The organism is Fusobacterium sp. JB019 (assembly GCA_030673965.1).
GTDB lineage: Bacteria > Fusobacteriota > Fusobacteriia > Fusobacteriales > Fusobacteriaceae > Fusobacterium_B.
In genome coordinates this window covers 57,672-115,342 of sequence record JAUTCN010000005.1, presented here as the reverse complement: position 1 = coordinate 115,342, position 57,671 = coordinate 57,672, and the positions used below count along the sequence as shown (strand labels likewise).

Below are 57,671 nucleotides of genomic sequence, written 5' to 3'. Positions count from 1 at the left end.
AACTTTAGATGATAAAGGACCACTAATGATAGCTCTTTACGCAATGAAAACTTTAAAAGATTTGGGAGTACCAATGAAAAGAAAAGTTAGAATGATAGTTGGTGCTAATGAAGAAACTAATTGGGGATGTATGAAGCATTATTTTGGTAAATTAAATATGCCTCAACCAGTTATGTCTTTTACTCCTGATAGTACTTTTCCAGTAACATTTGCTGAAAAAGGTATAATGAGAGGACTTATTAAGATTAAGACAGACTCTAAAGATATTAAATTAGAAGGAGGAAAAGTATATAATGCTGTTCCTGAAAAAGCAATATTAAGCTTACCAATTTCTTATAAAGAAGAAATTGAAAAAAAATTAGTAGATTATAATGCAGGAAAAGAATATAAAATAGAAAGTAAAGTTGAAAAGGATAAAGTGGTATTAACTTCTTTTGGAAAATCTGCTCATGCAGCTCATCCAGAATCAGGATATAATTCATTATCTTCATTGATGAATTTTATTGATTTATTAAATATTGAAATTTCAGGATTAAAAGAAATGGGAAAATATTTTGCTGAAAATGTAAAAATGGAATATAACGGAAAATCTGCAGGACTTTTTTATGAGGATGAACCATCTGGAGAAATTACGATGAATTATGGAAAAGCTTTTGTAGAGGATGGGTACGTTGTTGTATCTGTAGATACTAGATATCCTGTTACAATTGATTATAATGAGTTGAAAACTAAATTATTAAAATTATTAGAAAAATATAATATGGAATTTGTACCTTTAAAAGAAGAAGGACCTCTTTATGTTGCTAAAGATAATTTTTTAGTGAAAACACTAACAGATATTTATCAAGAAGTTACAGGAGATCCTGATGGAGAACCTCGTTCTACAGGAGGAGGAACTTATGCTAAAGCAGTTAAGAATTGTGTCGCATTTGGAGCTTTATTGAAAGGAACTACTGACACAATGCATCAAAAAAATGAATGTATAGATTTATCTACTATAGATACTTTATTAAAAATTTATATAGAAGCAATTTATAGATTAGCTAATGGATAAAAACCCTACATGTTATATATAGTATAAAAAAAAGAGTGGATTACCCTTCCACTCTTTTTACTATTATATGTAATTAATAAATTATTACTCTTTTATAAATCCACTTGCAATAACTTCATAAGAGTCATCATATAAAACAACTCCTTGACCAGGTGTAACTGCTCTAACTTGATCTTCTGTAAATATAACCTTTATTTCATTTTCGTTTAAAACTTCTATTTTACATGGGTGGAATTTATCTCTAGATCTAGTTTTTGCTTTACAAATCATTCCATTTAAATCATTTAAAGAATTAACTTTTAAAAGGTTGATATCGTCTGCAATAAGAGATGATTTGAATAATTCTTCATTACTTCCAAGAATAACTTCATTTTTAGTTCCATCTAATTTTAAAACATAATATGGAGAAGGAGCAGCGATTCCTAATCCTTTTCTTTGACCTATAGTATAAAAAGCAAGTCCTTTATGTTTTCCTAATATATTTCCTTTTGTATCAACAAAATTTCCAGGCTTAACAATCTTTCCTTTAGTTTTTTCAATTAAAAATTCTTTTAATTTTCCATCTTCCACAAAGCAAATTTCTTGAGAATCTTTTTTAGAATAAACTCTTACTCCTAAATCTTTTCCTAATTGTCTAACTTCTTCTTTGCTTATATTTCCAAGGGGAAATATAATATGTTTTAATTTTTCTTTTGACACTTGAGAAAGAAAATAAGCTTGATCTTTTTTTAAGTCTTCTCCAATCTTTAAAGAGCCATCACTGATATTACTATAGTGACCAGTAGCCATAAAATCAGCACCTTTTTCTAGACAGAAATCAATTAATGCTCCCATTTTAATATATTTATTACAAACCATACAAGGATTTGGAGTTCTTCCATTATTATATTCTTGAACAAAATAGTCTACAACTTTATTTGAAAATTCTTCACTGATATCAAAAATATAGTGTTTAATTCCTAAGTCATCACAAACTTTTTTAGCATCAGCATCAATATCATTTTCAGTAGTCTTCATAGTGACTCCAAAAATATTGAATCCTTTTTTCTTTAGAAGATATGCAGTTACAGAACTGTCAACACCTCCACTCATAGCTACAGCAATAGTAGCATTTTTATTTACATTTATATTTTCTAATATATTTTTCATAACCTACCCTCTATTCATTATTTAAATAAAATATATCCTAGAGATACTATTCCAAAAGTAAGAATAATAAAACTAGAAATCTTAGACAATTTAATAAGAAGTTCATCATTAATAAATCTTTTAAAATAAGTTATTATTTGTACAGTTAAAAACCAAGAAAGAGATCCACTACTTCCAATTCCAAGAGCAAGTAAAAAATAATTATCTGAATCTCCAACTACACTTAAAAGAGTATAGATGAAAATTATAGTAACAATACCTGCAACATTAAGAAGAGAAAGTATTAAACCATAGAAGAAATTTTGAATATAACCATAGTTATAGTCATAATTAGCTGGTTTTTTAATAATAACATCAGTATTTAATTTTTTGATTCCTAGGGCTATAAGACAAATTCCAACTAATCCTTTAAAGAAAATTTCATGCTTTAAAATAAATACTTCAGCTTGATTGATAAAGAAAAATGCAAGTAGTCCATAAATGACATCTGAAGCAACCATTCCCATCGCTGTAGTATATCCTTCTTTTTTACCTCCTATTAAAGTTTTTTCCATACAATAAAAACCAACAGGACCAAAGGGAAGAGATAGAATTATACCAGTTATAACACCTTTAAAAAAAGTAATGTTCACTATTCCACATCCTTAAATTTATAAAGTTATAATTTATTTCCACACTTATGACAATAAGTATCCTGAGGATTAACTCTAGCTCCGCAGTGATTACATACAGAGCCATTATTAACTATTCCTTCAATATCGTCATAAGAAACATTTTTAGTTTTTAAAATATTTTTAATTGATTCATTTTTGAGTTTATAAATACTATTACATTTAGTACAAACAATAAAATATTTTTTTGAAAATTTAAATAACGGTATAAAAAATAAAGAAAAAGAATTAGCCCTTTCAATTAATTTAGCATTCTCATTAATACAATTAACACATTTAAATTTAATATTTTCAATTATATTTTCTTTGCTTCCAAATCCCATAAGGAAAAACATAAGCCCCTCCAAGTAAACTTTAAATTAATTGTTATTTAATTTTAATACAGAAACGAATGCCTCTTGAGGTATTTCAACATTTCCTATTTGTTTCATTCTTTTCTTACCTGCTTTTTGTTTTTCAAGCAGTTTTTTCTTTCTTGTTATATCCCCACCATAACATTTAGCAAGGACATTTTTTCTATAAGCTTTAATAGTTTCTCTAGCTATAATTTTAGCTCCAAGAGCAGCTTGGATAGGTATTTCAAACTGTTGTCTTGGAATAACTTCTTTTAATCTTTCACAAATAGCTCTTCCTTTTGTAACAGCATTATCTTTATGTGCTATGAATGAGAAAGCATCAACAATTTCTCCAGAAACTAGAATATCAACTTTTACAAGTTCTCCAGCTCTGTATTCAATTAATTCATATTCAAAAGAAGCATAACCTTTAGTTTTAGATTTTAATTTATCATAGAAATCTAAAACAATTTCAGCAAGAGGTAGTTCATAAGTAATCATGGCTCTTGTTTCATCAATAAAATTCATCCCAACATATATTCCACGTTTTTCTTGGCAAAGTTCCATAACTCCTCCAACAAAATCTTTAGGAACAATTATATTTCCTTTGATAAAAGGTTCTTCTATTATGAATTTTCCTTTTCCTGCTTCTGGAAACTCGCAAGGATTATCAATTATATAAGTTGGTTCTCCTTCTTTTGTTATTCTATATTCAACAGATGGTGATGTTGATATTAAATCAATATTGTATTCTCTTCTAAGTCTCTCAACTATAATTTCCATATGTAAAAGACCTAAGAATCCACATCTAAATCCAAATCCTAAAGCTAAAGAAGTTTCAGGAACAAAATTTAAAGAGGCATCATTTAATTGTAATTTTTCTAAAGATTCTCTTAAATCTCCGTAGTCATCAGTTGATAAAGGATATATTCCTGCAAAAACCATAGATTGAGCTGGTCTAAATCCTTGAAGTGGTTCAGAACAAGGTCTTTTAGCATGAGTTATAGTATCTCCAACTCTGGAATCTTTGATAGCTTTTAATCCAGTGATAATATACCCAACAGAACCACTTGAAAGTTCACCAGTAGATTTCATTGTAGGAGAGAATATTCCACATTCAAGAACTTCAATTTCTTTTCCTGTAGACCAAATTCTAATTTTATCTCCCTTTTTAATAGTTCCATCTTCTATTTTTATATAAGTTAATACTCCTCTATAGTCATCAAATTTTGAATCAAAGATAAGAGCTTTTAAAGGAGCGTCCTCATCATATTCAGGAGCTGGAATTCTTTCAACAATGGCTTCTAAAAGTTCTGGAATTCCAAGATTTATTTTAGCAGAAGCAAGGACTGCATCATCAGCTGGAAGCCCAATAATATCTTCTATCTCAGCTTTAACTCTTTCAGGTTCTGCTGCTGGTAAATCTATTTTATTAATAACAGGTATAATTTCAAGATCATTTTCTAAAGCTAAATATACATTTGCTAAAGTTTGAGCTTCTACACCTTGGGCAGCATCAACTACCAGAAGAGCTCCCTCACAGGCAGATAAAGATCTAGAAACTTCATAAATGAAGTCAACATGACCAGGAGTATCTATAAGGTTTAATTCATATTCATTTCCATCTTTAGCCTTATAGTATAATGTAACTGCTTGTGCTTTTATTGTAATACCTTTTTCTCTTTCTAGATCCATAGAATCTAAAAGCTGAGATTTCATGTCTCTTTCACTAACAGCGTGAGTACATTCCATAAGTCTATCAGCTATAGTAGATTTTCCATGATCTATATGAGCGATTATCGAAAAGTTTCTTTTAAATTTTTGTAACACTTGAACCTCCAAAAATAAATAATATCGTATATATTATTATAGAAGAAAATAGTAAAAAAAGCAATAAATACTTAATTAAAAGGCCCAATTACCTTCAATAAATATATTTTCTTTTTTATTGTTTTTATCTCTTCCAATAATATTTAAATCTTCTGTTCCAAACATGAAATCAACATGTGTTAAAGAATCATTAACACCGTTTTTTTCCATAGCAGCAGAATCCATAGTGTCTCCCCCTTTAATACAGCTAGGGTAGGCTTGCCCAATTGCTAAATGACAAGATGCATTTTCATCAAATAAAGTATTAAAAAATAAAATATTTGAATTTGAAATAGGAGAATTAAATGGTACAAGAGCAATTTCTCCTAAATATTTAGAACCTTCGTCAGTATTAATAAGATTTTTTAAAGCTTCTTTTCCTTTAGCTGCTTTAAAATCAATGATTCTTCCATCTTTAAATGTAAGTGAGAAATTTTCAATTAAAGTTCCTCCATAGTTAAGTGGTTTAGATGCATAAACAATACCATTAACTCCATATTTATGAGGAAGAGAAAAAACTTCTTCAGTTGGAATATTGGCAACAAATTCGATATTATTTTTTGTAATATCTTTTCCAGATGCCCAAATATGATTTTTAGGCATTTTAACTTTTAAATTAGTACCTAAAGAATTTGTGATTATAAGTTCTTCAAATTGTTTATTATTTAAATAATCCATTTTTTCTTTTAAATTATTTAAATGATCTTTCCAAGTTTTTATAGGATCAGGAGTATCTGCTTTTACAGAATAAATAATTGCATCCCATAATTTTTGTACAGCTTTTTCATCATCACAGTCTTTAAATATTTTTTTTGCCCAAGCAACAGTTGGTACAGATAAAATATTCCATTGTATTTCATTTCCCATAACTTTATCATAATAAGGTTTAAACTTAATGTTTCTAGTTTTTTGAGAAATAGCAATTTTTTCAGGATCGATTCCCTTTAAAAGTTCAGGATCATTTGCAGCAATACTTAAGAAAGCAGCTCCTTTATTTGCATAAAACATAAGAGATTCTAATTGCCATTCAGGCATAGATTCAAATAAAGATTTGTTTTTGTGAGTGAAATCCATTTTTTTACAGAAATCATCAGACCAATGAACAATAACTTCACTAGCTCCTATTTTATAAGCTTCTTCTACTAATTTTCTAGTGAAATCAGCAGTTTCAACAGGAGACATAATTACTAAACATTGATTTTGTTGTAAATTAATTCCAATTTTTAAAGCAAGTTCAACATAGTTTTCTAAAAATTTTTTATCCAATTTAATTACCTCCAAAAAGTAAATTATAATTCTTATAGTAATTTTATCACAAAAAACCTTAAAATAACATAAGTTACTGAACAAAATTTTATTTTAATGAAATTTATTGTAATAGTACAATTTTTCTCCTTAATCTTGATAAGATTAATAAATTATGTTATAGTTTATTTGTTGTGTAATACTACTAGGGGAGCGAGAGCTGAGAATTACCCTTAATTACCTGTTCTAGATAATGCTAGCGGAGGGAAGTGGTGAAGTTTTATATCATTTTCTTATTTATACGTTGAGTATATATTTTAGGGAATGATTTTTTTATTTTAGGAGGAAATAATGCTTTTTACTGACGAATTATATTCTCATGTTGAAAAAATATGGGAAAGTTACTATGAACATCCATTTGTAGATGAGCTTGGAAGTGGAAAATTAGATAAAGAAAAGTTCAAACATTATATGATACAAGATTACTTATACTTATTGGATTATGCAAAAGTATTTTCTCTAGGTGCTATAAAAAGTGAAGATGAAGAAACGATGGCTAAATTTTCTAGTTTGGCTGAGGGGACTCTTCATACTGAAATGGCTACTCATAGAAAATATATGGAGAGATTAGGGATAACTAAAAAAGAGGTGGAAAATGCGAAACCAGCTCTAGCTAATTTATCATATACTCATTATATGTTAGCTGTTTCTTATGCTGGTGGAATAATTGAAATAGCAGTATCTGTTTTAGCTTGTCTTTGGAGTTATGAATGTATAGGAAGACATCTTTATAAAAAGTATGGAATAAAAGATAATTTTTATGCTGAATGGATAGAATCATATATTTCAGAAGAGTATCATGAGTTAACAATTTGGTTGCTTGAATTAGTTAATAAATATGCTGAAGGAATAAATGAAAAGAAAAAAGAGAAATTAATTGATATATTTGTTAATACAAGTAGATTTGAATATATATTTTGGGATATGGCCTATAATATAGAAAATTAGGAGAGAAAAAATGAAAGTTTTAGAATTAGATAAAGTATCCTTTGCATATGAAGGAGAAGAAGAGCTTATTAAAGAAATATCCTTTTCATTAAATAAAAATGAATTTTTATCAATTGTTGGAAGTAGTGGTTGTGGAAAATCTACTATAATAAAAATTATAGGTGGAATAGAAAAACAAAAAAGTGGAAAAATAAAAAGTTTGAAAACAGCTTATATGCCTCAAAGAGATTTACTTTTGCCTTGGAGAACAGTAATAGATAATATACTTCTTCCTATAGAGTTGAACAAAAAATCTATAAATGAAGGAAGAAAAAAAGGAAAATTTTATTTAAAGAAACTTCATTTAGAAGAGTATACAGATAAATTACCTCAAGATCTTTCTGGTGGAATGAGACAAAGAGTTTCTTTTATAAGAACTCTTTTAACAGAAGCTGATATATTGTTATTAGATGAACCTTTTAGTGCTTTAGATGCTATAACCAAAGGAAAATTACAAAAATGGTTGTTGGAAACTTTAAAAGAATTTAATAAAAGTGTTATTTTTATAACCCATGATATAAATGAAGCTTTATATTTATCGGATAGAATATTAGTTTGTCGAAATAGACCTTTAGATTCTTTTGTTGAATATAAATTACCAAAAGAAAAAGATGAAGAGTTTATAATAGAAACTAAGAAAAAAATATTATTAAATATAGGGGGGGAAGAAAAATGAAAAAACCTTCATTAGCTTTTTATTCTTCTGGTATATTATTTATAATATGGGAAATTTTTGCAAGAATTTTAAATTTAAAATTTGTTTTACCTTGGCCAACAGCAATTTTAAAAAGAATGTGGGAATTAAGAGGGCCATTATTTAAATATCATATGTTTGCAACTTTAAAGATAGCTATAGTGTCTATTATTCTATCTTTTGCATTAGGGATATTTTTAGCAGTGATTATGGATAAAAGCAAAAAAGTGGAAGAAGCAATATATCCAATAATAGTAACAACTCAAACTATACCAACTCCAGCTATAGCTCCAATTTTTATTCTTTGGTTTGGATATAGTATTTGGAGTAAAGTTTTGGTAGCTGTATTGATTGCTTTTTTTCCAGTTACAATTAATTTACATGATGGATTAAAATCAACAAAAAAAGATTATATAGAACTTTTTAAAAGTATGCATGCTAGTCAGTGGGATATATTTTGGAAATTGAAAGTGCCATCTACAATTCCATACTTCTTTTCATCTCTTAAAATGGCAGTTCCTTTGGTTTTAATAGGGGCAGCAATAGGAGAATGGTTAGGAGCAACTGCGGGACTAGGATACTTTAGTAAAAGAATGATGACACAACTAGATGGAGCAGGAGTTTTTGCACCAATAGTTTTGATTTCGGTGATAGCTGTACTTTTTGTTAACTTAATTTCTTTTTTAGAAAAGAAATTCTTAAAATGGAGGGGAAACTAAATGAAGTTTAAAAATTTATTAGTTATTTTATTGGTGATTATATTTGCTGCTTGTGGGAAAAAATTAAATGATAAGAATGTAGAGAAAAAATATGAAACTGTAGATTTAGTTTTGGATTGGTATCCTACATCTTCCAGTACTCCTATATATGTTGCTTTGGAAAAAGGGTATTATGAAGAAGAGGGAATAAAATTAAATATTCACATGCCATCAGGAGTTTCAGATTCTTTAGCATTAGTTGCAGCTAAAAAAGCAGATTTAGGTTATTATTATATTCATCGTACAATAATGTCAATTGTAAATGATGATATTCCAGTTAAAGCTATTGCAGCTACATTACAAGGATCAGTTAGTACAGTTATGTCTTTAAAAGAAAGTAATATAAAACGTCCAAAAGATTTAGAAGGTAAGACTTTAGGTTATTGCGGAGGACCTTTATCAGAAAAAATGATAGATGCTATGATGAAGGCAGATGGTGGAGATCCAAGTAAAGTTAAATTAGTTGATGTTGGTTTTGAACTATTATCTTCTTTAATAACAAAAAAAGTAGATGCTACTTTAGGAGGACTTGTAACTCATGAGGTTCCTCTTATGGAAGAAAAAGGTTATGAAGTAAATTACTTTTTTCCAAAAGATTTTGGAGTTCCTGAATATCCAGAAACATTAATTATTGCAAATAACGATTTAATAAAAGAAAGAGGGGAAGTTTACAGTAAATTTTTAAAAGCTACAAGAAGGGGTTTTGAAGATGTGAAAGCTAATCCTGAAGAAGCTGTTCAAATACTTTTAGCTAATCAAGCTAAAGATCAGTTTCCTTTAAATGAAAATGTAGAAAGAGTAGCTACAAAGAGATATATTCCAATTATGGAGAAATTTGGACCATTTTTAACTATAAATAAAGATGTTTTTCAAAAAAATGTAGATTGGTTATATGAAAAAGGATTTATAAAAAGAAAAGAAAATCCTGAAAAATTATATAAAAACTTGATTAATTAATAAAAAAATAATAAAATAAAGAAAGGAAGAGAAAAAGTGAAGAAGATTAAGTTATTAGTGTTATGTATGTTAGTTTTTATCATGGGATGTGGAAGCAAGAAAGTTGAGGAAAAAAAATTAACTGATGTTTCTATAGTTTTAGATTGGTATCCAAATGCTATTCATAGTTTATTTTATGTTGCTATGGAAAAAGGTTATTTTAAGGAAGAAGGAATTAATTTAGAAATAAAATATCCAGCAAATGTTTCAGATCCAATAGCTTTGCCAGCAGCAGGAAAAGCAGATTTAGGATTATTTTATCCTCAACAAATGATAATGGCGAAGTCTCAAGAGGATATTCCAGTTATTTCAATTGGAGCCTTAACTCAAGGTCCTTTAAATGTAGTTGTATCTCCTAAAGAAAATGGGATTACAAGACCTAGAGATCTAGAAGGAAAAACAATAGGATATTCTGATGGACCATTAACAGAGGATATGTTAAAAACAATGGTAGCTGAAGATGGGGGAGATATTTCTAAAGTTAAAGTTTTAGATGTAGGCTTTGATTTATTATCTTCAATGATAACAAAAAGAGTTGATGCTACTTTAGGATGTTTTGTAAATCATGAGGTTCCAGTTATGAAAGAAAAAGGAGTAGATGTAAATTATTTCTATCCAACAGACTTTGGTGTACCTTATTATAACGAGTTATTAATAGTTGCAAATTCTAAAAAAGTTAAGGAAAATAAAGAATTGTACTTAGGATTCTTAAGAGCTTGTGAGAAAGGATTTAGAGATGTCAAAAACAATCCTGAGGAAGCTTTAGATATACTTTTAGCTAATCAAGAAGCGGATCAATTCCCTTTAACTAGAGGAATTGAAAAGCAAAGTTTACAAATCTTACTTCCAATTATGGAAAAGGAAGATGCTCCTTTCTTAGACCAGAAAGAAAAAGTATGGCAAGAAAATATAGATTGGCTATATGATAAAAAAATAATTAATAAAAAAATGGAAGCTAAAGACATATTTATAAATTTATATAAAGAAATGTAAAAAAGCTTTAATTAAGAAAAGGAAAGTGATGCTTGTGGAACAAAAATTATATCAGAATGAAGAAATATTAGAAACTTACTTAGGAACACCTGAAAAATATGAATGGTACAAACGTGCTTTTGCTAAATATGAAGTGAATGGTGTTGAAAAAATTGCTTGGAATTGGTCTTGGTATTCATTTTTCTTTAGTTATGTATATTTAGTTTATAGAAAATGCTATGTTGAAGCTATATTATTATGGATATTCCAAACTATTGTTGCTTGTACATTAGGAATAGCAGGAATAGTAATAATGATTTTATGTGGAGGTTTTTTACCATATCTTGTTTATAAAAGATATAAGAAAACTGCAATGGAAGTAGATCAAATTGATGGAGATTATCAAAAAAAATTAGAAACTATGAAAGAATTAGGAGGGGTGAATAAACTAGCAAGAAATATAATGATAGGTTTATTTGTTCTGTCTATTTTAAGTGTTTTAGGTTTAGCAGCTTTTGCAGTAGCAGCAGCTTTATAACTTAATAAAGATTATACTGATATATTCTAGAATGTATCAGTATTTTTTTTATTAATATAAAAATTGCTAAATTAGAAAATATCTAGTATAATAAGAATAAAGATTAGGGAAATAGTTAGGAGGCTTTTTTATGAAAATTGGTATACCTAAAGAAAAGAAGAACAACGAAAATAGAGTTGGCTTAACCGATGCAGGAGTGGGGCAACTAGTTCTTGATGGTAATGAAGTCTATGTTCAAAAAGGAGCAGGATTGGGAGTTGGAGTGTCTGATGAAGATTATATTTCTAGTGGGGCAGTTTTAGTTGAAACAACAGAAGAAATATTTGAAAAAGCAGAACTAATTATAAAAGTAGAAAGACCTTTAGAATGTGAGAGAAAATTATTAAAACCTCACCATATATTGTATGGTTATTTGCATTTAGCAGCTGATAAAGAGTCAACAGAAGAATTAGTTGAGTCAGGAGCAACATGCATAGGTTATGAAACTATTGTTTTACCTGATGGATCAATTCCTTTATTATCTCCAATGTCAGAGGTTGCAGGGAAAATGGCAGTTCAAGTTGGAGGATTTTATTTACAGAAAACAAAGGGTGGAAAAGGAATTGTTCTAGGAGGAGTTCCTGGAGTTGAAAGAGGTAGAGTTGTAGTTTTAGGAGCAGGAGCAGCGGGGCAAAGCGCGATAAAAACAGCTGTTGGTCTAGGGGCAGAAGTTATAGCTATTGATATAAATACAAATAAATTAAGATATTTAGACGATGTTTATAAATCACAAGTTACAACACTATATTCAACTCCTAGAAATATAGAAGAAGCAGTAGCTTCAGCAGATTTATTGATTGGGACAGTGTTAATACCTGGAGGGAAAACTCCTCGTTTAGTAACGAAAAAGTATATTAATAGTATGGGTAAGGGAAGTGTTATTGTTGATGTAGCAATAGATCAAGGAGGATGTTTTGAAACTTCTAAAGTAACTTCTCATGAAAAACCAATTTATTGTGTAAATGGAGTATTACATTATTGTGTAAGTAATATGGCAGGTGCTTATCCGATAACATCTACATTATCTCTTGAAAATGCATCTTTAAAATATGCAAGGGCAATAGCTAATTATGGATTAAAGGCGGCATGTGGAAAACATCCAGAATTAGTTAGGGGTATAAATATAATGAATCAAAGAGTGACGTGTAGAAAAGTAGCGGATAGTTTAGAAATGGACTATGTTGGAGTAGGATTTTAGGAAATTAAAAGTAGGGGGGATTATGGTAAAGAAAGATTTTATTCAATTATATTCTGAGGTTAATGATGTTAAAGATTTAAAATGTGCAAAGGAAGATGTTGAAAGATTTTTAAATACTTTAAAGATTGCCTTAACTAAGGATAAAGAACTTGTATTTAGAAACTTTGGATCTTTTGAAGTTAGGAAAACAAAAGAAAGAGATGTTGTTGATCCTAAGGATTCAAATAATATTATAAAAGCAAAACCTAGAAAATATGTAAAATTTAAAATCAGTAGAAAAATAGAAGATGAATTAGCTGATTAAAAATGTAAAAAGAGGATTGAATATATATTCAATCCTCTTTTTACATTTTTAATCAGCTAATTCATCTTCTATTTTTCTACTGATTTTAAATTTTACATATTTTCTAGGTTTTGCTTTTATAATATTATTTGAATCCTTAGGATCAACAACATCTCTTTCTTTTGTTTTCCTAACTTCAAAAGATCCAAAGTTTCTAAATACAAGTTCTTTATCCTTAGTTAAGGCAATCTTTAAAGTATTTAAAAATCTTTCAACATCTTCCTTTGCACATTTTAAATCTTTAACATCATTAACCTCAGAATATAATTGAATAAAATCTTTCTTTACCATAATCCCCCCTACTTTTAATTTCCTAAAATCCTACTCCAACATAGTCCATTTCTAAACTATCCGCTACTTTTCTACACGTCACTCTTTGATTCATTATATTTATACCCCTAACTAATTCTGGATGTTTTCCACATGCCGCCTTTAATCCATAATTAGCTATTGCCCTTGCATATTTTAAAGATGCATTTTCAAGAGATAATGTAGATGTTATCGGATAAGCACCTGCCATATTACTTACACAATAATGTAATACTCCATTTACACAATAAATTGGTTTTTCATGAGAAGTTACTTTAGAAGTTTCAAAACATCCTCCTTGATCTATTGCTACATCAACAATAACACTTCCCTTACCCATACTATTAATATACTTTTTCGTTACTAAACGAGGAGTTTTCCCTCCAGGTATTAACACTGTCCCAATCAATAAATCTGCTGAAGCTACTGCTTCTTCTATATTTCTAGGAGTTGAATATAGTGTTGTAACTTGTGATTTATAAACATCGTCTAAATATCTTAATTTATTTGTATTTATATCAATAGCTATAACTTCTGCCCCTAGACCAACAGCTGTTTTTATCGCGCTTTGCCCCGCTGCTCCTGCTCCTAAAACTACAACTCTACCTCTTTCAACTCCAGGAACTCCTCCTAGAACAATTCCTTTTCCACCCTTTGTTTTCTGTAAATAAAATCCTCCAACTTGAACTGCCATTTTCCCTGCAACCTCTGACATTGGAGATAATAAAGGAATTGATCCATCAGGTAAAACAATAGTTTCATAACCTATGCATGTTGCTCCTGACTCAACTAATTCTTCTGTTGACTCTTTATCAGCTGCTAAATGCAAATAACCATACAATATATGGTGAGGTTTTAATAATTTTCTCTCACATTCTAAAGGTCTTTCTACTTTTATAATTAGTTCTGCTTTTTCAAATATTTCTTCTGTTGTTTCAACTAAAACTGCCCCACTAGAAATATAATCTTCATCAGACACTCCAACTCCCAATCCTGCTCCTTTTTGAACATAGACTTCATTACCATCAAGAACTAGTTGCCCCACTCCTGCATCGGTTAAGCCAACTCTATTTTCGTTGTTCTTCTTTTCTTTAGGTATACCAATTTTCATAAAAAAGCCTCCTAACTATTTCCCTAATCTTTATTCTTATTATACTAGATATTTTCTAATTTAGCAATTTTTATATTAATAAAAAAAATACTGATACATTCTAGAATATATCAGTATAATCTTTATTAAGTTATAAAGCTGCTGCTACTGCAAAAGCTGCTAAACCTAAAACACTTAAAATAGACAGAACAAATAAACCTATCATTATATTTCTTGCTAGTTTATTCACCCCTCCTAATTCTTTCATAGTTTCTAATTTTTTTTGATAATCTCCATCAATTTGATCTACTTCCATTGCAGTTTTCTTATATCTTTTATAAACAAGATATGGTAAAAAACCTCCACATAAAATCATTATTACTATTCCTGCTATTCCTAATGTACAAGCAACAATAGTTTGGAATATCCATAATAATATAGCTTCAACATAGCATTTTCTATAAACTAAATATACATAACTAAAGAAAAATGAATACCAAGACCAATTCCAAGCAATTTTTTCAACACCATTCACTTCATATTTAGCAAAAGCACGTTTGTACCATTCATATTTTTCAGGTGTTCCTAAGTAAGTTTCTAATATTTCTTCATTCTGATATAATTTTTGTTCCACAAGCATCACTTTCCTTTTCTTAATTAAAGCTTTTTTACATTTCTTTATATAAATTTATAAATATGTCTTTAGCTTCCATTTTTTTATTAATTATTTTTTTATCATATAGCCAATCTATATTTTCTTGCCATACTTTTTCTTTCTGGTCTAAGAAAGGAGCATCTTCCTTTTCCATAATTGGAAGTAAGATTTGTAAACTTTGCTTTTCAATTCCTCTAGTTAAAGGGAATTGATCCGCTTCTTGATTAGCTAAAAGTATATCTAAAGCTTCCTCAGGATTGTTTTTGACATCTCTAAATCCTTTCTCACAAGCTCTTAAGAATCCTAAGTACAATTCTTTATTTTCCTTAACTTTTTTAGAATTTGCAACTATTAATAACTCGTTATAATAAGGTACACCAAAGTCTGTTGGATAGAAATAATTTACATCTACTCCTTTTTCTTTCATAACTGGAACCTCATGATTTACAAAACATCCTAAAGTAGCATCAACTCTTTTTGTTATCATTGAAGATAATAAATCAAAGCCTACATCTAAAACTTTAACTTTAGAAATATCTCCCCCATCTTCAGCTACCATTGTTTTTAACATATCCTCTGTTAATGGTCCATCAGAATATCCTATTGTTTTTCCTTCTAGATCTCTAGGTCTTGTAATCCCATTTTCTTTAGGAGATACAACTACATTTAAAGGACCTTGAGTTAAGGCTCCAATTGAAATAACTGGAATATCCTCTTGAGACTTCGCCATTATCATTTGTTGAGGATAAAATAATCCTAAATCTGCTTTTCCTGCTGCTGGCAAAGCTATTGGATCTGAAACATTTGCTGGATATTTTATTTCTAAATTAATTCCTTCTTCCTTAAAATAACCTTTTTCCATAGCAACATAAAATAAACTATGAATAGCATTTGGATACCAATCTAAAACTATAGAAACATCAGTTAATTTTTTTTCCTCAACTTTCTTGCTTCCACATCCCATGATAAAAACTAACATACATAACACTAATAACTTAATCTTCTTCACTTTTTCTCTTCCTTTCTTTATTTTATTATTTTTTTATTAATTAATCAAGTTTTTATATAATTTTTCAGGATTTTCTTTTCTTTTTATAAATCCTTTTTCATATAACCAATCTACATTTTTTTGAAAAACATCTTTATTTATAGTTAAAAATGGTCCAAATTTCTCCATAATTGGAATATATCTCTTTGTAGCTACTCTTTCTACATTTTCATTTAAAGGAAACTGATCTTTAGCTTGATTAGCTAAAAGTATTTGAACAGCTTCTTCAGGATTAGCTTTCACATCTTCAAAACCCCTTCTTGTAGCTTTTAAAAATTTACTGTAAACTTCCCCTCTTTCTTTTATTAAATCGTTATTTGCAATAATTAATGTTTCTGGATATTCAGGAACTCCAAAATCTTTTGGAAAAAAGTAATTTACTTCATAACCTTTTTCTTCCATAAGAGGAACCTCATGAGTTACAAGTCCTCCTAAAGTAGCATCTACTTTTTTTGTTATTAAAGAAGATAATAGTTCAAAACCAACATCAACTAATTTAACTTTACTTGGATCTCCACCATCTGCCTTCATCATAGCATCTATCATTTTTTCTGATAAAGGTCCTCCGCAATAACCTAAAGTCTTACCTTCTAAATCTTTTGGACGTTTTATATTACTTTCTTTTAAAGACATAACTGTACTAACTGATCCTTGTAATGTAGCTGCAATAGCTTTAACTGGAATATCATCATTTACAATTGACATTATTGTACGATGAATATAATAATAACCTAAATCTGCTTTTTTAGCTGCAACTAATGCTAAAGAATCTGAAACTCCTGATGGCATGTGAATATTTAATTTTATTCCCTCTTCTTCATAATACCCTTTTTCCAAAGCAACATATATAGGAGTACTGGAAGATGTAGGATACCAATCCAAAACTAAATCTACAGTTTCATATTTTTTCTCTACATTCTTATCATTTAATTTTTTCCCACAAGCAGCAAATATAATCACCAATAAAATAACTAATAAATTTTTAAACTTCATTTAGTTTCCCCTCCATTTTAAGAATTTCTTTTCTAAAAAAGAAATTAAGTTAACAAAAAGTACAGCTATCACCGAAATCAAAACTATTGGTGCAAAAACTCCTGCTCCATCTAGTTGTGTCATCATTCTTTTACTAAAGTATCCTAGTCCCGCAGTTGCTCCTAACCATTCTCCTATTGCTGCCCCTATTAAAACCAAAGGAACTGCCATTTTAAGAGATGAAAAGAAGTATGGAATTGTAGATGGCACTTTCAATTTCCAAAATATATCCCACTGACTAGCATGCATACTTTTAAAAAGTTCTATATAATCTTTTTTTGTTGATTTTAATCCATCATGTAAATTAATTGTAACTGGAAAAAAAGCAATCAATACAGCTACCAAAACTTTACTCCAAATACTATATCCAAACCAAAGAATAAAAATTGGAGCTATAGCTGGAGTTGGTATAGTTTGAGTTGTTACTATTATTGGATATATTGCTTCTTCCACTTTTTTGCTTTTATCCATAATCACTGCTAAAAATATCCCTAATGCAAAAGATAGAATAATAGACACTATAGCTATCTTTAAAGTTGCAAACATATGATATTTAAATAATGGCCCTCTTAATTCCCACATTCTTTTTAAAATTGCTGTTGGCCAAGGTAAAACAAATTTTAAATTTAAAATTCTTGCAAAAATTTCCCATATTATAAATAATATACCAGAAGAATAAAAAGCTAATGAAGGTTTTTTCATTTTTCTTCCCCCCCTATATTTAATAATATTTTTTTCTTAGTTTCTATTATAAACTCTTCATCTTTTTCTTTTGGTAATTTATATTCAACAAAAGAATCTAAAGGTCTATTTCGACAAACTAATATTCTATCCGATAAATATAAAGCTTCATTTATATCATGGGTTATAAAAATAACACTTTTATTAAATTCTTTTAAAGTTTCCAACAACCATTTTTGTAATTTTCCTTTGGTTATAGCATCTAAAGCACTAAAAGGTTCATCTAATAACAATATATCAGCTTCTGTTAAAAGAGTTCTTATAAAAGAAACTCTTTGTCTCATTCCACCAGAAAGATCTTGAGGTAATTTATCTGTATACTCTTCTAAATGAAGTTTCTTTAAATAAAATTTTCCTTTTTTTCTTCCTTCATTTATAGATTTTTTGTTCAACTCTATAGGAAGAAGTATATTATCTATTACTGTTCTCCAAGGCAAAAGTAAATCTCTTTGAGGCATATAAGCTGTTTTCAAACTTTTTATTTTTCCACTTTTTTGTTTTTCTATTCCACCTATAATTTTTATTATAGTAGATTTTCCACAACCACTACTTCCAACAATTGATAAAAATTCATTTTTATTTAATGAAAAGGATATTTCTTTAATAAGCTCTTCTTCTCCTTCATATGCAAAGGATACTTTATCTAATTCTAAAACTTTCATTTTTTCTCTCCTAATTTTCTATATTATAGGCCATATCCCAAAATATATATTCAAATCTACTTGTATTAACAAATATATCAATTAATTTCTCTTTTTTCTTTTCATTTATTCCTTCAGCATATTTATTAACTAATTCAAGCAACCAAATTGTTAACTCATGATACTCTTCTGAAATATATGATTCTATCCATTCAGCATAAAAATTATCTTTTATTCCATACTTTTTATAAAGATGTCTTCCTATACATTCATAACTCCAAAGACAAGCTAAAACAGATACTGCTATTTCAATTATTCCACCAGCATAAGAAACAGCTAACATATAATGAGTATATGATAAATTAGCTAGAGCTGGTTTCGCATTTTCCACCTCTTTTTTAGTTATCCCTAATCTCTCCATATATTTTCTATGAGTAGCCATTTCAGTATGAAGAGTCCCCTCAGCCAAACTAGAAAATTTAGCCATCGTTTCTTCATCTTCACTTTTTATAGCACCTAGAGAAAATACTTTTGCATAATCCAATAAGTATAAGTAATCTTGTATCATATAATGTTTGAACTTTTCTTTATCTAATTTTCCACTTCCAAGCTCATCTACAAATGGATGTTCATAGTAACTTTCCCATATTTTTTCAACATGAGAATATAATTCGTCAGTAAAAAGCATTATTTCCTCCTAAAATAAAAAAATCATTCCCTAAAATATATACTCAACGTATAAATAAGAAAATGATATAAAACTTCACCACTTCCCTCCGCTAGCATTATCTAGAACAGGTAATTAAGGGTAATTCTCAGCTCTCGCTCCCCTAGTAGTATTACACAACAAATAAACTATAACATAATTTATTAATCTTATCAAGATTAAGGAGAAAAATTGTACTATTACAATAAATTTCATTAAAATAAAATTTTGTTCAGTAACTTATGTTATTTTAAGGTTTTTTGTGATAAAATTACTATAAGAATTATAATTTACTTTTTGGAGGTAATTAAATTGGATAAAAAATTTTTAGAAAACTATGTTGAACTTGCTTTAAAAATTGGAATTAATTTACAACAAAATCAATGTTTAGTAATTATGTCTCCTGTTGAAACTGCTGATTTCACTAGAAAATTAGTAGAAGAAGCTTATAAAATAGGAGCTAGTGAAGTTATTGTTCATTGGTCTGATGATTTCTGTAAAAAAATGGATTTCACTCACAAAAACAAATCTTTATTTGAATCTATGCCTGAATGGCAATTAGAATCTCTTATGTTTTATGCAAATAAAGGAGCTGCTTTCTTAAGTATTGCTGCAAATGATCCTGAACTTTTAAAGGGAATCGATCCTGAAAAAATTGCTATTTCTCAAAAAACTAGAAACATTAAGTTTAAACCTTATTATGATAAAGTTATGGGAAATGAAATACAATGGAATATTTTATCTGTACCAACTGTTGCTTGGGCAAAAAAAATATTTAAAGACTGTGATGATGAAAAAGCTGTACAAAAATTATGGGATGCAATTATTTATTCTGTAAAAGCAGATACTCCTGATCCTATAAAAACTTGGAAAGATCATTTAAATAATTTAAAAGAAAAAATGGATTATTTAAATAATAAACAATTTGAAGAACTTATAATCACAAATTCTTTAGGTACTAATTTAAAAGTTAAAATGCCTAAAAATCATATTTGGGCATCTGGAAAAGATATTACAAAAAATAATATCGAATTTGTTGCCAATATTCCAACTGAAGAAGTTTTTTCTCTTCCTCATAAATATGGAGTTAATGGTATTGTTTATGCATCTAAACCACTTAACTATGGAGGAACTTTAATTGAAAATTTCTCACTTACATTTAAAGATGGAAGAATCATTGATTTTAAAGCAGCTAAAGGAAAAGAAGCTTTAAAAAATCTTATTAATACTGACGAAGGTTCTAAATATTTAGGAGAAATTGCTCTTGTACCATTTAATTCTCCTATTTCAAATTCAAATATTTTATTTTTTAATACTTTATTTGATGAAAATGCATCTTGTCATTTAGCAATTGGGCAAGCCTACCCTAGCTGTATTAAAGGGGGAGACACTATGGATTCTGCTGCTATGGAAAAAAACGGTGTTAATGATTCTTTAACACATGTTGATTTCATGTTTGGAACAGAAGATTTAAATATTATTGGAAGAGATAAAAACAATAAAAAAGAAAATATATTTATTGAAGGTAATTGGGCCTTTTAATTAAGTATTTATTGCTTTTTTTACTATTTTCTTCTATAATAATATATACGATATTATTTATTTTTGGAGGTTCAAGTGTTACAAAAATTTAAAAGAAACTTTTCGATAATCGCTCATATAGATCATGGAAAATCTACTATAGCTGATAGACTTATGGAATGTACTCACGCTGTTAGTGAAAGAGACATGAAATCTCAGCTTTTAGATTCTATGGATCTAGAAAGAGAAAAAGGTATTACAATAAAAGCACAAGCAGTTACATTATACTATAAGGCTAAAGATGGAAATGAATATGAATTAAACCTTATAGATACTCCTGGTCATGTTGACTTCATTTATGAAGTTTCTAGATCTTTATCTGCCTGTGAGGGAGCTCTTCTGGTAGTTGATGCTGCCCAAGGTGTAGAAGCTCAAACTTTAGCAAATGTATATTTAGCTTTAGAAAATGATCTTGAAATTATACCTGTTATTAATAAAATAGATTTACCAGCAGCAGAACCTGAAAGAGTTAAAGCTGAGATAGAAGATATTATTGGGCTTCCAGCTGATGATGCAGTCCTTGCTTCTGCTAAAATAAATCTTGGAATTCCAGAACTTTTAGAAGCCATTGTTGAAAGAATTCCAGCTCCTGAATATGATGAGGACGCTCCTTTAAAAGCTCTTATCTTTGATTCAAAATTTGATGACTATAGAGGAGTATTAACTTATATAAAAATAGAAGATGGAACTATTAAAAAGGGAGATAAAATTAGAATTTGGTCTACAGGAAAAGAAATTGAAGTTCTTGAATGTGGAATATTCTCTCCTACAATGAAATCTACTGGTGAACTTTCAAGTGGTTCTGTTGGGTATATTATCACTGGATTAAAAGCTATCAAAGATTCCAGAGTTGGAGATACTATAACTCATGCTAAAAGACCTTGTTCTGAACCACTTCAAGGATTTAGACCAGCTCAATCTATGGTTTTTGCAGGAATATATCCTTTATCAACTGATGACTACGGAGATTTAAGAGAATCTTTAGAAAAATTACAATTAAATGATGCCTCTTTAAATTTTGTTCCTGAAACTTCTTTAGCTTTAGGATTTGGATTTAGATGTGGATTCTTAGGTCTTTTACATATGGAAATTATAGTTGAGAGACTTAGAAGAGAATACAATATTGATTTAATATCAACATCACCATCTGTTGAATATAGAATAACAAAAGAAGGAGAACCAACTTATATAATTGATAATCCTTGCGAGTTTCCAGAAGCAGGAAAAGGAAAATTCATAATAGAAGAACCTTTTATCAAAGGAAATATAATTGTTCCTAAAGATTTTGTTGGAGGAGTTATGGAACTTTGCCAAGAAAAACGTGGAATATATGTTGGGATGAATTTTATTGATGAAACAAGAGCCATGATTACTTATGAACTACCTCTTGCTGAAATTGTTTTAGATTTCTATGATAAATTAAAATCTAAAACTAAAGGTTATGCTTCTTTTGAATATGAATTAATTGAATACAGAGCTGGAGAACTTGTAAAAGTTGATATTCTAGTTTCTGGAGAAATTGTTGATGCTTTCTCATTCATAGCACATAAAGATAATGCTGTTACAAAAGGAAGAGCTATTTGTGAAAGATTAAAAGAAGTTATTCCAAGACAACAGTTTGAAATACCTATCCAAGCTGCTCTTGGAGCTAAAATTATAGCTAGAGAAACTATTAAAGCTTATAGAAAAAATGTCCTTGCTAAATGTTATGGTGGGGATATAACAAGAAAGAAAAAACTGCTTGAAAAACAAAAAGCAGGTAAGAAAAGAATGAAACAAATAGGAAATGTTGAAATACCTCAAGAGGCATTCGTTTCTGTATTAAAATTAAATAACAATTAATTTAAAGTTTACTTGGAGGGGCTTATGTTTTTCCTTATGGGATTTGGAAGCAAAGAAAATATAATTGAAAATATTAAATTTAAATGTGTTAATTGTATTAATGAGAATGCTAAATTAATTGAAAGGGCTAATTCTTTTTCTTTATTTTTTATACCGTTATTTAAATTTTCAAAAAAATATTTTATTGTTTGTACTAAATGTAATAGTATTTATAAACTCAAAAATGAATCAATTAAAAATATTTTAAAAACTAAAAATGTTTCTTATGACGATATTGAAGGAATAGTTAATAATGGCTCTGTATGTAATCACTGCGGAGCTAGAGTTAATCCTCAGGATACTTATTGTCATAAGTGTGGAAATAAATTATAACTTTATAAATTTAAGGATGTGGAATAGTGAACATTACTTTTTTTAAAGGTGTTATAACTGGTATAATTCTATCTCTTCCCTTTGGTCCTGTTGGTTTTTATTGTATGGAAAAAACTTTAATAGGAGGTAAAAAAGAAGGATATACTACAGCGATGGGAATGGTTGCTTCAGATGTCATTTATGGACTACTTGCATTTTTCTTTATCAATCAAGCTGAAGTATTTATTTTAAAGCATGAAATTTTCTTTAAAGGATTAGTTGGAATTTGTCTTATAGCCCTAGGAATCAAAAAATTAAATACTGATGTTATTATTAAAAAACCAGCTAATTATGACTATAACTATGGTTATATTCAAAATTTCTTCTATGGTTTAATACTTTCTCTTCTTAATGTTGCAGGTATTGTTACTATAATTTTCATCTATACTCTTTTAAGTGTAGTTGGAGATTCAGATAATTATTTTTTACTTGCTCTTGGAATTGGAAGTAGTGGATCTCTTTCTTGGTTTTTAACTGTACAAATAATAACTTATTTTAAAAGATTTATTAATGATGAACTTCTTATTAAATTGTCTAAGATTTCTAGTTTTATTATTCTTACTTTTGGAATAGTATCTCTAGGATATATTTTATTTAAATAATGAATAGAGGGTAGGTTATGAAAAATATATTAGAAAATATAAATGTAAATAAAAATGCTACTATTGCTGTAGCTATGAGTGGAGGTGTTGACAGTTCTGTAACTGCATATCTTCTAAAGAAAAAAGGATTCAATATTTTTGGAGTCACTATGAAGACTACTGAAAATGATATTGATGCTGATGCTAAAAAAGTTTGTGATGACTTAGGAATTAAACACTATATTTTTGATATCAGTGAAGAATTTTCAAATAAAGTTGTAGACTATTTTGTTCAAGAATATAATAATGGAAGAACTCCAAATCCTTGTATGGTTTGTAATAAATATATTAAAATGGGAGCATTAATTGATTTCTGTCTAGAAAAAGGTGCTGATTTTATGGCTACTGGTCACTATAGTAATATCAGTGATGGCTCTTTAAAGATTGGAGAAGACTTAAAAAAAGATCAAGCTTATTTTCTTTCTCAAGTGTCAAAAGAAAAATTAAAACATATTATATTTCCCCTTGGAAATATAAGCAAAGAAGAAGTTAGACAATTAGGAAAAGATTTAGGAGTAAGAGTTTATTCTAAAAAAGATTCTCAAGAAATTTGCTTTGTGGAAGATGGAAAATTAAAAGAATTTTTAATTGAAAAAACTAAAGGAAAGATTGTTAAGCCTGGAAATTTTGTTGATACAAAAGGAAATATATTAGGAAAACATAAAGGACTTGCTTTTTATACTATAGGTCAAAGAAAAGGATTAGGAATCGCTGCTCCTTCTCCATATTATGTTTTAAAATTAGATGGAACTAAAAATGAAGTTATTCTTGGAAGTAATGAAGAATTATTCAAATCATCTCTTATTGCAGACGATATCAACCTTTTAAAAGTTAATTCTTTAAATGATTTAAATGGAATGATTTGTAAAGCAAAAACTAGATCTAGAGATAAATTCCACCCATGTAAAATAGAAGTTTTAAACGAAAATGAAATAAAGGTTATATTTACAGAAGATCAAGTTAGAGCAGTTACACCTGGTCAAGGAGTTGTTTTATATGATGACTCTTATGAAGTTATTGCAAGTGGATTTATAAAAGAGTAATAATTTATTAATTACATATAATAGTAAAAAGAGTGGAAGGGTAATCCACTCTTTTTTTTATACTATATATAACATGTAGGGTTTTTATCCATTAGCTAATCTATAAATTGCTTCTATATAAATTTTTAATAAAGTATCTATAGTAGATAAATCTATACATTCATTTTTTTGATGCATTGTGTCAGTAGTTCCTTTCAATAAAGCTCCAAATGCGACACAATTCTTAACTGCTTTAGCATAAGTTCCTCCTCCTGTAGAACGAGGTTCTCCATCAGGATCTCCTGTAACTTCTTGATAAATATCTGTTAGTGTTTTCACTAAAAAATTATCTTTAGCAACATAAAGAGGTCCTTCTTCTTTTAAAGGTACAAATTCCATATTATATTTTTCTAATAATTTTAATAATTTAGTTTTCAACTCATTATAATCAATTGTAACAGGATATCTAGTATCTACAGATACAACAACGTACCCATCCTCTACAAAAGCTTTTCCATAATTCATCGTAATTTCTCCAGATGGTTCATCCTCATAAAAAAGTCCTGCAGATTTTCCGTTATATTCCATTTTTACATTTTCAGCAAAATATTTTCCCATTTCTTTTAATCCTGAAATTTCAATATTTAATAAATCAATAAAATTCATCAATGAAGATAATGAATTATATCCTGATTCTGGATGAGCTGCATGAGCAGATTTTCCAAAAGAAGTTAATACCACTTTATCCTTTTCAACTTTACTTTCTATTTTATATTCTTTTCCTGCATTATAATCTACTAATTTTTTTTCAATTTCTTCTTTATAAGAAATTGGTAAGCTTAATATTGCTTTTTCAGGAACAGCATTATATACTTTTCCTCCTTCTAATTTAATATCTTTAGAGTCTGTCTTAATCTTAATAAGTCCTCTCATTATACCTTTTTCAGCAAATGTTACTGGAAAAGTACTATCAGGAGTAAAAGACATAACTGGTTGAGGCATATTTAATTTACCAAAATAATGCTTCATACATCCCCAATTAGTTTCTTCATTAGCACCAACTATCATTCTAACTTTTCTTTTCATTGGTACTCCCAAATCTTTTAAAGTTTTCATTGCGTAAAGAGCTATCATTAGTGGTCCTTTATCATCTAAAGTTCCTCTTCCATACATTTTATTATTTACAATCTCGCCTGAATAAGCAGGGTAATCCCAACCAGTCCCTTCAGGAACAACATCTACATGACCTAATATTCCTATAGATTCTTCTCCTTGACCAAACTCAATATGACCAACGTAATTATCAAAATTTTCTGTTTCAAATCCTAATTTTTTTGCAACTTCTAAAAAATGATTCAACGCCTTTGCAGGTCCTTCACCAAATGGCATTCCTGGTTTTGATTCTTCTTCCACACTTTTTATTCTAATAGATTCTTGTAATGATTTTATTACTTCATCTTTGTATTTTAAAACTTCATTTTGTATATCCATTTATTCTACTCTCCTTATTATATTCTTATAATACCATTTGCATAGTAGTTGATACTCCAGGTCCAATTGGTAATCCTGCGAAATACCAAATCATTAATAATGCTAACCAAGCAAATAAGAAACATAAAGAATAAGGTAACATTGTTGATATTAAAGTTCCTATTCCACTATCTTCATCATATTTTTGAGCATAAGCAACTATAAATGCAAAATATGACATTAAAGGAGAAATTATATTAGTTGACGAATCTCCTATTCTGTACATTGCTTGAGTAAATTCAGGAGTAAATCCTAATTTCATAAACATTGGAATAAATACAGGTGCCATAATAGCCCATTTAGCTGATGCAGAACCCATAAATAAATTCAAGAAAGCTGAAACTATTACAAAACCTACAATTAATGGGAAACCTGTAAATCCTATTGCTTCAAGAACATCTGCCCCTTTAACTGCAACTATTGTTCCTAAGTTTGTATAAGAAAAATATTTTATAAATTGAGCAGCAGCAAATACTAAGGCCATATATCCACCCATTCCACTCAATGCTTTTCCTATTAATTTAACTAGATCTTTATCTGATTTTATTGTTCCAACTGCTCTACCATAAAAATATCCAGGTATCATGAAGAAGAACATAATTCCAGGTAATAAACCATTTCTCATAAAATTAACAATACTACCATTTTCTCTAAATATTGCATTTTGTGGAACTGTTAATGCTAAAACAATTATTAAATAAATTACTAAAGATATTCCTGCATGTTTTAATCCTTTTTTCTCTAAATCTCCAACTTCTCCTAATTCTTCCTTATGCGCTCCTTTATATTCCCCAAGTCTTGGTTCAACAATTTTTTCTGTAATATAAGTACCTATAAAAGTAATTAAGAAAGTTGAAACTACCATGAAGTACCAGTTCGCTGTTGGTAAAACTACATAATCCGGAATAAATATTCTAGCAGCCTCTGTTGATATCCCTCCTAATAGTGGATCAAGAGTTCCTATTAATAAGTTAGCTGAGAATCCTCCTGAAACTCCTGCAAATGCTGCAGCAATTCCTGCTAATGGATGTCTTCCAACTGACATAAATATTACAGCTCCAAGTGGAACTAAAACTACATATCCTGCATCAGAAGCTATATTTGACATTATCCCTGCAAAAACTAAAACTGCTGTTAATAGCTTTGGTGAAGTCGATAAAACTAACTTTCTTAAACAAGCGTGTATTAATCCACTTCCATCTGCTACTCCAACCCCTATAATTGCAACTAATACTGTTCCTAAAGGAGCAAAACTTGTAAAGTTTTTAGTCATACTATTAAATGCATATCTTATTCCTTCTGGACTAAGCAATGATTTTGCTTTTAAATGAATTGCACCTATTTCAAAAGTTTTTCTATTTATTCCAGTATAATCTACTGAAACTCCTGCTTTAGCACAAATAGCCGATACAACTACAACAATTAATGATAACATAACAAAAATTGTCATTGGATGAGGTAATTTATTACCTACAACTTCGACTCCGTCAAGAAATCTGTTAAACATACCCTTTTTCTGTTTCATTTTTCACCCTCCTAGTTATTTTATGTACACATAACAGAATTATAATATATTTTTACGTTTTTTTCAACTTTTCTTGGCAAAAATACTATTTATAAAAACAAATTTAAACAATGTATACCCAAAAATACTTTTTAAATGTGTTATTCAACCATTTAATTATCATATTTAAGTTTTGTTATTTCAACATTTTAATTTCAACAACAACAAAAAAAGAAATAATATAAAATTATTTCTTTTTTATGTTTTTTATTTAATTTTTAGTACTTTTTATCCTAAATAATTCATTAATCTTTCTTTTTCAATTTCTAAATCATTCATTAAACCTAAAATTATATCTAAAGCTGTTTCTCTTTTTTTAACCATAGATGCTACTTGACCAGCCATAACACTTCCTTCTTTAACATCTCCATCAACTGCTGCAAGTTTTAATCTTCCAACACCTAATTTTTCCATTTCTTCTATAGGAGCTCCTGCTTTTTCTAAACTCAACATTTCTTTAGCTAATTTATTTTCAATTACTCTAACTGGATGACCTGTAAAAGTTCCTGTTGCAACTGTCGATCTATCTTTAGCTTTTATAATTGCTTGTTTGTAATTATCATGAACATTACACTCTTCAGCTACTAAAAATTTAGTTCCTACTTGTACCCCTTCTGCTCCAAGAGCATATGCTGCTAAGAATTGTTTCCCTCCACCAATTCCACCAGCTAATATAACAGGAATCTCTACTGCCTCAACTACCTGAGGAGTCAGAGCCATTGTAGTTATTTCTCCAATATGTCCCCCTGCTTCAAGTCCTTCTGCAATAACTGCATCTGCTCCAATTCTTGCCATTCTTTTAGCAAGAGCTACTGAAGCAACTACTGGGATTACTTTTATATTTGCTGCTTTTAATTTTTCCATATATACTCCAGGATTTCCAGCTCCAGTTGTTACAACTTTCACACCTTCTTCGATACATATATCTATTTGCTTTTCTACATTTTCCATCATTAACATTAAATTTACACCAAAAGGTTTATCTCCTGCTATTTCTTTTGCTGTCTTTATTTCTTTTCTTAAAATATCTAAAGGCATTCCACCACCAGCAATAATCCCTAGTCCTCCTGCTTTAGATACTCCTCCAGCTAAAGTTCCATCAGCTATCCAAGCCATAGCTCCTTGAATTATAGGATATTTTATTCCCAATATTTCACACACTCTATTATTTTTCATTCTTTATATTTCCCCCTTAAATCTTTTATTTCATAACAAAATTATAAAATTTTTATTTCTAAACGCATTATAATTCATAACCTTCATCTATTATACCATAACTTTTTAATACTTTCTAATACTAATATTGAATATTTTTATTTGACTGTTTTTAATTTATATTTTATAATGAAAAGAAGCATATTTTAAGGAGGTACATAACCAATGCTAAAAATATTTAATGTAAACGTTTATGGTTTAGAAGAAAGCGCAAAAGCTAGCGGATACCCTATGATTAGCGGAGAAATCCCATGTTATGACGATATTGATGAACTATCTGAAAAAGAAATTAAGAGAATAAAACATTTAGGTAATGCTATCCCTGGAAGTGGACATGATTGTTTCTTAAAAGGAATTACAGTACAATTTGATATTACTTATCCTAATTACTGGACTCCACAATTCCAAAGATATCATTTTGCAGATATTGTAAGTTCAACTTCAAAAATGCATAGAATTACAAGAATGGATTTAAATAAAACTTGTAATAAATATGTTGATGACGTTGTTATTGAAAATCTTCAAAAATGGGTAGATATCTATAATTCTTTCCCTGAAGATAAAAATGAAATAACTATCAAAGAAAACACATATGATAAATATAAAGTATTTATGAAAATTATTTCAAATGCTCCTCTTGGTTTAGAGCAAACTATGAGAGTAACAACTAATTATCTTCAATTAAAAAGTATTTATAATCAAAGAAGGCATCATAAATTAAAAGAAGATTGGGGTGCTTTTTGTGATTGGTGCTTAACATTACCAATGTTTAAAGATCTTTGTATTAAAAATAAATAGGCAAATAAAAAAAGACAGAGATTAATCTCTGTCTTTTTTTTATTTTAAAATTCTTTTGAAAATCATAGGCCATAAACATATTATCCAAATCATTAAAATAAAATATTTTAATCCATAAATAATTAAAGCATCAAAACCTAATAAATCACTAAATAATTTAAATGATTTATCTAATAATCCCACTCCTATTAATCCAAGCAATATTTTAAACCCTTGTTCCCATATCCTTATAGTTCTAACTCTGAATTTAACAAAATTACCTTCTAAATAATTTCCTAAAACAAATCCAAATCCAGCCCCTATAACTTTAGAAGAATCTATCAAATATTTAACCTCTACTGTTTTCTTACTATACAGAATAAAAGTATAACCCAATAATATTATTCCTAAAAAAACAGATATCATCATTAACTCTATTCTTTGGTATCTACTATATTTCTTTGTATACTTTATAGTTACAAAGGCAATGGCAGCTGTCAAAGCAAAAGCAAAAATTACATCTTTTGGAGTATGAACCCCTAAATACATTCTTGAAAAACAAACCAGCAATGGTACTAAAATTAATACTATTTTTAAAAATCTACTTCTAAAATAAAAAGCTAATCCAGCAAATATAGAAGTTGAACTTTGAACATGTCCACTTGGAAAGGAATAGCCTGTAGCTTTTTTCAAAGCAAAATCAACCGCTTTAAAACTAGGATCAATTACCCAAGGTCTAGCTGTTCCAAAACCTAACTTTATTCCTTGAACTAAAAAAGATGACATAAAAAATATGTACCCTAATATTTTTCCTAGCTTTTTATTAACACACCAATAAATAATACACAATATAATTATTATAGTTGTCCCTTCTCCTAGTCTAGTAATTAAATTCCAAAAAGTATCTCCAAAGGGAGTTCTATAATTAGATAAAAAACTTAAAAATCTCATAATTATTTTTCTCCATTAATATAACTTTTCATAATTATAGCTATGTCAGTTGCAAAAATACAAATAACTGCTATTCCTAACATTATAAACTCAGCCGCATTATTCTCCTTCAAAATTCTTTGAGCTGCGAAACTGCTCAAAACAAAAGCACTTGAAATTATAGCTAAAATATTAATATTTTTCTTAGAAGGAACCTTACTCCCAAGTATTATCATAGCACCAATAACAAATACATACACAATCTTCGATATTAACATTTCAATAATAGGTTTATTTTCAACTAAAACTACACATAATCCTAAAGTTGATAAAAATAAAGCAATTCCTGCCAGAGAATAAAATACTAAATTTTTAGATTTAAAATCTAATTTCATTAAAACTATCACATACCCTATAAATCCAATAAAAGATATTCCTGCTCCTACAGAGTAAACCAAAGTTTCCATATTTGAATTTCTAAAAAATAACATTCCTCCAACTGAAACAATACTAACAAAAAATAAAATAAAAAAATCTAAAAAACCTCTCTTTAACTTTAACGACATTAACTTTCCTCCAAGTATATTTATATCTAATTTTATCATAGAAATACCTAAAAATAAAGGGTTTCCTTTATTTGTCATTTATTTCACTTATAAAAGTTGATCCTAATATTAATACTGCTCCTATAATTTGAAAAATTCCTAAACTTTCTTTTAAAAATAAAGTTGAAATTAAAACTGCAAATATAGGATCTATATAACTTAATATTGCTAAAGTTTGCCCTTTTAAATTTTTTATTGCTGAAAAATAAATAGTATATGCTAATCCTGTATGAATTATTCCTAAAAATAATAAACTATATAAAGATATTCCATGAAGTGACCCAAAATTAAATCCAGTTGTTAATAATATATAAGGGATTAGCATAATTGCAGCTACAAACAACTGAACTATTGTTCTATCTCCAGGGGAAATATTTATAATAAACTTATTTGAAATAATTACACTTGCATAAAAAACAGCTGCTAAAATCCCATAAAATATTCCTAAAAGATGATTATATTCCACATTTCCACTTGAAGATTTATTAGTCCCTACAATCATCAACATCCCAATCATAGCTAAACATATACATATAACTTTTTTTAAACTAATTTTTTCCTTAAGAAGCAAAGGAGATGCAATCATTACAAAAATAGGCGCAAAATAATAAGAAATTGTAGCTATTGAAATTGTAGTATATTTGTAAGCTTCAAATAAAAACATCCAATTTAATCCCATTGCAATTCCTGAAAAAACTAATAATTTTAAATTTCCCTTTATTGATGTTACTGATACATTTGTCTTTAATATATAACTCGTTATCAATAAAAAAACACTCCCTATTATCCCTCTTGAAAAAGCAATCTCACTTGAAGATAAATCTATATTTTTTATAAATATTCCTATGGTTGAAAAGGTTAGCATCGCCCCCATTACTTTTAATTTATCCATTCTCTCCCCCTATTTTATTCGAAATATTCTTTTCTTACTTCATCCATAGCGTCTTCGTATTCTTTCCTTTGCTTTTCTGATAAAGAGTTTGAATATGAATTCACCATTAAATCATGAACTATATAGTCACTTGTTATATCTATAATTCCTGGATCATTTGTCCAAGAAACTTGACTAGCCTCTCCCCTTGAAACTATCCCAGTAATAGCTTCTTTTCTATCAATAATCACAACAATATTTCTCTCTTCTTTTTCACTAAGATAAGTTTTAAGCCTTCTATGAGTCAATACATTTTTTAATTTATTATTATATCCAAAATAAATTCCCTTTACAATAATCCCTCTTTTTTCTGCTTCTATTAAACTATCTGATAATTGTAAAAATTCTTCATCCCAAATTGAAACGTCTATCCTTTCTTCAGCTAATCCAATTATTAAATTTAGAAAACTAAATATTTCTTTTCTACCAGAAAGAATTTTAGTATCATAGTGAACTATATTTTTCAAATAAAGTTCATTTGTTTTTTCTTCTACATTTTTTAATACAGACTCATAATTTTTTTTTATTTTACTTATGAATAATTTTGGCTCTAAAGGGAAATAAACTAGCCCTGATTCTATTTTTTTACTAAATACTAATTGCTTTTTTAGCAAATTATCTAAAACTTCATATATTTTAGATCTAGGAACTCCTGAAGTTTTACTCAAGCTATATCCATTCAAAGGAAAATTTTCCAACAACTTTGTATAAGCTTTTGCCTCATATTGATTTAAACCTAATTTTTTCATATCTTCTAATAATTTTAAATTTTCGTCCATAAATCATTCTCCTATAATTATAATCCTAGACTTAATAATAGCATACAAATTCCTATTGACCCGAGCACAGGAATAACAATTCCATCTTTTATAAAAGAAAGTACACAAGCTATAATTATTCCTGCTATTGAAACTATTTCATGATTTGGTATAGCATCTAAAAAACCAGGAACAATAAGAGCACCTAAAGCTGTATAAGGAATATACCCTAAAAATTCTTCTAATTGTTTTGGTAATCTTTTTCCTGAGACCAATAAAAAAGGTAATAGCCTAGGTAAATATGTTACCACAAACATTCCTAAAATCAAAACATATATCTTATTCATTTATCTCCTCCTTTGATGAAGAAATAACTAAGCCTAAAAATGAAACAAATAATATAGTCACTACTATACTCCAACCTTGAGCAAGATGAATTACTTTAGTTAAAACAGTATTCATAATCCCTGATAATAAAACTAAAATTAATATTTTATTCGATTTTTTTAAAGCTGGAATTAATATAGCTACAAATAATGAATATAAAGCTATCCCCATACTAGTTTGTACTATTTTTGGTAAAATTCCTCCTAATACATATCCTAAAAAAGTTCCTATTATAAAAGAAGAATAAGCCATCCCTTCTAAAACTAACATATATTTACTTGTTAACTCTTTATTTTTTAAAGAAGCTACTGAAAATGTTTCATCTGTTAGGCCAAAAGCTATAAACGGTATCTTGTTTTTCATTTCTAAACTAATTTTGGGAGAAATAGATGCTGAAAACAATACATGCCTCATATTAACAAGTAAAGTTGTTAATAATATTTCCCCCATACTAGCTCCTGCTATTAATAAATTTACAGCTATAAACTGACTAGCTCCTGCAAAAACAAACAATGAAAAACTCACGCTTTCAGCTAAACTTAGATTTGCTGACTTACATAAAATTCCAAATGCCATTGCAATAGGTATAAATCCTATAACTATTGGTGTCCCATCTGTTATAGCATCACGAAAATTACATTTTTTTAAACTTTCCATATTCCCTCCAATATTTTTTGTTAACTACTGTAGTAGTTACTATAACACAGCTTGTGAAATTTATCAATAATTTTTTTTTAAATAAAAAAATATTTGAAATTTTTTTAAAACTATGATATATTTTACTTACAAGAGTGGTATACACCACCCATCCATTTAAAAGTTTGTAAGGAGGAAAAAATATGAAAAAATATTCAATTGCTATAGTTGGGGGTGCCAGCAGTTATACTCCTGGAATTGTTAGAAGTATTATGAATGCATATGATAAAATGCCTATTAAAGAAATTATATTACAAGATATTGATGAAGAAAAATTAGATGTTATGGGTGAATATTTAGAAATATTATTTAGAGATGAGAAATTTCCAGCAGATGTAAAATGGACAACTTCTAGAAAAAAAGCTTTTAAAGGAGTTGACTTTATTTTTACTCAAATTAGAACTGGTGGTCTTGAAATGAGAGAACAAGATGAAAAAGTATCTATAAATTGTGGACTAGTAGGACAAGAAACTTGTGGTCCTGGAGGTTTTGCTTTTGCTATGAGAAGCATTAAACCTATGATTGAAATAACTAAAGATGCTATAAAATATGCTAAAGATGCTTGGATAATAAATTATTCTAATCCTCTTCCTATTTTAGCTGAAGCTATCAGAAGAGAAGTTCCTGAATCTAAATCTTTATTTATATGTGATATGCCTATAGTTCAGCAAATGACAATGGCTGCTACCCTTGGATACAAAGAAGAAGATTTAATTTTCGAATACTTTGGTTTAAATCATTTTGGTTGGTTCACTTCTATTAAAAATAAAGAAGGAGAAGAACTTCTTCCTAAATTAAGAGATATTCTTTTATCTGGATATAAATTAAAATTAGTTGATTTTGGACATCTTGATGAAAGTTGGATTAAAACATTTGAAAATATTGCTAAAGGAGTTAAGATGTTCCCTGAATATATTCCTTTAACTTATTTACAATATTATTATTTCCCTGATTCTATGGCTGAAAAAGAAAAAGAACATGCTGATTATACTAGAGCCAACGAAGTTATGGATGGTAGAAGAAAAAAAGTATTTGAAGAATGCTATAAAGTTATTAAAGCTGGAACTATTAAAGGATTTGACCATAATTTAGATGCTCATGGAGATTTTATTGTTGATCAAGCAGTTGCAATTGCAACTGATACTCCTAAAAGATTTATGGTAAATGTCGTTAATAATAAAGCATTTACAAATATGGACGACGATATTGTTATTGAAACTTTTGGTACTATTGATGCAAAAGGAGCATGCGTAAATACTTATAGAAAAATACCTCAATTTTATAGAGCACTTATGATTAACCAAAATACCTATGAAAAATTAACTGTAGAAGCAGCTTTAGAAGGATCTTACGATAAAGCATTAAAAGCTCTTTCATTAAATAAAACTGTTCCTTCTGTTTCTAAAGCTAAGGAAGTTTTAGATGCTTTAATTGTTGCTAACAAAGGATATTTCCCTGAACTTAAATAATCATGAGGTGATATTATGAAAAAAGAATTAAAAATTGCAATAATAGGAGGAGGTAGTAGCTATACCCCTGAAATTATTGAAGGATTTATAAATAGATATAAAGAACTTCCAATTAAAGATTTATATTTAGTTGATATTGAAGAAGGAAAAGAAAAATTAAATATAGTTGGTAATTTAGCTAAAAGAATGATTGAAAAAGCTAATATAAATATAAATATTCACTTAACTCTAAATAGAAAAAAAGCCATTAAAGGTGCTGACTTTGTTACAACCCAGTTTAGAGTTGGATTACTTGATGCTAGAATTAGAGATGAAAAAATACCTTTAAAATATAATTGCATTGGACAAGAAACCACTGGAGCAGGAGGACTTGCAAAAGCTCTTCGAACTATTCCTATAATCCTTGATATCTGTAAAGATATTGAAGAATTATCTCCTAAAGCTTGGCTTATTAACTTTACAAATCCAAGTGGAATTATAACTGAAACTGTAAATAAATACACTAATGTAAAATGTATTGGACTTTGCAATGTTCCTATTTTAATGGAAAGACTCTGTAGTGAAGCTCTTGAAACTCCTATGGATAAAATAAAAATGGATTTAGTAGGTTTGAATCATTTAGTTTGGGCAAAAGATGTTATTTCAAATGGAGAAAGTAGAATAGACGATGTTATTAAAGCTTTAATTTCTGGTAAAGGATATTCTGCTAAAAATATTCCTGATATTAATTGGGGAAAAGAGTTATTAGAATCTCTTCATATGATTCCTTGCCCTTATCATAGATATTATTATTTAACTAATATTATGTTAAAAGAAGAAATGGAAAGTGCTAAAACAATTGGTACTAGAGGAGAAGTAGTAAAAAAAGTTGAAAAAGAATTATTTGAACTATATAAAAATCCTGAATTAAAAGAAAAACCTAAGCAGTTAGAAGAAAGAGGAGGACAATATTATTCTGAAGCTGCTTGCGATTTGATAAATGCAATTTATAATGATAAAGGAACAATTCATTATGTAAATATAAAAAACAACGGTACTGTCAGTTGCTTACCTAATGAATCAGCAATTGAAAGAACTTGTTATGTTGATAAGGCTGGTGCTCATCCATTTACTTGTTCCCCTCTTCCATCTAAAGTTAAAGGTTTAATTCAAGTTGTAAACGAATATGAAACTTTAGTTGTTGAAGCTGGTGTTCATGGAGATTATGGTAGCGCACTTCAAGCTATGCTAATTCATCCTTTAGTTGAAAGTAGTGTAGCAAAAGATCTTTTAGATGAGATCATTCGGAAGAATATTGATTATCTTCCTCAATTTAGATAACTTCACTTTTACGTTAAACACCTGCTATTACTCTTTCACTCCAAGATTTAGTAATAGCAGGTGTCCCTTTTTTAATTATTTGATAGAGCTAACATTTCTAAATAGTACTTAGGATCTCCTGTTAAATAATAATTATACCAAGCTTCTATTATTTCATTTGAAAAAACATTTAAATATTGTAAAATTTCTTTTGCCCACAATAGAGAACCAGCTGAACTTCCTGTAACTAAATTTCTGTCTCTTACGGCTAATTTATCTTTATAAAGTTCTTCTCCTGTATATTTTTTTGAAAAAAGTTTTAAATATTCTTTAGAATTGCTTGTATGTAAATATTCATTCAATATTCCTAAATTAGCTAAAGAAAGAGTTGCGCCACAAATAGCACCAACTAAAATACCTTTTTCTAAATACCCTCTAACCCTTGATAGTATCTCTTCGTGCTCTGGATTTCCCCAAGTATCTCCACCAGGAATAAGAAGAGCTTTCATATTACTTTCATCAATTTCTTCTACTGAACAATCTGGAATAATTTTAAATCCTCCCAAAGTAGTAATAGTATTCTTATTACATGCCACAGTTTTTATACAATATTCATCATTTATCTCCATACTTACAGCTGACATAACATAACCTAATTCCCAATCTGCCATAGCATTTAAAATATATACATAAATTATCTTTTTCATAAAATACCTCCTTAATATATCACATAAAAATTATACCACCATTCCTTATTTTTTTCACAAAAAAAACAAGATACTTAAGTATCTTGTCTCTCTTTTTACTTAAAGACCTCTAACTTTAACATTATTTCTTTAAATATTTTAAAACCTAATTTCAAAGCTCTTGGATCCATATCAAATGTTGGTGTATGTAAAGCAGAATTAAATTTTTCTGTCTTTATTCCTAATAAAAATAATAATCCCTTATTCCCCTCTTGAAGATAGAAAGAAAAATCTTCTGAACCTGTTAATCTAGAATTATCTACAAATTTTTCTTTTGGAATTATTTCTTTTAAAATATCAAAGAATTTTTTTTCATTAATTACAGGTGGATAAAAAGCCTTAAACATCATCTCTATTTTTATTCCATAAGCTTTTTCAAAACCAGCATTTATTTCTTTAACTCTTTTTTCTAAAAAATCTATTAATCCTGTATTAGCAAATCTAATTGTTCCTAAAATTTCAACTTTTTCAGGAATAACATTTCTAACTTCTCCTGCTTTAAAACTTCCAATTGTTAAAACCATTGGCTCTATTGGATCTATTTCTCTTGCAACTAATAATTGATAAGCTTCTATTAATTTAGCTCCAATATATATTGAATCTATCCCCTTATGAGGCTGAGCTCCATGAGTTCCCTTTCCTATAATTCTTATATCGAAATTTATATTCTGAAAAGATATTGGTCCACAAATACAACCAATTTTCCCTTGATCTATATCAGGAGCAACGTGTAATGCAAATAATCCTTCAAATTTTTTAGACTGAAAGAATTCTGACTGAGCTACTACTTGAGCTCCTCCTCTTCCTTCTTCTGCTGCTTGAAATATTAACATTATTGATTTATTCAAAGTTTTTCCATTCTTAATTTGTTCTTGTAACCATTTTGCTGTATAAAGTAAATTTGTAGTATGTCCATCATGACCACAAGCATGCATCATTCCCTTATACTGAGACTTATATTCTTTATCTCCTAATTCTGTAATTGGAAGAGCATCTATATCTCCTCTAAACCCTACCCAAATATCTTTTTTTCCTTTAAAAACAGCAAGGGTACTAGTTCCTATTTCAATATATTCAATATTTAATTCATCTAAAAAATTTCTAATATATGCAGCTGTTTTGTGTTCACTAAATGCAATTTCTGGAATTTTATGCAAATCACTTCTTACTTTAATATAAAAATCATCCATATAAATTCTCCTCTAATCTTCTAAATTTTTAAATCTATCTAATATTATTTTAGTAAAAATTTTTATTCCTTCTTTTAAAGTAGCCTCGTCAGCTATAAAATTAGGATTATGAAGAATGCATTTTCCTTCATTAATGTTTGACTCTGTTCCAATCCACATAAATACAGAAGGAACTTTTTTAGTTATAAAAGAAAAATCTTCTCCTCCTGGAGAAGGAGTCTTTTGTATTTCAATATTTTCCCTTCCTATTAATGGAGTAAGTGAATTTATAACCTCTTTTGAAAGTTCTAAATCATTATACATAAAATCATACCCATCTTTATAAATTAATTTACCCTCACATCCATAAGCAGAACAAATATCATTAACAAGTTTGTGTAATCTCTTTTTTATAATTAATGCTGATTCATCACTAAAAACTCTTACTGTCCCTTCTAGTATAACATAATCAGCTATCACATTATACCTATTTCCACCTGACATTTTTCCAATTGTAACAACTGCATTTTCTCCTGACTCTAAATTTCTACTAACTATAGTTTGAATTGCCATAATAATATTAGCTGCTGTTACAATAGCATCTCTACCTTGAGATGGCATAGATCCATGACTACTTTTTCCCTTTATATGAATCTGAATTGCATCTGATTTTGCATTTGCGACTCCAGGTCTAAAAGAAATACTTCCCACAGGACTATTATATACGTGCAAAGCATAAGCTTCATCAACACTAGGATTTATTAACAGCCCTGCATCCATCATCCCTCTACTTCCTCCAGTTGGAGAGCATTCTTCTGCAGGTTGAAACATAAATTTAACATTACCTTTTAATTTGTCTTTAAATTTTGAAAGAACCATTGCCGTTCCAAGTACCATTGAAGTATGCATATCATGGCCACAAGCATGCATAACTCCCTTATTTTTTGAAATAAAAGTCAAATTATTTTCTTCTTGAATAGGCAACGCATCCATATCTCCCCTAATAAGTATAGTTTTCTTATTTCCGGTTTTTTCATTTCCAAATAAATTGGCTACGATACCGTTCGCTCCAACATTTTCTTTTATTTCTAAAGGTAACCTTCTTAAGGCTTCCAAAACTTTCAAAGGAGTTCTTTTTTCTTTCCCTCCAAGCTCAGGATATTCATGTAAATCTCTTCTAAAACAAATTACTTCTTCAATATAACTATCTATCACTTCTTCTATTTCAGAAAATTTCATAATTCCCTCCTAAATAAACATTGTTACTCCTGGTCCTAATGGAATATTTAAACTAAACCAAACAATGGCTAAAATAACCCACATAATTAACATTCCTATTGAATAAGGAAGCATTAAAGATATCATAGTTCCCATTCCTGATTCTTCATCATATTCTTGAGCTAAAGCTAATATTATAGGCATATAAGGAAATAATGGCGATATAATATTTGTTGTAGAATCTCCAACTCTATACAAAACTTGTGTTAATGCTGGATTATATCCTAAGAAATAAAACATCGGAATAAATATAGGAGCTAATAATGCCCACTTTGCAGATCCACTTCCTATAAACAAATTTATAAATGCTGATAAAAGAATAAAAGCTATAAATAAAGGAACTCCACTAATATTCATACTTTTTAAAAAATTTGCTCCTGCAACAGCAATAACATATCCCATATTGCTCCATTTAAAAAATGCTATAAATTGACCAATCATAAATACTAAAACTATATAAGAAGACATATCTTTTATAGCTAATCCCATATATCTTGGAACATCTCCAGATGATTTAATTTTCCCAACAATAACACCATAAGAAATACCACAAATCAAAAATAACACTAAAAGTAATGGTATGATTGATTTTAAAAATGGTGATCTTAATAAAGAATGAGTTACTGGATTTCTAAAAAAACTATTTTTAGGATAAACTGCTATTCCTATAAGAACTATATAAGCAAGAGATAATATTCCTGCAACTCTTAATCCTTTCTTTTCTAAAGGACTTACTTCTTCTTGTTCTATTTTTTTACTTCCTTTATATTCTCCTAATCTTGGCTCAATAATTTTTTCAGAAACAAAAGTACCTACAATCGCTAATAAAAAAGTAGAAACTATCATAAAATACCAGTTAGAAACTACTGATACAGACATATTAGGATTAACTATATGAACTGCTTCTGTTGAAATTCCTGATAATAAGGCATCTGTTCCAGCAATTATTAAGTTAGCACTAAAACCAGCTGTTGTTGCAGCATAACCTATTGCAATCCCTGCTAATGGATGCTTATTTAAAGATAAAAATATAAATGCTGATATCACTGGAATTACAACTATGGCAGCATCTGACGCTATATTTCCACAAATTCCTATCATCATAATCATAAAAGTTATAATTTTAGGAGAACTATTTAAGATGGTATTTCTCATAAGAGAAGATACAAAGCCAACTTTTTCAGCAAGTCCAATACCTAAAGTCATAACTAAAACTAAACCAAGTGGTGCAAATCCAGTAAAGTTTTTAATTAAATTTTTCAAAATAAAAAGAATTCCTTCACTTGAAAGTAAATTCTTAATTCCTATCATTTTTCCACTAACTGGATCTAATATTTCTAATCCAATTACATTGCAAATAGCTGAAATAATAATTACACTAAGTGTTAAAATGCTAAACAATATAAAAGGATGAGGAATTCTATTCCCTGTCTTTTCTACCCAATCTAAAAAACTATGCTTCTTTTTCAGTGTTACTCCCATAATTATAACCTCCCTGTACTTTTTGATCTTTTAAGACATTTTTAAAGACATCTTGTTTTTAATGCTACGATTATATATTACTAAGTCTTATTTGTCAATGTTTTTATTTTTCGTTTTAAAAAAAGATATGATTTTATACTAATAATTAAAACTTATTCAGTAGACTATTTTCTTTTTTTAGTATATAATTTAGTAAAACGTTTATTAAAAATATTGAGGAGGTATAGAATGCTAAAATTACTTATATTGACTCCTGAAAATTCAAAAAATTATGTTAAAGAAGCTTTAATTGGTATTGAACAAAAAATAGAATATATAGTTTATGATGACTTGCAACAACTTAAAAATATTTATATAGAAGTTGCTCATAAATATGACGCTGTTATAACAAGTGGCCCCATAGGATATGAAATTATAACCACTAATGCTAAATTAATAACGCCTGTCTACTATATTGAAATAGATAAATATGAATTATATCGGTGTTTATTTGATGTATTAAAAAGCAATCCTAATATCGATTTTTCGAAAGTATACATTGATTTCATATCATCTTCAGATAAAAAAGAATGGTTAGAAGATACTTTTACTAATGAAAAAGAACCTATTTTTTGTCCTCTTGACTACAGCAGTGTAGAATTATATGATATTTTAAAGAAAAACTATTTAAAACTTCAGCAGGGGAAAAAAGTAAATTTAGTTATAACAAGAATAAGTAATATGCTTAAATTTTTAGAAGAAATCAATATGCCTTATATATTTTTATTCCCATCTAAAAACACAATCAGAAATATTGTAAATTCAGTTATAATTGATTTAAAAGCAAAAAATTCAGAAAAAAAAGAAATAATATTAATTAAAATTTTAGTGAAGAAAAACATTACAGAAGTTAGAAAAATTTTAGCTAATAATTTTAATGGAATTATTAGTGAACCAAAAAAGAAAGAATTTGAAATACTTACTTTAAAAAAAGATTTCTATAGTTATAACATAGAAAAACTTTTAAAAAATTTATCTTCTTTTGATATTAATATCGGTTTTGGAGGTGGATCTAGTATAAATTTAGCTAGGATTTATGCTGAAAAATCTTATCAAAAAAATATAGACTCTGATGGAAATGTTTTATGTTTAGTTGAAGAAAACAAAATAACTACTCTAAAAACTTTTATTGCAGATGAAGAAGATAACTTACTAATTTTTGAAAAATTAAAAGAAATTAATATAACAGGGAAAAGAGCTCTTGGATTAATTGAAGTATTTAAAGCAAATAAAGCTTTATCAATAAAAGATTTAGCTAACTACTTAAGTACAACTGAAAGAACTGCTGCAAGAATTTTATTAAAATTAGAAAGCAATAATCTCGCTCAACATATTATTAAAAAAATCCCTAGAGGCAGACCACAAAAAAAATATATTTTAACATTTTAAAAAGTCGCAATTATGCGACTTTTTGTTTATTTAAATTTTTAAGGTATAATTAAATTGATGATTATATTTATTTTTTATTAAAGGAGGCAGTTATGAAAATATTAGTTACTGGATTTGATCCTTTTGAAAAAGAATCTATTAATCCTGCTTGGGAAGGAGTTAAATTACTTCCTTCAAGAATCAATGAAGCTGAAATTTTTAAGTTACAAATTCCAACAATTTTTAACGAGTCCATAAAAGTCCTTTTAGATGGAATTGAAAAATATAAACCTGAAATTGTTCTTTGCATTGGACAAGCAGGAGGAAGATTTGATATCACTGTAGAAAGAATAGCTATTAATTTAAATGATGCGAGAATTAAAGACAATAAAGGAAATCAACCTATTGATAGTAAAATATATGAATATGGAGATAATGCCTATTTCTCCTCTCTTCCTATTAAAGCTATTGTAGAATATATAAAAAATGAAAATATTCCTGCTTCTATATCTAATTCTGCTGGAACTTTTGTATGTAACCATCTTATGTATGGATTATTATACAATATAGATAAATATTCTGTAACTAAAAAAGGAGGATTTATACATGTTCCTTATATTCCAAAACAAGTTTTAGATAAACCTAATACTCCTTCTATGGATCTTAATCTAATAGTTAAAGGACTAGAAGCTGCCATTAGAGGAATTATTGAAAATGATCAAGATATAAAAATAACAGGCGGAAAAGAATTTTAAAAAAAGTGCTCCTTATAAAATTATAAGGAGCCTTTTTTAATGCTTATTATAACAATATAATAAAAGTATTTTATAAAAAAATATTGTATAATATATTTATAATTTTTAATAACCTTGTATTAAATTTAGGAGAATACTATGAAAAATATAGAAGTTGTTGCAGCAATATTAAAATACAAAAACAAATATTTTTGTGCCCAAAGAAAAGCTTCAGGACCTTTAGCTAAAAAATGGGAATTTCCAGGTGGAAAAATAAAACCTGGAGAAAGTCAAAAAAATGCATTAAAAAGGGAACTTTTAGAAGAGTTAAATTTAAATGTTAAAATTGGACCTTTATTTAAAACTATAAATCATAACTACGATACTTTTTCTATAACCATGCACTCATATCTATGTGAACTTAATTCTATAAGTCTAAAATTAAAAGAGCATTTAGATTATAAATGGTTGCCATTAAAAGAATTAAAAAATTTAGATTGGGCAGAAGCTGATATCCCAATTGTAGAAAGTCTAATTAATAAACAAGCTGTTGAAAAATCCTTATTTAACAAATCAATAGATTCTTTTATTTACAACCCAAGCTTTATAATAAATACTGAAACTAAAAATATAAAAGATAAAATTTTAGATTTATTGTATTCCTCAAAAAGAATTGATATAGCTGTTAGCTATATTGTATGGTCAGGACTTTCTCTTATTTATAAAGAATTAGAAAAATTTGATAAAAGTAGTAGAATTCTTGTTACCACAGAAGGAATGGTAAGTGATCCCCTATCTTTAAAAAAGCTTTTAGAATTACCTCTTCAAACTAAAATTTATTCTCCTACTTCTGATAGTAAAGGCTTTCATTTAAAAACTTTTTTTGGCGAAAAAAAGAATCAAAGTCGAATTCTTGTGGGAAGTTCTAATATTTCTGCTCGAGCTTTTGGACTAGCTCATGAAATGATTGTTGAAATAAATACTGAAAATAATGGTTCGCTTATTGAAGAGCATCATAATATTTTTAATAATCTTTGGAATGATCCTTGTTCAAAATTTATAAAAAAAGAATTTATAGAAGAATATTCTAAAATATTTTATGAAAAAAAGAAACTAGACAAACAAATTTCTACGCTTTATTTAAAAAACAAAATTATACCTAACTATATGCAAAGAAAAGCATTATCTGAATTAGAAAACTATCGTGAATATTCTAATAAAGGATTAATTATCGCAGCAACTGGTACTGGTAAAACTTATCTTTCTGCATTTGATGTGAAACAGACAAAATCTAAAAAAGTTTTATTTTTAGTTCACAACCGTTTAATTCTTTCATCAGCTTATGAAACCTATAAAAAAGTTTTTCCTGATAACAAATTAATTGAATTAAATTCTTCAAATACAAACGAAATAAAAAGTAGTCAATTTATTTTCACAACTGATAAAACAGCATATAATCATCTTTATAAAAAATATCCTAATGATTATTTCGACTATATAATATATGATGAAGCTCATAAAATTGGAGAAAAAACTCATTATCATTCTCTCATTAAATACTTTACTCCTAAATTTACACTTGGAATTACAGCTACACCAGAAAGAACAAAGGATCCTAAATTTTTATTTAAGATTTTCGAATATACAATACCTTATGAAATTAGATTGCTTGATGCAATGAATCATCAATTAGTATGTCCTTTTACTTATTACGGATTAAATCTCCAAAATAAATTACTAGATGCAAATGAAAAATTTAATTATTATGAGCTAGCTAATTTTATGAAATTTCAATTAAATGAAAAAGGACATTTTGGTAAAAAATTAAAAGGAATTGTTTTTTGTTCTAATATCTCAGAAGCTAAAAAATTATCTACTGAATTAAATAATTTAAAAATTAAAAGTATCGCGATTACAAGCGAACATTCTTCAAGAGAAGAAACAGAAGTTCATATACAAAATCTTAAAAATGATAACAATAACCTTAATTTAATATGTGTAGTTAACCAATTTAATGAAGGAATTGATATCCCTGAAATAAATGTTATATTCATGCTTAGAAATACAACATCATCTATTATATATTTACAACAATTAGGAAGAGGACTTCGAAAAACACAAGATCCACATAAATACGTTACTGTCTTTGATATTATTGGAAATTCCAACAATAATTACTCTATTGCTGAAGTTTTAACTGGAAATACAACTGCTGATAAAAGAATTCTTTTTAAAGAGGCTAATAAAAAATTCCAAACAGTATCTCCTTTTATAAATGTTCATATTGAAGAAAAAGCTATGGAAAATATTATTAAATCTATTTCGAATAATTTTAAAGTGGAATCAAAGCTAAAAGAAAAATTTAGAAATGAATTATTTAGATTTAAAATTATTCCTTCACTTGTCGAACTATATAAAAACCCTAACTTTAAAGAATTAAATCTTTTACAATTGCTTTGTAAAAATTTTTATGAGCCTTTTATAGATTATTATGTGAAAAAATACAATATCTCTAAAAATGATAAATTTCTTGAAAAATTTTTTGGTCTTATTACTCAATTTACATTTAGAGGTTATAATCAAAAAATTTTAAAAGAATATGTTTCTCTTTTAAAAGGAAATAAAACTTCTAATGAAACTCTTATAAAAACTTTAATTCCTAAAAAAACAAATGGTAAAAAAACTGCTATTAATAGTGATTATTTTAAAAAAGGAAATAATTTTGTTGATATTTTTAAATATAATAAAACTCTTTCCCTTACTGATGAAATAATTTATGAATTAAAAAAAAGAAATGCTTATTTACTTTTTCTAGAACATATCGAATTATTTAATGAATTATCAAATCGCCCAAACTACAAAATGAAACCATTTGAACTAGTAAACAAAGGAGAATTTCTTTTTAACTCCAATGCAAATGATTGTTACATGAATTCCATAGGAGAAAGAATTGACCACATCCAAAAAAGATTTTATTGCATTATAAATGTAAGTGCCAAAGAAACTTTTCATGATAATTATATCGATAATTTCAAAAGAATAGTTTATATGACCCAAGAATCTTCAACTGAAGAAAAAGCTAAAGAAAAAATAAATTTAATTAAAAATGGATATGATTTATTAATTTGTGCTAAATTTCCTCATCTAGGATACAGTAATACCTCTTACTTTAATTTAGGAAAAATTCATGTTGATGAAATATCTTCAGTAATTACTCATCCCACCAAAGATAAAAATAAATTTAAATTTAATCATAAAATATTTTTAAAATTAGAAAATCAAATTCCTGAAGAACTCCTTCAATATAAAAATATTTAAATAAAAAAACCTTCAAAATAAATTGAAGGTTTTTTTATTTTCTATTTTAGTTTTGGCCAGTAATCTTTATTTGCTTCTATTAATGCGTCTAATATTTTTCTTGCTTTTTTTGCATCTACAATAGTTCTGTTTATTGTTAGTGCTTGCAATGCTTTACCATAAGATCCTTCAAACCAAGCTTCAGAAGTTAATTGTTCATATGCGTTTTGCTGTTCGATTAATCCTTTATAGAATGTTCCTACTTTTCCAACTCCAAATGGTCTTGGACCATTAAATCCTAATGTAGCTGCAACTTCAACCATTGCATTATCATCTACATTTGAAATTAAACCATTATTTTTAACTATTACTATATATATTCTATTTTCATTAAATGCAATTGATTCTCCTATTTCTACAATCATATCTGCATGAGCATCATTATGAACAACATTAGTGTCCCCCATAGATCCTCTTTCTATTATTTCTCTACATTCTTCAAAAACTCTCTTTTCTCTTCCATCCATAACTTCATTAGCTCTAGTGTATTTCGGATCTAATTTATTACACTTATAATTTGGATAATAATAGTATTGTAAATAAGTATTAGGTAAATAATCTGGGAAATCAACAACCATATCTCTTACCATTGCATAAGTATCTAACCAAGACTGATCTCTTTGCTCAGCATCAGCTGGTATAAACCCTCTTTCTAAAGTTATTTCTTTTATTCTAGGTATTAAATCTTTTCCTGTTTTATCATATAAATGAGTAAACCATCCAAAATGATTTAATCCAAAATATACAGGTTCAAATTCTCTAGAATTCATCTCAAGTAATCTTCCGTAAGATCTTAATAAATTTATAGGTTGATCACAAATATTTAATATTTTTTTATCATTAGGAAATTGTTTTTCTAAAGCTACTGCAACAATTGCTGCTGGATTAGTATAATTTAATATCCATGCATTTGGAGATTGTTTTCTTATAAAATTTACAAGTTCTATCATGTCTCTAATTGATCTCATTCCATAAGCAAAACCACCTGCCCCACAAGTTTCTTGACCTATTGCTCCAAGACTTAATGGAATTTTTTCATCTAATTCCCTCATTTTATATCCACCTGTTCTAATTTGACAGAATACAAAATCGACATCTTTAAAAGCAACCTCAGGAGATGTTGTATATTCAAACTCTACCCCTTGATACTCTTCTTTAAATAAAATTTTTGCAAATTCTCCAATAGTTCTTTGTCTGTCTTCATTGTTATCATATAATACTACTCTTTTTAATGGAAATGTATCCTTTCTTTTACATAAAGATTTTAATAATCCTGGTGTCCAAGTACTTCCTCCACCTGCTATAGCAACTGTAAATTTTTTATTATCCATTTTAATGCCTCCTAAATATTTATTAATTTTTATATTATTTTATTAATAGTCTTTTTACATCTAAAGCTATTTTTTCTACTTTTGGTCCATATATTACTTGAACATGATTTTCCATTTTAAAAATTCCTGCTGCACCTGTTTTTTTAAGTAATATTTCATCTACTTTTGAAATATCTTCTAAATCAACTCTAAGTCTTGTAAAACAATTATCTACATTTTTTATATTTTCTTTTCCACCTAGTCCAACTATTATTTCACTTTCTATTTCACTAGTTACATTTATATTTATTTCTTCTTCTTTTTCTTTTAAAGTTTCTTCTTCTCTTCCTGGAGTTGCTAAATCATATTTATTTATTATAAATTTAAAGCCAAAATAATAAACAGGGATATATATTAATCCTAAAAGCAGAGTATAAATCCAATTAGTATCCATCCCTCTTAAAACACCAAATACTAGAAAATCAATTACTCCTCCCTGAACATTTCCTATCATTACTCCAAATAAATTCATAAGCATAAATGATAACCCAAATAACACTGCATGAAATAAAAATAATATTGGAGATATAAATATAAACGCAAATTCTAATGGTTCTGTAATTCCTGTTGCAAAACTTGCTAATGCTCCTGCTATTAAAAGCCCTTTAGCTCTTTTTCTAGAACTTTCATCCTTAGCACAACTTAGCATTGCCATTGCAGCAGCTGGAAGTCCAAACATCATAACAGGTATCTTTCCTTGACATAAAAATCTAGTTGCATTTTTTACAATTTCATCTGGTATCATTCCTGGATTTGCTAATGCTCCATTGAATATAGATAATGCTCCTACAAATTGATGTCCTCCCATATTATAAACTCCTCCTATTGGAGTAAATCTAACTGTTTGATTTAATATATGATGAAGTCCTGTTGGTATCAATATTCTTTCTGTAAAACCAAATATAAAAGTTCCTATTATTCCTGTCTTTTGAATTATTGTCCCAACTCCTATTATTCCTTTTCCTATAAATGGCCAAACATTTGCCATTACAACTCCTACTACTGACATTACTATTACTGTTATAATTGGTACAAATCTTTTCCCACCGAAAAAATTTAAAGCATCTGGTAATTTTACAGTATAATATTTATTATGTAATTTACTTGTTATAATTGCTGATATAATTGCTCCAAATACATTTGTTCTATAAGTAAATATTCCTAATTCATATCCGAATTGAGAATTATACATAATTGCCGCTTCTTTTCCCATTCCAGAATTTACAAGTGCCTGTACATTAACAGTTCCAGGAGTTATTCCTGATATTTTAAGTGCATAATTAATTCCAACATTCATAACTATAAAACCTATTACTGCAGAAAAAGCTGCTGTTGGTTTTTCATCTTTAGCAAGCCCAATTGCTACAGATATTGCAAATAATATTGGAAGATTTCCAAATAAACTTCCTGATACTTTTCTTATAAATCCTATTACAATTTGTATCATTTTAATATTCGCAAAATTTCCAACAATATGTGGATTTTGTAAAGCTGCTGCTAATCCTAGAAAAATTCCTGCTGCTGCTATTATCGATATTGGCATCATTAGAGATTTTCCTAGTTTTTGTAAAAAGTCCCCTACTCTTTTCTTCATGTCCCACCTCTTTTTTATTATTTGTATAGTTGTCTATACAAGGATGATATAACATTTATTATTTTTTGTCAACTATTTTTTTGATTTTAGAGTATAAAAAAACCTCTTAGTGTTCTCTAAGAGGTCTCTATGTTCTTGCTATCAACTTAAATTTATACTTTCTTTGATTGTAAAAAATTTCAGAATATTCTAAAATTTCTCCATTTTTTAAATATGTTACAGATTCAGCTACTAATACTGGTTCGTTCCTTTTTAGCTCTAAAATATTTGCAATATCATCTTCAGGAATTTTTGCAATTATTTCCCTTTCACTTTTTTCTATTTCCAAACCTTTTAATTCTATGTAATTAAATTTAGATTTATATAAATCTTTCTTTTTTAAATTTGGCAATATTTTTTTTCTTATATAACTTTTTTCAAAAACTGCTGCTACCCCTTCAACTTTTCTAAGTCGTTCCATATACCAAACCTTTTCTTTACCTTGAATATCTAACGCCTTTGAAATTTTATACTCTGGATGTTTTTCTTCAAATTTTAAAACTTCATTTTCAGGAGTTAATCCCATAGATATAACTTTCTCACTAAATCCATTTATTTTATTTAATGGTAGTTCTATCTTTTTTTCTTCAAATTTTACAAACGTTCCTATTCCTTTTTTTCTTTCTACAATTCCCTTTATTTCTAAATTATCTAATGCTTTTTTTACGGTCATCCTACTTATTTTATATTTTTTAGATAATTCATTCTCAGAGGGAATTATTTCTCCTTGATTTATCTCTTTAGTTTTTATATAATCTTTTATTAAGATTTCAAGCTGTATATACAAAGGAACTGAAGAATTTTTATTTATCATTTTTCCTCCTAGTAATACTAAAATTATACCATCTAATAAAAATTATACTATACGTGCTATAAGTTATCAACTAATATTTATTTTTATAATTTTATTTTAACTTTTTTTGACTAAAATATTATTACAATGTTATAATGGCTTTAATTAGTTTAATATTTTATAACAAAGGAGGATAACATAATTAATTTATGTTTAAATAACCATGGATATAATAGAAAAGATTATGGAAATTAAAGATGTCGTACCCAAAAAACAAAAGTTATTATGTGACTATATTGTTCTAAATTACAAAGAAATTGGAATGATGACTGCATCTGAAGTTGCCGAAGCTGCAGGAGTTGCTACCACAACAGTAATGAGATTTATGAAATTACTTAAATTTGAATCTTATAATGATTTTAAAAATGCTTTTTTAGAATATTCGCTAAAAAATACCATGTCTTCTTATGGAAGTATAAAAGAAAATTTTAAACATATTGTTAAAGGAGAAGAATCTGATCCTCTAACTACCACTTGTTATGAAACCATTCACACAATAGAAAATTTTATAACCCCTAAGAATATTGAAGAAATAAACAATTCTATAAAATTAATGATTAATTCTAAATGGATTAATCTGCTAGGACTTAGATCTTCTAGACCTGTAAGTTTATATATGGAAGCTTCTGTCAATAGATTTTATCCTAAAGTAAGACAACTCAGTACTGATGACAGTTATCTTTATGATCGAGCTCTAAGAATTGAAAAAAATGAAACTTTAGTTGTTTTTTCTATTTGGCCATGTACTAAAAAAACTGTTAAATTAGCTGAAATTTGTCACAAAAGAAAAATACCAATCATATTAGTTACAAATACAACTTTAAATCCAATCGCTAAATTTGCAGATATAGTTATTGATACAAATTCGGTCCATAGTCCTCTTGGAAATTTACCAGCTTTGGTAATTGTTGAAACATTAGTTGCTGAACTTGCTAAACAAACAATTCCTGAATCAACTAAAAATATTGAAAAATTAGAAAAAGATTTAGATAAATTAGATTTATTCATTTGGGAATCTAAAGCATAAAAAAAGTCGCTTAATAGCGACTTTTTATTTTGATATTCTATTTACAATTAATTTAGGAACTTCTTGAACCATTGTTCTAATTTCTTCTTCTGTAAATCCTTCTTCAAGTAAAACTTCTATAAATTTCATCATTCCATAAACTGGTGTTTCAAAACCATTTTGACCTCTATCTGTTGAAAGATATACATTTTCAAATCCTGCACTTCTAATATTATTTGCCATTTCCTTTGCTGTTACTGATTGTTCTGCAATATTTAACCAATTCTTTTCTATTAAAACTCCTAAACTAGATAAATATTTTTGAGTTTCTCCATCAATCATCGTTCTTTGCCATTCAGGATGAGTAAGAATCATATTAACTCCTAATTTTCTTCCTTCTTCACATAATAAAATAGATTCTTCGACACTTAAGTGTCCTGTTGCTAAATATCCATTATATTTTTTCATTATTTTAAATATCTCATAAACTTCTTGTTTTAATTTTCCTTTTTTTTCTAATACTGAAATTCCTGGTCTTTTAAAAAAATCTCCAGGCATATCCCCATACTTTAAACAATTTTCAGAATCCCTTGTGGGCATCCATACTATAACTGCTCCAGTTTTCAAAGCATTTTCTACTGCGTAAGGATTTAATCCTCCATTTGGCCAATTTAAAACTATTCCCCCGTAAGCTTTTGTTTTTAAGTTACTCTTTAAATTCACTAAAGCTGCTCTTGACTGAGTAGGTTCATAATGACTCTTTATTAAAACTCCTGCCATCTTAAATTCATTTGCTTCTTTAACTAAATCAAAATCATCCAAAGCTCGATTAAAAGCAGAAGGTTCTGTATGAGTATGAAGATCATAGGCTCCTTCTAATAATCTTTTTATAATATCCTTATTTTTTTCTTTCATAATTAATCTCCTTTTTATATTTTTTATCATCAAAAGAAATCAAATATAAAAAGGAATTTTTTTAATTAAACCTTTATCTAAAATTATCATAACATAATCTATAAAATAAATAAATATTCTAAAATTTATTTTATAAATTTTCCCAAGGTAACTGCCCAAAAAAAGAAAAGAAAGAAGCATAAAAAAGTTTTTAAAAACTTTTTTATCAAAAAAAGGTTTGACAAATTCTTTTAGCTGTGATTTAATAGATGTATCAAAAGAAACCAAATATAAAAATGAAAATAATTCAAACAAGGAGTGATGTAAATGAAACAAAAAGACGTAGTTTTTTACAGTGAAGGTGACAAAGTTTTAGGATCTATCTATTATCCAGATGATTACAAAGAAGGAGAAAAAAGACCAGTAGTTATCGCTAACTCAGGATGGACAGGAATAAAAGTAGTTTACCCTGAACTATTCTCAAGAAACTTAGTAAAAAAAGGTTACATTTGTATAGGGTTTGATTATAGAGGATTTAAACCAACTGAAGGAATAGCGAAATACACTACATTAGAAAGAGAAGTTGAAGATATTTGTGCAGCTATCAACTTTGCTAAAGCTCAACCTGAAATTGACAAAGATAAAATAGGATTAATCGGTTGGGGAGTTGGAGGTGCTGTTTGTATAGAATGTGCTAGACGTGAACCAACTGTTAAAGTAGTTGCTACACTTAACTCTTTTGTAGATGGTGATCGTTGGATGAGAATGGGTATGGGAAATGATAAATATCATAGAGCACTTGAAATGTTAGAAGAAGATAAAATGACTAGAGCTACTACTGGTGACTTAGTTATGAGACATCCTTATGTTGCTTATCCTAATATTACTGAATCTGGAGATTTCTATGTAGATAACACTCTTAAAAAAATAAATGGTGGAGTAGATAAAATAGCCGATGGTGATGCTGGAGAATCATTCCCTACAGCAATGTCAACAGCAATAGCAGATTCTTTCTTTAGATTTAATGTAGAAGATGCTTTAAAAAGACTTAAATGTGGAATATTTGTAGGACATGGAAAATACAATGAACTTCATGACAGAATAGAAGCTGATGAAGCATATAAAATTGCAAATGAACCTAAAGAGTTATACTTTGTTGAAGGAAAACATAATGAATGGATGTTTGATGAAGATCCTAAATTCTTAGAATTAATGAATAATCTAGATAATTTCTTCGCTAAATTTCTTAAATAATTAAAATAAATAAAATCACCTTGATAAAGCTAGAAATTCTAGCTTTATCAAGATATTAGATATTGATATTCCTTCTGTCTATAATATTAAGATCTAATATTTTTGATGTTTATACTATACAAAACAAGGGGGTAAAAATGAATTTCACGCCGTATTCAATGTTGTTAGATTTCAGTATTATGTCAGGTCTTTTATTTATTGCACAAATCATGAGAAGTAAAATAAAATTTTTACAAAATTATTATATTCCTTCTTCATTAGTAGCCGGTTTCCTAGGATTATTTGGAGGTCCACAATTTTTAAACATTTTACCATTCAGTGGTAAAACAGGATCTTATCCTTATTTATTAGTTTGTGTTTTATTTGCTGGTATATTTTTAGGTAAGCAAGAAAAGTTTAGCTTAAAAGAAACAGTACATAAAGTAGGCGACACATTCTTAATAAATATGTCTAGTGAAATATTATGTTTTGGATTAGCTTGTTTAGTAGGTGGTGCATTGGTAATTTTCTTATTTCCAAATGTCTTTTCTGAAATAGCAGTTCTTCTTCCTGCAGGATTTATGGGCGGACACGGATATGCAGCTGCTATAGGAGGAACTATTAACACCTTACTTGGTAGAAATGATGGAGTTGTAATAGGTCAAACTTTTGCTACTTTAGGTCTTTTAAGTGGAATTTTTGGTGGAATAATTTGTATTAACTACGCTACTAGAAAAGGCGCTACAAGATTAGTTAAAAGTATAGGTGCTTTACCTCAAGAATGTAAAACAGGAATGATCCCTTTAGAAAAAAGACAAACAATGGGAGATGAAACAGTTCATCCTATGGCCATGGATCCTTTAGCTTGGCATATTGGTTTAATACTTATGACTACTGGAATAGGTTATGCTATTTATTATGGATATAAACCTTATTTTCCTAAAGTAGAAGTTCCTTTAATGTGTGTTACTATGATTGTTGGAGTTTTTATTCAAGCTATTTTAAATAAAACTGGTTATGGAACATATGTAGATAAAAGAATAATTGATAGAACAGGCAGTGGAGTTACTGATTATTTAGTTGCTTTTGGTATCGCTACTATAAAATTATCAGTTGTATTAGAATTTATTGGTCCTATCCTTGTTCTTGTTGCAGTTGGTATTGCTTGGCCATGTATTTTAGTTTTCTTTGTAGGTAGAAGATTATTTAGAAACTTCTGGTTTGAAAGATCTATATTTATTTTTGGATATATTACTGGAGTAGTTGCAGTTGGAGTTACTCTTTTAAGAATCGTAGATCCTGAAATGAAAAGTGGAACATTAAGTGATTTTGGAACTGCATATACTCTTCAATCTATAGTTGAATTATTTATAGTTACTATGGTTCCTGTCTTTGCTGTATCTTTGGGTGTAATCCCAGTTGGAGCTGTTCTTGTTACCATTGGAGTTATAATGCTATTAACTTGCAAATTTAAATATGGTTCTTATAAAATGCCAATGAATCAATTAAGAGAAGGAGAAGCAGAAATAATTACAGCAGTTAATGATTAATCAAATTTAAAAATATATACTCTCAATAAAGATGGATATAAATCCATCTTTATTGTTAATTAAAAACTATAAAAGGAGAATTTATATGACCTACTTTAAGATTAAAAAAAATAAAATTTTCAGTTTACTTATCTTATGTACTCTTCTATCTATTTTTTCTGGATGCTTCAAGAAAAAAGAAAATAATAAAAAAATTAAAAACTCATTTAAAGTGGCCAGCATTCAATTTAACCCTCAACTAAATGAACTCGATAAAAATGTAAATGCTTTATTAAAAGTTACTGAAACAGCTTTTAAAAATGGAGCTAAACTTGTAGTAGCTCCTGAAATGGCAACAACTGGTTATTACTATAAGAATAGATCTACTATCAAACCATTCGTAGATTCTCTTCCTGGTAAAACCACAGATAAATTTTCTAAGCTAACCGAAAAATACAATGCTTATATTATTTTTGGGATGCCAGAAATAGATAAAACAACAGATTTATATTATAACTCTGCCGCCTTAGTTGGACCAAATGGATATATTGGAAAATATAGAAAAACTCACCAATGGGAAAGCGAAGAACATTGGGCTGCTTGGGGAGATTTAGGAGTTCCTGTTTATGAAACTAATTTAGGGAAAATAGCTATCAATATTTGTATGGATTCCGCGTATTTTGAAAGTGCTCGCCTTGCAGGAATTCAAGGAGCTAATATTCTTGCTTTCCCTACCAATTCATCAGCCCAAGCAATTTCTGCTTTACCTGCAAGAGCAGAACAAAATGGGTTTTATGTAGTTAGTGCTAACAGATCAAACACAGAAAATGGGTTTCATATGATAGGAGGAAGTGCTATTTGGACACCAGAAGGTAAAAAATTAAATGAAGCTCCTATCTTAATGACAAAGGAAGAAGATATTGATGAATCTACTATAATTTATGCAACTATTGACCCTAAAAAATATAATAATAAAAATAGATTAGCTCTAGAAAAAAGACGTCCTGAATTATATAAAGATTTAATGCTTTATCTTTCTCCTTGGGATTACACTAAAAATATAAATTCAAATAAAGTTATAGCAGCTTCTTTACAATATGAACCTAAAGTAGGAGATAAAGAATATAATAAAATAAAAGTTTCTAACCTAATCAAAAAAGCTAAAAAGAAAAATGACAATATAAATCTTATTGTTTTACCTGAATTATCTTTAATCGGACCAACAGATAATTTGAAATTGGAAGAAATAAAAAAACTTTCAGAAAAAGCAAATGATAATTCCTTCAATTATTTTTCTAATTTAGCTAAAGAAAATAATATTTGTATAATTTTTGGATTAATAGAAAATCAAGACGATAAGTTATATAACAGTGCTATTTTCATTAATGAAAGTGGTAATAAAATCGGTGCATATCAAAAAACTCATTTAAGTAAAACAGATGAAAGATGGGCTACTAAAGGAAATCAATTATCAGTTTTCAAATCAGAAAAATTAGGAAAAGTAGGTATTTTAATTGGAGAAGATGTCATGTATCCCGAAGCATCAGGAGTTTTAGCAATTAATAGAGCAGATATAATAGCTATCCCTTCAGCCTGGTATGGTCAATACGGAAGCAATATGGAAATAAATAAAATCGTTTCAGCTAAAAAATATCCTAAAGGAGCTATGACTTTATGGGATTCTACCGCTTTAAGTTCTCAAGCTTACACTATTATTTCTAACTTTGTAGGAACAAAGAAAAATTATAAAGGAAGAAGTAGTCTTTATACACTAGATCCTTTATATGGACTTGATCAACCTATTATTGCTTCTAATAAAGATGAAGAAACTTTAATATTCACTTTTGAAACTTTGCAAAATAAATGGTGGTTCAATCAAGAAAAGTTAATTTCTTCAAGAAGAACCCCTTATTACATTAAACTAATTCAAGAATAGATTAATATCTCGAGGAAACTCGAGATTTTTTCTTATCTTTTTTATAAAGGAGATTTCATGAATAAATTAAAATTTATTTTTATTCTCATATTATTTTCAACTGTTGGAGTTTTTGTAAAAAAAATACATTTAGATTCTGGAAAAATAGCATTTATAAGAGCAATAATTGGATTTATATTTTTAGTTTTTATAGCTTTAATCAAAAATAAAAAAATTTTTCTAACACAAATTATATATAACAAAAGAAAAATAATTT

55 protein-coding genes and 2 riboswitches (2 of these 57 cut by a window edge) are annotated in these 57,671 nt (G+C 28.1%); of the genes, 25 read left to right on the top strand and 30 right to left on the bottom strand.

Annotation, left to right across the window (positions count from 1 at the left end):
- Window positions 1-1,054: the 3' portion of a dipeptidase PepV gene (pepV, locus tag Q7K47_04805; protein MDP0506535.1), read on the top strand. It extends 332 nt beyond the left edge of the window; only the last 1,054 of its 1,386 coding nucleotides appear in the window; its start codon lies beyond the left edge, outside the window; it ends in the stop codon at window positions 1,052-1,054.
- Between the two features lie 84 nt (window positions 1,055-1,138).
- Here pepV (Q7K47_04805) and mnmA (Q7K47_04800) read toward each other — a convergent pair whose 3' ends face one another.
- The 5 genes from mnmA (Q7K47_04800) to Q7K47_04780 form a co-directional block, all read right to left on the bottom strand.
- On the bottom strand, window positions 1,139-2,203 hold the full coding sequence (gene mnmA / locus Q7K47_04800) for a tRNA 2-thiouridine(34) synthase MnmA (GenBank protein MDP0506534.1): 1,065 nt from the start codon (window positions 2,201-2,203) through the stop codon (window positions 1,139-1,141).
- Window positions 2,204-2,220: 17 nt separating this feature from the next.
- Complete coding sequence (locus tag Q7K47_04795; GenBank protein ID MDP0506533.1) at window positions 2,221-2,835, bottom strand: LysE family transporter; 615 nt, start codon at window positions 2,833-2,835, stop codon at window positions 2,221-2,223.
- Window positions 2,836-2,861: 26 nt separating this feature from the next.
- Window positions 2,862-3,209, bottom strand: coding sequence for a zinc-ribbon domain-containing protein (locus Q7K47_04790; protein MDP0506532.1), 348 nt, complete (start codon window positions 3,207-3,209; stop codon window positions 2,862-2,864).
- Window positions 3,210-3,233: 24 nt separating this feature from the next.
- Window positions 3,234-5,039: a translation elongation factor 4 gene (gene lepA / locus Q7K47_04785; protein ID MDP0506531.1), complete on the bottom strand. Its 1,806-nt coding sequence runs from the start codon at window positions 5,037-5,039 to the stop codon at window positions 3,234-3,236.
- A gap of 75 nt (window positions 5,040-5,114) precedes the next feature.
- Window positions 5,115-6,344: an aminopeptidase gene (locus Q7K47_04780; protein ID MDP0506530.1), complete on the bottom strand. Its 1,230-nt coding sequence runs from the start codon at window positions 6,342-6,344 to the stop codon at window positions 5,115-5,117.
- Window positions 6,345-6,520: 176 nt separating this feature from the next.
- A riboswitch (TPP riboswitch) is annotated at window positions 6,521-6,608 on the top strand.
- 66 nt (window positions 6,609-6,674) lie between these two features.
- Between Q7K47_04780 and tenA (Q7K47_04775) the strand changes: the two genes are divergently transcribed.
- From tenA (Q7K47_04775) to Q7K47_04740, 8 genes are all read left to right on the top strand, one after another.
- Complete coding sequence (gene tenA / locus Q7K47_04775) at window positions 6,675-7,331, top strand: thiaminase II (GenBank protein MDP0506529.1); 657 nt, start codon at window positions 6,675-6,677, stop codon at window positions 7,329-7,331.
- Window positions 7,332-7,341: 10 nt separating this feature from the next.
- Window positions 7,342-8,046 (top strand): ABC transporter ATP-binding protein, encoded by a 705-nt coding sequence (locus Q7K47_04770; GenBank protein ID MDP0506528.1) that lies wholly within the window; start codon window positions 7,342-7,344, stop codon window positions 8,044-8,046.
- On the top strand, window positions 8,043-8,783 hold the full coding sequence (locus Q7K47_04765; protein MDP0506527.1) for an ABC transporter permease: 741 nt from the start codon (window positions 8,043-8,045) through the stop codon (window positions 8,781-8,783). The genes Q7K47_04770 and Q7K47_04765 overlap by 4 nt, the downstream gene beginning before the upstream one ends.
- Window positions 8,784-9,779, top strand: coding sequence for an ABC transporter substrate-binding protein (locus Q7K47_04760; GenBank protein MDP0506526.1), 996 nt, complete (start codon window positions 8,784-8,786; stop codon window positions 9,777-9,779).
- A gap of 36 nt (window positions 9,780-9,815) precedes the next feature.
- The gene (locus Q7K47_04755; GenBank protein ID MDP0506525.1) at window positions 9,816-10,811 is read left to right on the top strand and encodes an ABC transporter substrate-binding protein; all 996 of its coding nucleotides are present in this window, start codon (window positions 9,816-9,818) and stop codon (window positions 10,809-10,811) included.
- 34 nt (window positions 10,812-10,845) lie between these two features.
- Entirely contained in the window at window positions 10,846-11,328 is a 483-nt protein-coding gene (locus Q7K47_04750; GenBank protein ID MDP0506524.1) for a DUF2628 domain-containing protein, read from the top strand.
- 130 nt (window positions 11,329-11,458) lie between these two features.
- Window positions 11,459-12,565, top strand: a complete 1,107-nt coding sequence (gene ald, locus Q7K47_04745) for an alanine dehydrogenase (GenBank protein MDP0506523.1) — start codon at window positions 11,459-11,461, stop codon at window positions 12,563-12,565.
- 22 nt (window positions 12,566-12,587) lie between these two features.
- Complete coding sequence (locus Q7K47_04740) at window positions 12,588-12,869, top strand: HU family DNA-binding protein (GenBank protein MDP0506522.1); 282 nt, start codon at window positions 12,588-12,590, stop codon at window positions 12,867-12,869.
- A 48-nt stretch (window positions 12,870-12,917) separates the two neighbouring features.
- Here the strand turns inward: Q7K47_04740 and Q7K47_04735 are convergent, their stop codons facing one another.
- The 8 genes from Q7K47_04735 to tenA (Q7K47_04700) form a co-directional block, all read right to left on the bottom strand.
- Complete coding sequence (locus tag Q7K47_04735) at window positions 12,918-13,199, bottom strand: HU family DNA-binding protein (GenBank protein ID MDP0506521.1); 282 nt, start codon at window positions 13,197-13,199, stop codon at window positions 12,918-12,920.
- A 22-nt stretch (window positions 13,200-13,221) separates the two neighbouring features.
- Window positions 13,222-14,328: an alanine dehydrogenase gene (gene ald, locus Q7K47_04730; GenBank protein ID MDP0506520.1), complete on the bottom strand. Its 1,107-nt coding sequence runs from the start codon at window positions 14,326-14,328 to the stop codon at window positions 13,222-13,224.
- A gap of 130 nt (window positions 14,329-14,458) precedes the next feature.
- The gene (locus Q7K47_04725; protein ID MDP0506519.1) at window positions 14,459-14,941 is read right to left on the bottom strand and encodes a DUF2628 domain-containing protein; all 483 of its coding nucleotides are present in this window, start codon (window positions 14,939-14,941) and stop codon (window positions 14,459-14,461) included.
- A 34-nt stretch (window positions 14,942-14,975) separates the two neighbouring features.
- Entirely contained in the window at window positions 14,976-15,971 is a 996-nt protein-coding gene (locus tag Q7K47_04720) for an ABC transporter substrate-binding protein (protein MDP0506518.1), read from the bottom strand.
- 36 nt (window positions 15,972-16,007) lie between these two features.
- Window positions 16,008-17,003, bottom strand: coding sequence for an ABC transporter substrate-binding protein (locus Q7K47_04715; protein ID MDP0506517.1), 996 nt, complete (start codon window positions 17,001-17,003; stop codon window positions 16,008-16,010).
- Window positions 17,004-17,744 carry an ABC transporter permease gene (locus tag Q7K47_04710; GenBank protein ID MDP0506516.1) on the bottom strand — a complete coding sequence of 247 codons (741 nt, stop codon included), beginning with the start codon at window positions 17,742-17,744 and terminating at the stop codon, window positions 17,004-17,006. It lies immediately after the preceding gene.
- Window positions 17,741-18,445, bottom strand: a complete 705-nt coding sequence (locus Q7K47_04705) for an ABC transporter ATP-binding protein (GenBank protein MDP0506515.1) — start codon at window positions 18,443-18,445, stop codon at window positions 17,741-17,743. Before Q7K47_04705 ends, Q7K47_04710 begins: the two co-directional genes overlap by 4 nt.
- A 10-nt stretch (window positions 18,446-18,455) precedes the next feature.
- Window positions 18,456-19,112: a thiaminase II gene (gene tenA / locus Q7K47_04700; protein MDP0506514.1), complete on the bottom strand. Its 657-nt coding sequence runs from the start codon at window positions 19,110-19,112 to the stop codon at window positions 18,456-18,458.
- Window positions 19,113-19,178: 66 nt separating this feature from the next.
- Window positions 19,179-19,266: riboswitch (TPP riboswitch) on the bottom strand.
- Between the two features lie 176 nt (window positions 19,267-19,442).
- Here tenA (Q7K47_04700) and Q7K47_04695 point away from each other — a divergent pair.
- The 5 genes from Q7K47_04695 (at window position 19,443) to mnmA (Q7K47_04675) (ending at window position 24,648) form a co-directional block, all read left to right on the top strand.
- Window positions 19,443-20,672: an aminopeptidase gene (locus tag Q7K47_04695; protein MDP0506513.1), complete on the top strand. Its 1,230-nt coding sequence runs from the start codon at window positions 19,443-19,445 to the stop codon at window positions 20,670-20,672.
- Window positions 20,673-20,747: 75 nt separating this feature from the next.
- On the top strand, window positions 20,748-22,553 hold the full coding sequence (gene lepA, locus Q7K47_04690) for a translation elongation factor 4 (GenBank protein ID MDP0506512.1): 1,806 nt from the start codon (window positions 20,748-20,750) through the stop codon (window positions 22,551-22,553).
- A 24-nt stretch (window positions 22,554-22,577) separates the two neighbouring features.
- A complete protein-coding gene (locus tag Q7K47_04685) occupies window positions 22,578-22,925 on the top strand; it encodes a zinc-ribbon domain-containing protein (GenBank protein ID MDP0506511.1) in 348 nt (115 codons plus the stop codon).
- Window positions 22,926-22,951: 26 nt separating this feature from the next.
- Complete coding sequence (locus Q7K47_04680) at window positions 22,952-23,566, top strand: LysE family transporter (GenBank protein ID MDP0506510.1); 615 nt, start codon at window positions 22,952-22,954, stop codon at window positions 23,564-23,566.
- Window positions 23,567-23,583: 17 nt separating this feature from the next.
- Complete coding sequence (gene mnmA / locus Q7K47_04675; protein ID MDP0506509.1) at window positions 23,584-24,648, top strand: tRNA 2-thiouridine(34) synthase MnmA; 1,065 nt, start codon at window positions 23,584-23,586, stop codon at window positions 24,646-24,648.
- A gap of 84 nt (window positions 24,649-24,732) precedes the next feature.
- On the opposite strand, the gene pepV (Q7K47_04670) is transcribed toward mnmA (Q7K47_04675), so the two are convergent.
- From pepV (Q7K47_04670) to Q7K47_04660, 3 genes are all read right to left on the bottom strand, one after another.
- The gene (gene pepV, locus Q7K47_04670; GenBank protein ID MDP0506508.1) at window positions 24,733-26,118 is read right to left on the bottom strand and encodes a dipeptidase PepV; all 1,386 of its coding nucleotides are present in this window, start codon (window positions 26,116-26,118) and stop codon (window positions 24,733-24,735) included.
- Window positions 26,119-26,143: 25 nt separating this feature from the next.
- Window positions 26,144-27,682 carry an AbgT family transporter gene (locus Q7K47_04665; protein ID MDP0506507.1) on the bottom strand — a complete coding sequence of 513 codons (1,539 nt, stop codon included), beginning with the start codon at window positions 27,680-27,682 and terminating at the stop codon, window positions 26,144-26,146.
- Between the two features lie 267 nt (window positions 27,683-27,949).
- A complete protein-coding gene (locus Q7K47_04660; GenBank protein ID MDP0506506.1) occupies window positions 27,950-28,897 on the bottom strand; it encodes a nitronate monooxygenase in 948 nt (315 codons plus the stop codon).
- A 204-nt stretch (window positions 28,898-29,101) separates the two neighbouring features.
- Between Q7K47_04660 and Q7K47_04655 the strand changes: the two genes are divergently transcribed.
- Window positions 29,102-29,734 carry a hypothetical protein gene (locus Q7K47_04655; GenBank protein ID MDP0506505.1) on the top strand — a complete coding sequence of 211 codons (633 nt, stop codon included), beginning with the start codon at window positions 29,102-29,104 and terminating at the stop codon, window positions 29,732-29,734.
- A 39-nt stretch (window positions 29,735-29,773) separates the two neighbouring features.
- On the opposite strand, the gene Q7K47_04650 is transcribed toward Q7K47_04655, so the two are convergent.
- From Q7K47_04650 to Q7K47_04625, 6 genes are all read right to left on the bottom strand, one after another.
- The gene (locus Q7K47_04650) at window positions 29,774-30,664 is read right to left on the bottom strand and encodes a phosphatase PAP2 family protein (GenBank protein MDP0506504.1); all 891 of its coding nucleotides are present in this window, start codon (window positions 30,662-30,664) and stop codon (window positions 29,774-29,776) included.
- Window positions 30,665-30,666: 2 nt separating this feature from the next.
- Window positions 30,667-31,209, bottom strand: coding sequence for a hypothetical protein (locus tag Q7K47_04645; GenBank protein MDP0506503.1), 543 nt, complete (start codon window positions 31,207-31,209; stop codon window positions 30,667-30,669).
- 67 nt (window positions 31,210-31,276) lie between these two features.
- Window positions 31,277-32,140, bottom strand: coding sequence for a DMT family transporter (locus Q7K47_04640; GenBank protein ID MDP0506502.1), 864 nt, complete (start codon window positions 32,138-32,140; stop codon window positions 31,277-31,279).
- Between the two features lie 14 nt (window positions 32,141-32,154).
- Window positions 32,155-32,958, bottom strand: a complete 804-nt coding sequence (locus Q7K47_04635) for a helix-turn-helix domain-containing protein (GenBank protein MDP0506501.1) — start codon at window positions 32,956-32,958, stop codon at window positions 32,155-32,157.
- A gap of 17 nt (window positions 32,959-32,975) precedes the next feature.
- Window positions 32,976-33,284 (bottom strand): AzlD domain-containing protein, encoded by a 309-nt coding sequence (locus Q7K47_04630; GenBank protein MDP0506500.1) that lies wholly within the window; start codon window positions 33,282-33,284, stop codon window positions 32,976-32,978.
- On the bottom strand, window positions 33,277-33,981 hold the full coding sequence (locus Q7K47_04625; GenBank protein ID MDP0506499.1) for an AzlC family ABC transporter permease: 705 nt from the start codon (window positions 33,979-33,981) through the stop codon (window positions 33,277-33,279). The genes Q7K47_04630 and Q7K47_04625 overlap by 8 nt, the downstream gene beginning before the upstream one ends.
- 182 nt (window positions 33,982-34,163) lie before the next feature.
- Here Q7K47_04625 and Q7K47_04620 point away from each other — a divergent pair, with 182 nt between their 5' ends.
- Both Q7K47_04620 and Q7K47_04615 read left to right on the top strand, forming a co-directional pair.
- Complete coding sequence (locus tag Q7K47_04620) at window positions 34,164-35,489, top strand: 6-phospho-alpha-glucosidase (protein MDP0506498.1); 1,326 nt, start codon at window positions 34,164-34,166, stop codon at window positions 35,487-35,489.
- Window positions 35,490-35,504: 15 nt separating this feature from the next.
- A complete protein-coding gene (locus Q7K47_04615) occupies window positions 35,505-36,809 on the top strand; it encodes a 6-phospho-beta-glucosidase (protein ID MDP0506497.1) in 1,305 nt (434 codons plus the stop codon).
- Between the two features lie 71 nt (window positions 36,810-36,880).
- On the opposite strand, the gene Q7K47_04610 is transcribed toward Q7K47_04615, so the two are convergent.
- The 4 genes from Q7K47_04610 to Q7K47_04595 all read right to left on the bottom strand — a co-directional run bounded on the left by Q7K47_04610 (window position 36,881) and on the right by Q7K47_04595 (window position 41,463).
- Window positions 36,881-37,495, bottom strand: coding sequence for a DJ-1/PfpI family protein (locus tag Q7K47_04610; GenBank protein ID MDP0506496.1), 615 nt, complete (start codon window positions 37,493-37,495; stop codon window positions 36,881-36,883).
- A 95-nt stretch (window positions 37,496-37,590) separates the two neighbouring features.
- The gene (locus Q7K47_04605) at window positions 37,591-38,724 is read right to left on the bottom strand and encodes a M20 family metallopeptidase (GenBank protein ID MDP0506495.1); all 1,134 of its coding nucleotides are present in this window, start codon (window positions 38,722-38,724) and stop codon (window positions 37,591-37,593) included.
- 12 nt (window positions 38,725-38,736) lie between these two features.
- Entirely contained in the window at window positions 38,737-39,942 is a 1,206-nt protein-coding gene (locus Q7K47_04600) for an amidohydrolase (GenBank protein ID MDP0506494.1), read from the bottom strand.
- Between the two features lie 9 nt (window positions 39,943-39,951).
- Window positions 39,952-41,463, bottom strand: coding sequence for an AbgT family transporter (locus Q7K47_04595; protein MDP0506493.1), 1,512 nt, complete (start codon window positions 41,461-41,463; stop codon window positions 39,952-39,954).
- A 228-nt stretch (window positions 41,464-41,691) separates the two neighbouring features.
- On the opposite strand from Q7K47_04595, the gene Q7K47_04590 reads away from it, so the two are divergent.
- The 3 genes from Q7K47_04590 to Q7K47_04580 all read left to right on the top strand — a co-directional run bounded on the left by Q7K47_04590 (window position 41,692) and on the right by Q7K47_04580 (window position 46,922).
- The gene (locus Q7K47_04590; GenBank protein ID MDP0506492.1) at window positions 41,692-42,891 is read left to right on the top strand and encodes a hypothetical protein; all 1,200 of its coding nucleotides are present in this window, start codon (window positions 41,692-41,694) and stop codon (window positions 42,889-42,891) included.
- Window positions 42,892-42,983: 92 nt separating this feature from the next.
- Entirely contained in the window at window positions 42,984-43,625 is a 642-nt protein-coding gene (gene pcp, locus Q7K47_04585) for a pyroglutamyl-peptidase I (GenBank protein MDP0506491.1), read from the top strand.
- A gap of 138 nt (window positions 43,626-43,763) precedes the next feature.
- Window positions 43,764-46,922 carry a DEAD/DEAH box helicase family protein gene (locus Q7K47_04580; GenBank protein MDP0506490.1) on the top strand — a complete coding sequence of 1,053 codons (3,159 nt, stop codon included), beginning with the start codon at window positions 43,764-43,766 and terminating at the stop codon, window positions 46,920-46,922.
- 41 nt (window positions 46,923-46,963) lie between these two features.
- Here Q7K47_04580 and Q7K47_04575 read toward each other — a convergent pair whose 3' ends face one another.
- The 3 genes from Q7K47_04575 to Q7K47_04565 form a co-directional block, all read right to left on the bottom strand.
- The gene (locus tag Q7K47_04575) at window positions 46,964-48,292 is read right to left on the bottom strand and encodes a 6-phospho-alpha-glucosidase (GenBank protein ID MDP0506489.1); all 1,329 of its coding nucleotides are present in this window, start codon (window positions 48,290-48,292) and stop codon (window positions 46,964-46,966) included.
- A gap of 34 nt (window positions 48,293-48,326) precedes the next feature.
- A complete protein-coding gene (locus Q7K47_04570) occupies window positions 48,327-49,925 on the bottom strand; it encodes a PTS transporter subunit EIIC (GenBank protein ID MDP0506488.1) in 1,599 nt (532 codons plus the stop codon).
- A gap of 127 nt (window positions 49,926-50,052) precedes the next feature.
- Window positions 50,053-50,778 (bottom strand): GntR family transcriptional regulator, encoded by a 726-nt coding sequence (locus Q7K47_04565; GenBank protein ID MDP0506487.1) that lies wholly within the window; start codon window positions 50,776-50,778, stop codon window positions 50,053-50,055.
- 202 nt (window positions 50,779-50,980) lie between these two features.
- On the opposite strand from Q7K47_04565, the gene Q7K47_04560 reads away from it, so the two are divergent.
- Entirely contained in the window at window positions 50,981-51,844 is an 864-nt protein-coding gene (locus Q7K47_04560; protein ID MDP0506486.1) for a MurR/RpiR family transcriptional regulator, read from the top strand.
- 24 nt (window positions 51,845-51,868) lie between these two features.
- Here the strand turns inward: Q7K47_04560 and Q7K47_04555 are convergent, their stop codons facing one another.
- Window positions 51,869-52,738 carry a DUF6282 family protein gene (locus tag Q7K47_04555; GenBank protein MDP0506485.1) on the bottom strand — a complete coding sequence of 290 codons (870 nt, stop codon included), beginning with the start codon at window positions 52,736-52,738 and terminating at the stop codon, window positions 51,869-51,871.
- 306 nt (window positions 52,739-53,044) lie between these two features.
- On the opposite strand from Q7K47_04555, the gene Q7K47_04550 reads away from it, so the two are divergent.
- From Q7K47_04550 to Q7K47_04535, 4 genes are all read left to right on the top strand, one after another.
- The gene (locus Q7K47_04550; protein MDP0506484.1) at window positions 53,045-53,971 is read left to right on the top strand and encodes an alpha/beta fold hydrolase; all 927 of its coding nucleotides are present in this window, start codon (window positions 53,045-53,047) and stop codon (window positions 53,969-53,971) included.
- A gap of 137 nt (window positions 53,972-54,108) precedes the next feature.
- The gene (locus Q7K47_04545) at window positions 54,109-55,500 is read left to right on the top strand and encodes a sodium/glutamate symporter (GenBank protein ID MDP0506483.1); all 1,392 of its coding nucleotides are present in this window, start codon (window positions 54,109-54,111) and stop codon (window positions 55,498-55,500) included.
- Between the two features lie 85 nt (window positions 55,501-55,585).
- Complete coding sequence (locus Q7K47_04540) at window positions 55,586-57,415, top strand: nitrilase-related carbon-nitrogen hydrolase (protein ID MDP0506482.1); 1,830 nt, start codon at window positions 55,586-55,588, stop codon at window positions 57,413-57,415.
- 57 nt (window positions 57,416-57,472) lie between these two features.
- Window positions 57,473-57,671 carry the 5' end (the start) of a DMT family transporter gene (locus tag Q7K47_04535; protein ID MDP0506481.1) on the top strand. Its footprint extends 659 nt past the window's final position, so only the first 199 of its 858 coding nucleotides appear in the window; the start codon lies at window positions 57,473-57,475; its stop codon lies beyond the right edge, outside the window.

Bases quoted from the DNA above. Each gene is read 5' to 3' on its own strand.
- mnmA (MDP0506534.1), bottom strand. From the start codon at position 2,203: ATGAAAAATATATTAGAAAATATAAATGTAAATAAAAATGCTACTATT.
- Q7K47_04790 (MDP0506532.1), bottom strand. From the start codon at position 3,209: ATGTTTTTCCTTATGGGATTTGGAAGCAAAGAAAATATAATTGAAAAT.
- tenA (MDP0506529.1), top strand. From the start codon at position 6,675: ATGCTTTTTACTGACGAATTATATTCTCATGTTGAAAAAATATGGGAA.
- Q7K47_04770 (MDP0506528.1), top strand. From the start codon at position 7,342: ATGAAAGTTTTAGAATTAGATAAAGTATCCTTTGCATATGAAGGAGAA.
- Q7K47_04765 (MDP0506527.1), top strand. From the start codon at position 8,043: ATGAAAAAACCTTCATTAGCTTTTTATTCTTCTGGTATATTATTTATA.
- Q7K47_04760 (MDP0506526.1), top strand. From the start codon at position 8,784: ATGAAGTTTAAAAATTTATTAGTTATTTTATTGGTGATTATATTTGCT.
- ald (MDP0506523.1), top strand. From the start codon at position 11,459: ATGAAAATTGGTATACCTAAAGAAAAGAAGAACAACGAAAATAGAGTT.
- Q7K47_04740 (MDP0506522.1), top strand. From the start codon at position 12,588: ATGGTAAAGAAAGATTTTATTCAATTATATTCTGAGGTTAATGATGTT.
- Q7K47_04735 (MDP0506521.1), bottom strand. From the start codon at position 13,199: ATGGTAAAGAAAGATTTTATTCAATTATATTCTGAGGTTAATGATGTT.
- ald (MDP0506520.1), bottom strand. From the start codon at position 14,328: ATGAAAATTGGTATACCTAAAGAAAAGAAGAACAACGAAAATAGAGTT.
- Q7K47_04715 (MDP0506517.1), bottom strand. From the start codon at position 17,003: ATGAAGTTTAAAAATTTATTAGTTATTTTATTGGTGATTATATTTGCT.
- Q7K47_04710 (MDP0506516.1), bottom strand. From the start codon at position 17,744: ATGAAAAAACCTTCATTAGCTTTTTATTCTTCTGGTATATTATTTATA.
- Q7K47_04705 (MDP0506515.1), bottom strand. From the start codon at position 18,445: ATGAAAGTTTTAGAATTAGATAAAGTATCCTTTGCATATGAAGGAGAA.
- tenA (MDP0506514.1), bottom strand. From the start codon at position 19,112: ATGCTTTTTACTGACGAATTATATTCTCATGTTGAAAAAATATGGGAA.
- Q7K47_04685 (MDP0506511.1), top strand. From the start codon at position 22,578: ATGTTTTTCCTTATGGGATTTGGAAGCAAAGAAAATATAATTGAAAAT.
- mnmA (MDP0506509.1), top strand. From the start codon at position 23,584: ATGAAAAATATATTAGAAAATATAAATGTAAATAAAAATGCTACTATT.
- pepV (MDP0506508.1), bottom strand. From the start codon at position 26,118: ATGGATATACAAAATGAAGTTTTAAAATACAAAGATGAAGTAATAAAA.
- Q7K47_04665 (MDP0506507.1), bottom strand. From the start codon at position 27,682: ATGAAACAGAAAAAGGGTATGTTTAACAGATTTCTTGACGGAGTCGAA.
- Q7K47_04660 (MDP0506506.1), bottom strand. From the start codon at position 28,897: ATGAAAAATAATAGAGTGTGTGAAATATTGGGAATAAAATATCCTATA.
- Q7K47_04655 (MDP0506505.1), top strand. From the start codon at position 29,102: ATGCTAAAAATATTTAATGTAAACGTTTATGGTTTAGAAGAAAGCGCA.
- Q7K47_04650 (MDP0506504.1), bottom strand. From the start codon at position 30,664: ATGAGATTTTTAAGTTTTTTATCTAATTATAGAACTCCCTTTGGAGAT.
- Q7K47_04645 (MDP0506503.1), bottom strand. From the start codon at position 31,209: ATGTCGTTAAAGTTAAAGAGAGGTTTTTTAGATTTTTTTATTTTATTT.
- Q7K47_04640 (MDP0506502.1), bottom strand. From the start codon at position 32,140: ATGGATAAATTAAAAGTAATGGGGGCGATGCTAACCTTTTCAACCATA.
- Q7K47_04635 (MDP0506501.1), bottom strand. From the start codon at position 32,958: ATGGACGAAAATTTAAAATTATTAGAAGATATGAAAAAATTAGGTTTA.
- Q7K47_04630 (MDP0506500.1), bottom strand. From the start codon at position 33,284: ATGAATAAGATATATGTTTTGATTTTAGGAATGTTTGTGGTAACATAT.
- Q7K47_04625 (MDP0506499.1), bottom strand. From the start codon at position 33,981: ATGGAAAGTTTAAAAAAATGTAATTTTCGTGATGCTATAACAGATGGG.
- Q7K47_04620 (MDP0506498.1), top strand. From the start codon at position 34,164: ATGAAAAAATATTCAATTGCTATAGTTGGGGGTGCCAGCAGTTATACT.
- Q7K47_04615 (MDP0506497.1), top strand. From the start codon at position 35,505: ATGAAAAAAGAATTAAAAATTGCAATAATAGGAGGAGGTAGTAGCTAT.
- Q7K47_04610 (MDP0506496.1), bottom strand. From the start codon at position 37,495: ATGAAAAAGATAATTTATGTATATATTTTAAATGCTATGGCAGATTGG.
- Q7K47_04605 (MDP0506495.1), bottom strand. From the start codon at position 38,724: ATGGATGATTTTTATATTAAAGTAAGAAGTGATTTGCATAAAATTCCA.
- Q7K47_04600 (MDP0506494.1), bottom strand. From the start codon at position 39,942: ATGAAATTTTCTGAAATAGAAGAAGTGATAGATAGTTATATTGAAGAA.
- Q7K47_04595 (MDP0506493.1), bottom strand. From the start codon at position 41,463: ATGGGAGTAACACTGAAAAAGAAGCATAGTTTTTTAGATTGGGTAGAA.
- Q7K47_04590 (MDP0506492.1), top strand. From the start codon at position 41,692: ATGCTAAAATTACTTATATTGACTCCTGAAAATTCAAAAAATTATGTT.
- pcp (MDP0506491.1), top strand. From the start codon at position 42,984: ATGAAAATATTAGTTACTGGATTTGATCCTTTTGAAAAAGAATCTATT.
- Q7K47_04580 (MDP0506490.1), top strand. From the start codon at position 43,764: ATGAAAAATATAGAAGTTGTTGCAGCAATATTAAAATACAAAAACAAA.
- Q7K47_04575 (MDP0506489.1), bottom strand. From the start codon at position 48,292: ATGGATAATAAAAAATTTACAGTTGCTATAGCAGGTGGAGGAAGTACT.
- Q7K47_04570 (MDP0506488.1), bottom strand. From the start codon at position 49,925: ATGAAGAAAAGAGTAGGGGACTTTTTACAAAAACTAGGAAAATCTCTA.
- Q7K47_04565 (MDP0506487.1), bottom strand. From the start codon at position 50,778: ATGATAAATAAAAATTCTTCAGTTCCTTTGTATATACAGCTTGAAATC.
- Q7K47_04560 (MDP0506486.1), top strand. From the start codon at position 50,981: ATGGATATAATAGAAAAGATTATGGAAATTAAAGATGTCGTACCCAAA.
- Q7K47_04555 (MDP0506485.1), bottom strand. From the start codon at position 52,738: ATGAAAGAAAAAAATAAGGATATTATAAAAAGATTATTAGAAGGAGCC.
- Q7K47_04550 (MDP0506484.1), top strand. From the start codon at position 53,045: ATGAAACAAAAAGACGTAGTTTTTTACAGTGAAGGTGACAAAGTTTTA.
- Q7K47_04545 (MDP0506483.1), top strand. From the start codon at position 54,109: ATGAATTTCACGCCGTATTCAATGTTGTTAGATTTCAGTATTATGTCA.
- Q7K47_04540 (MDP0506482.1), top strand. From the start codon at position 55,586: ATGACCTACTTTAAGATTAAAAAAAATAAAATTTTCAGTTTACTTATC.